General features: G+C 69.3%; 58 protein-coding genes (1 of these 58 cut by a window edge). 27 read left to right on the top strand and 31 right to left on the bottom strand.

Translation table 11 applies throughout. The features are described 5' to 3' along the window. On the top strand, positions 1 to 907 hold the 3' portion of the coding sequence (mmsA, locus tag ACVBEQ_RS13625; RefSeq protein WP_447153848.1) for a multiple monosaccharide ABC transporter ATP-binding protein. 728 nt of this gene lie to the left of the window's left edge; only the last 907 of its 1635 coding nucleotides appear in the window; its start codon lies beyond the left edge, outside the window; its stop codon occupies positions 905 to 907. A 2-nt stretch (positions 908 to 909) separates the two neighbouring features. Further along, on the top strand, positions 910 to 2160 hold the full coding sequence (gene mmsB, locus ACVBEQ_RS13620; RefSeq protein ID WP_447153847.1) for a multiple monosaccharide ABC transporter permease: 1251 nt from the start codon (positions 910 to 912) through the stop codon (positions 2158 to 2160). Positions 2161 to 2191: 31 nt separating this feature from the next. Here the strand turns inward: mmsB and ACVBEQ_RS13615 are convergent, their stop codons facing one another. Next, a complete protein-coding gene (locus ACVBEQ_RS13615) occupies positions 2192 to 2494 on the bottom strand; it encodes a hypothetical protein (protein ID WP_447153846.1) in 303 nt (100 codons plus the stop codon). Positions 2495 to 2611: 117 nt separating this feature from the next. After that, positions 2612 to 3118, bottom strand: a complete 507-nt coding sequence (locus tag ACVBEQ_RS13610; RefSeq protein WP_447153845.1) for a sigma-70 family RNA polymerase sigma factor — start codon at positions 3116 to 3118, stop codon at positions 2612 to 2614. Between the two features lie 413 nt (positions 3119 to 3531). Between ACVBEQ_RS13610 and ACVBEQ_RS13605 the strand changes: the two genes are divergently transcribed. The 4 genes from ACVBEQ_RS13605 to ACVBEQ_RS13590 all read left to right on the top strand — a co-directional run bounded on the left by ACVBEQ_RS13605 (position 3532) and on the right by ACVBEQ_RS13590 (position 6214). Then, the gene (locus tag ACVBEQ_RS13605) at positions 3532 to 3828 is read left to right on the top strand and encodes an ArsR/SmtB family transcription factor (RefSeq protein ID WP_447153844.1); all 297 of its coding nucleotides are present in this window, start codon (positions 3532 to 3534) and stop codon (positions 3826 to 3828) included. After that, a complete protein-coding gene (locus ACVBEQ_RS13600; RefSeq protein WP_447153843.1) occupies positions 3825 to 4208 on the top strand; it encodes a VOC family protein in 384 nt (127 codons plus the stop codon). The genes ACVBEQ_RS13605 and ACVBEQ_RS13600 overlap by 4 nt, the downstream gene beginning before the upstream one ends. 96 nt (positions 4209 to 4304) lie before the next feature. Next, positions 4305 to 5720, top strand: coding sequence for an amidase (locus ACVBEQ_RS13595; RefSeq protein WP_447153842.1), 1416 nt, complete (start codon positions 4305 to 4307; stop codon positions 5718 to 5720). A 176-nt stretch (positions 5721 to 5896) separates the two neighbouring features. Continuing rightward, positions 5897 to 6214, top strand: a complete 318-nt coding sequence (locus ACVBEQ_RS13590; protein WP_447153841.1) for a DUF3263 domain-containing protein — start codon at positions 5897 to 5899, stop codon at positions 6212 to 6214. A 313-nt stretch (positions 6215 to 6527) separates the two neighbouring features. Here ACVBEQ_RS13590 and ACVBEQ_RS13585 read toward each other — a convergent pair whose 3' ends face one another. From ACVBEQ_RS13585 to ACVBEQ_RS13565, 5 genes are all read right to left on the bottom strand, one after another. Beyond that, entirely contained in the window at positions 6528 to 7523 is a 996-nt protein-coding gene (locus ACVBEQ_RS13585) for an NAD(P)H-dependent flavin oxidoreductase (RefSeq protein WP_447153840.1), read from the bottom strand. A gap of 11 nt (positions 7524 to 7534) precedes the next feature. Continuing rightward, the gene (locus ACVBEQ_RS13580; RefSeq protein ID WP_447153839.1) at positions 7535 to 7939 is read right to left on the bottom strand and encodes a PPOX class F420-dependent oxidoreductase; all 405 of its coding nucleotides are present in this window, start codon (positions 7937 to 7939) and stop codon (positions 7535 to 7537) included. Positions 7940 to 8082: 143 nt separating this feature from the next. After that, positions 8083 to 9015, bottom strand: coding sequence for a CDP-diacylglycerol--serine O-phosphatidyltransferase (pssA, locus tag ACVBEQ_RS13575; protein ID WP_447153838.1), 933 nt, complete (start codon positions 9013 to 9015; stop codon positions 8083 to 8085). Next, positions 9015 to 9794, bottom strand: a complete 780-nt coding sequence (locus tag ACVBEQ_RS13570; RefSeq protein ID WP_447153942.1) for a phosphatidylserine decarboxylase — start codon at positions 9792 to 9794, stop codon at positions 9015 to 9017. The genes pssA and ACVBEQ_RS13570 overlap by 1 nt, the downstream gene beginning before the upstream one ends. Before the next feature lie 187 nt (positions 9795 to 9981). Then, on the bottom strand, positions 9982 to 11373 hold the full coding sequence (locus ACVBEQ_RS13565; RefSeq protein WP_447153837.1) for an MFS transporter: 1392 nt from the start codon (positions 11371 to 11373) through the stop codon (positions 9982 to 9984). 267 nt (positions 11374 to 11640) lie between these two features. Between ACVBEQ_RS13565 and ACVBEQ_RS13560 the strand changes: the two genes are divergently transcribed. Continuing rightward, a complete protein-coding gene (locus ACVBEQ_RS13560) occupies positions 11641 to 12048 on the top strand; it encodes a hypothetical protein (RefSeq protein ID WP_447153836.1) in 408 nt (135 codons plus the stop codon). Between the two features lie 89 nt (positions 12049 to 12137). Here ACVBEQ_RS13560 and dhaK read toward each other — a convergent pair whose 3' ends face one another. The 6 genes from dhaK to ACVBEQ_RS13530 form a co-directional block, all read right to left on the bottom strand. Beyond that, a complete protein-coding gene (gene dhaK, locus ACVBEQ_RS13555) occupies positions 12138 to 13133 on the bottom strand; it encodes a dihydroxyacetone kinase subunit DhaK (protein ID WP_447153835.1) in 996 nt (331 codons plus the stop codon). A gap of 125 nt (positions 13134 to 13258) precedes the next feature. Next, on the bottom strand, positions 13259 to 13897 hold the full coding sequence (gene dhaL, locus ACVBEQ_RS13550) for a dihydroxyacetone kinase subunit DhaL (RefSeq protein WP_447153834.1): 639 nt from the start codon (positions 13895 to 13897) through the stop codon (positions 13259 to 13261). Next, positions 13897 to 14733, bottom strand: a complete 837-nt coding sequence (locus ACVBEQ_RS13545; RefSeq protein ID WP_447153833.1) for an HAD-IA family hydrolase — start codon at positions 14731 to 14733, stop codon at positions 13897 to 13899. The genes dhaL and ACVBEQ_RS13545 overlap by 1 nt, the downstream gene beginning before the upstream one ends. Positions 14734 to 14740: 7 nt before the next feature. Next, on the bottom strand, positions 14741 to 15601 hold the full coding sequence (locus ACVBEQ_RS13540; RefSeq protein WP_447153832.1) for a class II fructose-bisphosphate aldolase: 861 nt from the start codon (positions 15599 to 15601) through the stop codon (positions 14741 to 14743). 205 nt (positions 15602 to 15806) lie between these two features. After that, the gene (locus tag ACVBEQ_RS13535) at positions 15807 to 16268 is read right to left on the bottom strand and encodes a PPOX class F420-dependent oxidoreductase (RefSeq protein WP_447153831.1); all 462 of its coding nucleotides are present in this window, start codon (positions 16266 to 16268) and stop codon (positions 15807 to 15809) included. Positions 16269 to 16330: 62 nt separating this feature from the next. Further along, positions 16331 to 18250 carry a hybrid sensor histidine kinase/response regulator gene (locus ACVBEQ_RS13530; protein WP_447153830.1) on the bottom strand — a complete coding sequence of 640 codons (1920 nt, stop codon included), beginning with the start codon at positions 18248 to 18250 and terminating at the stop codon, positions 16331 to 16333. 131 nt (positions 18251 to 18381) lie between these two features. On the opposite strand from ACVBEQ_RS13530, the gene ACVBEQ_RS13525 reads away from it, so the two are divergent. The 3 genes from ACVBEQ_RS13525 to ACVBEQ_RS13515 all read left to right on the top strand — a co-directional run bounded on the left by ACVBEQ_RS13525 (position 18382) and on the right by ACVBEQ_RS13515 (position 20620). Beyond that, a complete protein-coding gene (locus ACVBEQ_RS13525; protein ID WP_447153829.1) occupies positions 18382 to 19374 on the top strand; it encodes a cyanophycinase in 993 nt (330 codons plus the stop codon). A 140-nt stretch (positions 19375 to 19514) separates the two neighbouring features. After that, entirely contained in the window at positions 19515 to 19895 is a 381-nt protein-coding gene (locus ACVBEQ_RS13520) for a hypothetical protein (RefSeq protein WP_447153828.1), read from the top strand. Between the two features lie 47 nt (positions 19896 to 19942). Then, positions 19943 to 20620, top strand: coding sequence for an acetate uptake transporter (locus ACVBEQ_RS13515; protein ID WP_447153827.1), 678 nt, complete (start codon positions 19943 to 19945; stop codon positions 20618 to 20620). Between the two features lie 157 nt (positions 20621 to 20777). Here ACVBEQ_RS13515 and ACVBEQ_RS13510 read toward each other — a convergent pair whose 3' ends face one another. Next, positions 20778 to 21422 carry a LuxR C-terminal-related transcriptional regulator gene (locus ACVBEQ_RS13510; RefSeq protein ID WP_447153826.1) on the bottom strand — a complete coding sequence of 215 codons (645 nt, stop codon included), beginning with the start codon at positions 21420 to 21422 and terminating at the stop codon, positions 20778 to 20780. Continuing rightward, positions 21419 to 22615 carry a GAF domain-containing sensor histidine kinase gene (locus tag ACVBEQ_RS13505; RefSeq protein WP_447153825.1) on the bottom strand — a complete coding sequence of 399 codons (1197 nt, stop codon included), beginning with the start codon at positions 22613 to 22615 and terminating at the stop codon, positions 21419 to 21421. Before ACVBEQ_RS13505 ends, ACVBEQ_RS13510 begins: the two co-directional genes overlap by 4 nt. A 124-nt stretch (positions 22616 to 22739) precedes the next feature. Between ACVBEQ_RS13505 and cphA the strand changes: the two genes are divergently transcribed. The 5 genes from cphA (at position 22740) to ACVBEQ_RS13480 (ending at position 27839) form a co-directional block, all read left to right on the top strand. Continuing rightward, positions 22740 to 25631, top strand: coding sequence for a cyanophycin synthetase (gene cphA, locus ACVBEQ_RS13500; protein ID WP_447153824.1), 2892 nt, complete (start codon positions 22740 to 22742; stop codon positions 25629 to 25631). Between the two features lie 9 nt (positions 25632 to 25640). Beyond that, positions 25641 to 25826: a hypothetical protein gene (locus ACVBEQ_RS13495; protein ID WP_447153823.1), complete on the top strand. Its 186-nt coding sequence runs from the start codon at positions 25641 to 25643 to the stop codon at positions 25824 to 25826. Position 25827: 1 nt separating this feature from the next. Next, a complete protein-coding gene (gene rraA / locus ACVBEQ_RS13490) occupies positions 25828 to 26313 on the top strand; it encodes a ribonuclease E activity regulator RraA (protein WP_447153822.1) in 486 nt (161 codons plus the stop codon). A 114-nt stretch (positions 26314 to 26427) separates the two neighbouring features. Next, the gene (locus ACVBEQ_RS13485; RefSeq protein WP_447153821.1) at positions 26428 to 26886 is read left to right on the top strand and encodes a sigma factor-like helix-turn-helix DNA-binding protein; all 459 of its coding nucleotides are present in this window, start codon (positions 26428 to 26430) and stop codon (positions 26884 to 26886) included. Then, positions 26883 to 27839: a hypothetical protein gene (locus ACVBEQ_RS13480; protein ID WP_447153820.1), complete on the top strand. Its 957-nt coding sequence runs from the start codon at positions 26883 to 26885 to the stop codon at positions 27837 to 27839. Before ACVBEQ_RS13485 ends, ACVBEQ_RS13480 begins: the two co-directional genes overlap by 4 nt. A gap of 51 nt (positions 27840 to 27890) precedes the next feature. Here the strand turns inward: ACVBEQ_RS13480 and ACVBEQ_RS13475 are convergent, their stop codons facing one another. The 4 genes from ACVBEQ_RS13475 to ACVBEQ_RS13460 all read right to left on the bottom strand — a co-directional run bounded on the left by ACVBEQ_RS13475 (position 27891) and on the right by ACVBEQ_RS13460 (position 32728). Then, entirely contained in the window at positions 27891 to 30383 is a 2493-nt protein-coding gene (locus tag ACVBEQ_RS13475; protein WP_447153819.1) for a glycoside hydrolase family 3 C-terminal domain-containing protein, read from the bottom strand. 74 nt (positions 30384 to 30457) lie between these two features. Continuing rightward, a complete protein-coding gene (locus ACVBEQ_RS13470) occupies positions 30458 to 31108 on the bottom strand; it encodes an SRPBCC family protein (protein WP_447153818.1) in 651 nt (216 codons plus the stop codon). Continuing rightward, on the bottom strand, positions 31105 to 31488 hold the full coding sequence (locus ACVBEQ_RS13465) for an ArsR/SmtB family transcription factor (protein WP_447153817.1): 384 nt from the start codon (positions 31486 to 31488) through the stop codon (positions 31105 to 31107). The genes ACVBEQ_RS13470 and ACVBEQ_RS13465 overlap by 4 nt, the downstream gene beginning before the upstream one ends. A 55-nt stretch (positions 31489 to 31543) precedes the next feature. After that, positions 31544 to 32728: a cation:proton antiporter gene (locus ACVBEQ_RS13460; RefSeq protein WP_447153816.1), complete on the bottom strand. Its 1185-nt coding sequence runs from the start codon at positions 32726 to 32728 to the stop codon at positions 31544 to 31546. 56 nt (positions 32729 to 32784) lie between these two features. Here ACVBEQ_RS13460 and ACVBEQ_RS13455 point away from each other — a divergent pair, with 56 nt between their 5' ends. From ACVBEQ_RS13455 to ACVBEQ_RS13445, 3 genes are all read left to right on the top strand, one after another. Continuing rightward, entirely contained in the window at positions 32785 to 33186 is a 402-nt protein-coding gene (locus tag ACVBEQ_RS13455; protein WP_447153815.1) for a PPOX class F420-dependent oxidoreductase, read from the top strand. Positions 33187 to 33251: 65 nt separating this feature from the next. Beyond that, entirely contained in the window at positions 33252 to 34001 is a 750-nt protein-coding gene (locus ACVBEQ_RS13450; protein ID WP_447153814.1) for an ANTAR domain-containing protein, read from the top strand. 70 nt (positions 34002 to 34071) lie between these two features. Continuing rightward, entirely contained in the window at positions 34072 to 34323 is a 252-nt protein-coding gene (locus ACVBEQ_RS13445) for a hypothetical protein (protein WP_447153813.1), read from the top strand. Here the strand turns inward: ACVBEQ_RS13445 and ACVBEQ_RS13440 are convergent. The 5 genes from ACVBEQ_RS13440 to speB are packed head-to-tail and all read right to left on the bottom strand — an operon-like array spanning position 34289 to position 38054. Beyond that, on the bottom strand, positions 34289 to 34561 hold the full coding sequence (locus ACVBEQ_RS13440; protein ID WP_447153812.1) for a GlsB/YeaQ/YmgE family stress response membrane protein: 273 nt from the start codon (positions 34559 to 34561) through the stop codon (positions 34289 to 34291). The genes ACVBEQ_RS13445 and ACVBEQ_RS13440 overlap by 35 nt on opposite strands. Then, the gene (locus ACVBEQ_RS13435; RefSeq protein WP_447153811.1) at positions 34558 to 34803 is read right to left on the bottom strand and encodes a DUF6457 domain-containing protein; all 246 of its coding nucleotides are present in this window, start codon (positions 34801 to 34803) and stop codon (positions 34558 to 34560) included. The genes ACVBEQ_RS13440 and ACVBEQ_RS13435 overlap by 4 nt, the downstream gene beginning before the upstream one ends. A 10-nt stretch (positions 34804 to 34813) precedes the next feature. Further along, positions 34814 to 35851 (bottom strand): TerC/Alx family metal homeostasis membrane protein, encoded by a 1038-nt coding sequence (locus ACVBEQ_RS13430; RefSeq protein WP_447153810.1) that lies wholly within the window; start codon positions 35849 to 35851, stop codon positions 34814 to 34816. 49 nt (positions 35852 to 35900) lie between these two features. Continuing rightward, the gene (locus tag ACVBEQ_RS13425) at positions 35901 to 36884 is read right to left on the bottom strand and encodes an NAD-dependent epimerase/dehydratase family protein (protein ID WP_447153809.1); all 984 of its coding nucleotides are present in this window, start codon (positions 36882 to 36884) and stop codon (positions 35901 to 35903) included. Between the two features lie 39 nt (positions 36885 to 36923). Next, entirely contained in the window at positions 36924 to 38054 is a 1131-nt protein-coding gene (speB, locus tag ACVBEQ_RS13420) for an agmatinase (protein WP_447153808.1), read from the bottom strand. Between the two features lie 165 nt (positions 38055 to 38219). Here speB and ACVBEQ_RS13415 point away from each other — a divergent pair, with 165 nt between their 5' ends. The 4 genes from ACVBEQ_RS13415 (at position 38220) to ACVBEQ_RS13400 (ending at position 41911) form a co-directional block, all read left to right on the top strand. Further along, complete coding sequence (locus ACVBEQ_RS13415) at positions 38220 to 39206, top strand: endonuclease/exonuclease/phosphatase family protein (RefSeq protein ID WP_447153807.1); 987 nt, start codon at positions 38220 to 38222, stop codon at positions 39204 to 39206. Positions 39207 to 39424: 218 nt separating this feature from the next. Further along, positions 39425 to 40327 (top strand): hypothetical protein, encoded by a 903-nt coding sequence (locus ACVBEQ_RS13410; RefSeq protein ID WP_447153806.1) that lies wholly within the window; start codon positions 39425 to 39427, stop codon positions 40325 to 40327. Continuing rightward, complete coding sequence (locus ACVBEQ_RS13405; protein ID WP_447153805.1) at positions 40324 to 41589, top strand: hypothetical protein; 1266 nt, start codon at positions 40324 to 40326, stop codon at positions 41587 to 41589. The genes ACVBEQ_RS13410 and ACVBEQ_RS13405 overlap by 4 nt, the downstream gene beginning before the upstream one ends. A 61-nt stretch (positions 41590 to 41650) precedes the next feature. Continuing rightward, complete coding sequence (locus tag ACVBEQ_RS13400) at positions 41651 to 41911, top strand: hypothetical protein (RefSeq protein ID WP_447153804.1); 261 nt, start codon at positions 41651 to 41653, stop codon at positions 41909 to 41911. 9 nt (positions 41912 to 41920) lie between these two features. On the opposite strand, the gene ACVBEQ_RS13395 is transcribed toward ACVBEQ_RS13400, so the two are convergent. Both ACVBEQ_RS13395 and moeA read right to left on the bottom strand, forming a co-directional pair. Beyond that, positions 41921 to 42730 (bottom strand): Fpg/Nei family DNA glycosylase, encoded by an 810-nt coding sequence (locus ACVBEQ_RS13395; RefSeq protein WP_447153803.1) that lies wholly within the window; start codon positions 42728 to 42730, stop codon positions 41921 to 41923. 48 nt (positions 42731 to 42778) lie between these two features. Next, the gene (gene moeA, locus ACVBEQ_RS13390) at positions 42779 to 43978 is read right to left on the bottom strand and encodes a molybdopterin molybdotransferase MoeA (RefSeq protein ID WP_447153802.1); all 1200 of its coding nucleotides are present in this window, start codon (positions 43976 to 43978) and stop codon (positions 42779 to 42781) included. A 214-nt stretch (positions 43979 to 44192) separates the two neighbouring features. Between moeA and ACVBEQ_RS13385 the strand changes: the two genes are divergently transcribed. Continuing rightward, entirely contained in the window at positions 44193 to 44432 is a 240-nt protein-coding gene (locus tag ACVBEQ_RS13385; protein WP_447153801.1) for a hypothetical protein, read from the top strand. Positions 44433 to 44440: 8 nt separating this feature from the next. Here the strand turns inward: ACVBEQ_RS13385 and ACVBEQ_RS13380 are convergent, their stop codons facing one another. Next, complete coding sequence (locus ACVBEQ_RS13380) at positions 44441 to 46156, bottom strand: Mur ligase family protein (protein ID WP_447153800.1); 1716 nt, start codon at positions 46154 to 46156, stop codon at positions 44441 to 44443. A gap of 124 nt (positions 46157 to 46280) precedes the next feature. Here ACVBEQ_RS13380 and ACVBEQ_RS13375 point away from each other — a divergent pair, with 124 nt between their 5' ends. From ACVBEQ_RS13375 to ACVBEQ_RS13360, 4 genes are all read left to right on the top strand, one after another. Then, positions 46281 to 47216 carry a serine/threonine-protein kinase gene (locus tag ACVBEQ_RS13375; RefSeq protein WP_447153799.1) on the top strand — a complete coding sequence of 312 codons (936 nt, stop codon included), beginning with the start codon at positions 46281 to 46283 and terminating at the stop codon, positions 47214 to 47216. 271 nt (positions 47217 to 47487) lie between these two features. Continuing rightward, positions 47488 to 49116, top strand: coding sequence for a chaperonin GroEL (groL, locus tag ACVBEQ_RS13370; protein ID WP_447153798.1), 1629 nt, complete (start codon positions 47488 to 47490; stop codon positions 49114 to 49116). Positions 49117 to 49326: 210 nt separating this feature from the next. After that, positions 49327 to 51246 carry an NAD-binding protein gene (locus ACVBEQ_RS13365; protein ID WP_447153797.1) on the top strand — a complete coding sequence of 640 codons (1920 nt, stop codon included), beginning with the start codon at positions 49327 to 49329 and terminating at the stop codon, positions 51244 to 51246. A gap of 35 nt (positions 51247 to 51281) precedes the next feature. Beyond that, a complete protein-coding gene (locus ACVBEQ_RS13360; protein WP_447153796.1) occupies positions 51282 to 51713 on the top strand; it encodes a nitroreductase/quinone reductase family protein in 432 nt (143 codons plus the stop codon). Here the strand turns inward: ACVBEQ_RS13360 and ACVBEQ_RS13355 are convergent. From ACVBEQ_RS13355 to fdhA, 4 genes are all read right to left on the bottom strand, one after another. Next, positions 51697 to 51897 carry a PspC domain-containing protein gene (locus ACVBEQ_RS13355; RefSeq protein ID WP_447153795.1) on the bottom strand — a complete coding sequence of 67 codons (201 nt, stop codon included), beginning with the start codon at positions 51895 to 51897 and terminating at the stop codon, positions 51697 to 51699. The genes ACVBEQ_RS13360 and ACVBEQ_RS13355 overlap by 17 nt on opposite strands. Positions 51898 to 52011: 114 nt before the next feature. Next, positions 52012 to 53307: a hypothetical protein gene (locus ACVBEQ_RS13350; protein WP_447153794.1), complete on the bottom strand. Its 1296-nt coding sequence runs from the start codon at positions 53305 to 53307 to the stop codon at positions 52012 to 52014. Between the two features lie 180 nt (positions 53308 to 53487). After that, positions 53488 to 54042, bottom strand: coding sequence for a GNAT family N-acetyltransferase (locus ACVBEQ_RS13345; RefSeq protein WP_447153793.1), 555 nt, complete (start codon positions 54040 to 54042; stop codon positions 53488 to 53490). A gap of 79 nt (positions 54043 to 54121) precedes the next feature. Further along, positions 54122 to 55351, bottom strand: coding sequence for a formaldehyde dehydrogenase, glutathione-independent (fdhA, locus tag ACVBEQ_RS13340; RefSeq protein ID WP_447153792.1), 1230 nt, complete (start codon positions 55349 to 55351; stop codon positions 54122 to 54124). Positions 55352 to 55684 lie beyond the last annotated feature (333 nt).

Genomic DNA, 55684 nt, shown 5'->3' with positions numbered 1-55684 from the left:
CCGGGAGCTGGACAATCGTTACCCCGACCACACGCCCAACATCGGTGAAGAATTGCTCCGCATCGAGGACTGGACCGTTCACCACCCGCAACACAACGAGCGAATTGTCGTCGACAAAGCCAACATCACCATCCGGCGCGGCGAAATCGTGGGTCTCGCCGGATTGATGGGCGCGGGCCGGACCGAATTGGCGATGAGCGTTTTCGGACGCGCCTACGGCGCGAACATCAGTGGGCGACTGTTCAAATCCGGCAAGCAGATCCAGGCCCGCTCGGTCCGGGAGGCGATCGACCACGGACTGGCGTACGCCACCGAGGACCGCAAGGTCTACGGCCTGAACCTCATCGACGACATCAAGCGGAACATCTCCGGGGCGGCGCTGGGAAAGCTGGCGTCGGGAGGGTGGGTCGACGACGGCAAGGAATTCGAGGTCGCCAATTCCTACCGCACCAGCATGAACATCAAGGCACCCACCGTGCTGTCGATCGCGGGCAAGCTCAGCGGCGGCAACCAGCAGAAGGTCGTGCTGTCCAAGTGGATGTTCTCCGACCCTGATGTGCTGATCCTCGACGAGCCCACCCGCGGCATCGACGTCGGCGCCAAGTACGAGATCTACACCATCATCAACAAGCTCGCCGACGACGGGAAGGCCGTCCTGGTCATCTCGTCCGAACTCCCGGAACTCCTCGGGATCTGCGATCGCATCTACACCCTGTCCGCCGGGCACATCACCGGCGAGGTGCAGCGGGCCGACGCCACGCAGGAAATCCTGATGCAGTACATGACGCGTGACCAGCGGGCACTGACCGATCTGCCGCCAGAGGCGATCGAGGATCCCGCCCAGTCCGTGCTGCTCCCCGAACACGACCTCCCCGCACACCGCCTCACCGACGCGACGAAGGACTGACCATGACCACCGACGTCTCCCGCAAAGCCAGCGCCGCGGCGCCGCCACCGTCGCCGACCAGCAATTTCCTGTCCTCGGCGAAAAGAGGTGTCGGCCAGAGCGGCATCTTCATCGCGTTCCTGGCGATTCTGGCGTTGTTTGCGATTCTGACCAAGGGCACGATCCTCACCCCGCAGAACATCTCCAACCTGGTGGTGCAGAACAGCTACATCCTGATCCTCGCCATCGGCATGGTCATCGTCATCATCGCCGGGCACATCGACCTGTCCGTCGGATCGATCGTCGGGTTCACCGGCGCCCTTGCGGGTGTTTTCGTCGTCCAGCAGGGTCTGCCGGTCTGGCTGGGCGTGCTGCTCGTCCTGGGTATCGGCGCCCTCGTCGGTGCGTGGCAGGGATATTGGATCGCCTACTTCGGCATTCCGGCGTTCATCGTCACGCTTGCCGGGATGCTCATCTTCCGCGGCGGCACCATGCTGGTGTTGAACAACCAGCAGATCTCTCCGTTCCCCGACGGATTCCGGAACATCTCCGCGGGGTTCGCAGACGGACTGGTCGGATATATCAACGTGCCGGCATTTCTCGGTGGCGGCGAGGCTGATCTGTTCACCCTGCTCGTCGGCGCGCTGTCGGTGGCGGTGCTCGTCTGGACGCAGGCCCGAACGCGGGCCGCCCGGGTGAAGTACCACCAGAGTGTCGGCTCCACAGGCGCTTTCGTCGGCCGGATGGTCGTTGCCGGCATCGCGATCATGTATTTCGTTCTGCAGTTGTCGAAGTTCAAGGGTCTGCCCTACGTGCTGTTCATCCTGGCGATCCTCGTGCTGGTGTACTCCGCGGTGATGAACCGGTCGGTGTTCGGTCGTCATGTCTATGCCATCGGCGGGAATCTGCACGCTGCCGAACTGTCCGGTATCAAGGTCAAGTCGGTGACGTTCTGGGTGTTCGTCAACATGGGAGTGCTCGCCGCTCTTGCCGGCATCGTGTTCGCCGCCCGGCTGAACCTGGCGAATCCCACGAACGGGACCGCTTTCGAACTCGACGCCATTGCCGCCGCCTTCATCGGCGGTGCCGCGGTGACCGGCGGTGTCGGCCGGGTGATCGGCGCCATCGTCGGCGGCTTGACCGTCGGTGTGCTCAACAACGGCATGTCGATCCTGGGCGTCGATGTCGCCTACCAGCAGGTCATCAAGGGCCTGGTCCTGCTCGGCGCAGTCGCCTTCGACGTCTACAGCAAGCGCCGCTCCGGCGGTCGATGACCGGGTCGTCGACCGCACGCTGACCGGCGCATCACTCGGGTGCGCCGGGTCCCGCCGATTCCACGAAGGCAGTCAGCTCGGCGCAGTCGTCGGCGACCGCCCGGATCTGATCGGCCGTCAGCCGGCTGAACTGCATTTCCAGCACAGCGGTCGCTTGCAGTTCATCGATCTGCAGAACCTCCTGGACCGCTTGTTGGGCGGCCGCACGGTCGGCGGCCCCGGCGACCGCCGCAACGACCTCCGGATAGCGCCGCAGAGCCGCGTCGATGGCCGTCATCACGTACAGCCGCTGCCGTGCAGACTCGAGTGCGTGTGCATCTTCGCGGATGGTCATCGGGTCAGGGTCGCATGCGATCTCGCTTCCCGCACCGGAGCGCGCGGTGTCGTCAAACGCAGTCAGGTGGAGGTGGCGCGCTGCCCCGATCAGGCGCTCCCGATCAGGTGCTGCCGATCAGGCGACGCTGCACTGCAAGGCGCGTAAGCCGTCCCTGACCCGGCTCTTCACGGTGGGCAGCGGCACCCCCAACAGGACGCTGACCTCCCGGTTGGTCCGGCCGTGCAGGTAGGTGAGGGTCAGCGCTTCTCTCTGCAGCTGACTCAGGCCGGCCAACGCCATGTGGAGCACTGTTGCGTCGGCCCGCCGGAGCACCTCGATCACCACCAGGTCCACCTCGGCCTGGGCCGACCGGTGGGTGAATGCTGTATCCCGAGCCTGGGCCGCAATGGTGGTTCGCACGCGATCGATCGCCCGGCGTCGCGCGATGCGATTGATCCAGGAGGCCGCGGTCCCCAACGATTTGTCGAATGACGCTGCCTTGTGCCAGATCTCCAGATACACCTCCTGGGTGACCTCCTCCGCGTGATCGATGTCGCGCAGGACGACCGTTGCCACGGCGAGTGTGTGTGCCGCCGTCCGGTCGTACAACTCCGCGAAAGCGCCCTGGTGACGGGCGGCCACCAGCCTCAGGAGATCTGCCAGCGATTCCGCCCCCGCCGCCGGTGTGGGCGGTTTCTGACACGTCTGCATTGCAGTCCCCCCGGTGCACCACCCCGGATGACCGGACGCCCCTCCGGAGGCACCCATGGGGAGTCGATGGTCGTAATCCTACGGGTGGTACTTACTCTGGGTAATGGCTCCTTCGCTCCGCGGTGACCATGAGTCACAGACCACGTCGTCAATGGGCCTTTGTGGACATCCCACGCTCCGAAGGACAACACACGGCGAACGAAGGCTCGAGCGATTCATTTCCCTTGTCCGAATCAAGAACGCGATCCGGTGACGTCCGCCCCACCGTAGTGAAACTTCAGGACAATCCATACGCATGCAGTCCACCCTTGTCATGCAAGCATCCACTTGCCTATGCTGGCGGCGTGGGCGACATCTACAAAGCCCTCGCCGACCCGACCAGACGCGCCATCCTCGACGAGTTGACTGACCGGGACGGTCAGACGCTGTTCGAGCTGTGCACCCGGTTGATCGGTCACGGTTACGGGTCGACGCGTCAGGCCGTCTCCCAGCATCTCGACGTTTTGGAGGACGCCGGCCTGATCACCACCCGGCGGCAGGGCCGCTACAAGTTCCACCACCTGGACACCGCGCCGCTCAACGACATCGTGCAGCGGTGGCTGACCCACCGACCGACCCGACCCCGAGAGGACCACCGATGAGGATCAACCTGGCCAGCGTGCTGGTCGACGACCAGGACAAGGCGCTCCGCTTCTATACCGAGGTGCTCGGCTTCGAGAAGAAGACCGAAATACCGCTCGGCGAACACCGTTGGCTGACGGTGGTTTCGCCCGATGACCCCAACGGAGTCGAACTGGTGCTGGAGCCCGACGAGCATCCGGCGGCCAAGCCGTTCAAGCAGGCGCTGGTGGCCGACGGCATCCCCTTCACCTCGTTCGCGGTGACCGATGTGTTTGCCGAGACGGAACGGCTTCGTGCCCTCGGGGTGACGTTCACCCAGGAGCCGCTGCAGATGGGGCCGGTGACCACCGCCGTGCTGGACGACACCTGCGGCAACCTCATCCAGATCGCCAGCGTCTGACGCTATTCCGACCGCCCTCGCCGCCCACGACCGTGACGACTGCCGCCGGCACCGACTACCGTCTTCGCCATCCCCACGACCAACGAAGGCGGCGCGGTGCGCGACGAACTGTTCTACCGCTCCGCCACCGAACTGTCGTCGTTGCTGCGATCCCGGCAGGTCAGCGCGCGCGAGGTGGTGGGCGCGCACCTGGAGCGGGTCGAGATGTTCAACCCGCGGGTCAACGCCATCGTCACGCTGACTGCCGAGCGCGCACTCGCACAGGCGGCCGAGCAGGACGACCTGGCGGCCCGCGGTGAATTCGCCGGGCCGCTGCACGGACTTCCGGTGGCGCACAAGGACAATCACATGACGGCCGGGATCAGGACGACGTTCGGGTCCCCGTCCCGGGCAGACTTCGTGCCCGATGACGACGACCTGGTGATCGAGCGGATGAAGGCCGCCGGCGTCATCACCATCGGCAAGACCAACATTCCGGAGTTCGCCGCCGGTGGGCACACGTTCAACGAGGTCTTCGGCATCACCCGCAATCCGTACGACCTTTCGATGACGGCGGGCGGGTCCTCCGGCGGCGCGGCAGCCGCCCTCGCCGCCGGGATGCACGTGCTCGCCGACGGCAACGACATGGGCGGCTCCCTGCGGCTGCCAGCCGGGTACTGCAACGTCATCGGGCTGCGGCCCTCGGCCGGCCGGGTGCCGGTCTATCCCGCGACGGACGGATACGCCGGCCTGTCCGTGCAGGGGCCGATGGCCCGCACGGTCGACGACTTGGCCCTGCTGCTGTCCGTGATGGCCGGTCCCGACCGTCGGTCGCCGATCTCGCTGGAAGAGCCGGGCCGGTCCTTCGCCGACGTCGGCGAGGGTTCGGTCGCCGGGCTGCGCATCGCCTTCTCGCCCGACCTCGGCGGTGCCGTTGACGTCGAGGACGAGGTGGCGGAGTCGGTGCGGTCGGCGGCCGCGACCTGTGAGACCCACGGGGCGTTCGTCGAGGAGGCCAGTCCCGACTTCACCGGCGCCGACGAGTGCTTTCGCACCCTGCGTGCCTGGCAGTTCGAGGCGACCCTCGGCGAGTTCCTCGAACAGAACTCGTCGACCGTGCGGCCCAGCCTGTACGCGAACATGTTGCTCGGCCGCGATCTGGCCGGACCGGCAATCGGTCGGGCAACCGTGCTGCGCACCACGCTGTTCCACCGGATGCGAGCGTTCCTTGAAACCTATGACGCCCTGATCCTGCCGGTCGCACCGCTGCCCGCGTTCGACGCCCGGTATCAGTACCCGCCGATCGTGGCGGGCCGGGCGGTGCCCGACTACCTGGGCTGGATGCAGACCGTCTGCCACGTGACGGCGACCGGCCATCCCGCCATCGCGATGCCGGCCGGCTTCACCGACTCGGGAACGCCGCTGGGCGTGCAGTTCGTCGGGCGGCACCGGGCCGAGCGGGACCTGCTGGCGCTGGCGAAGGGATTCGAGGCCGCGACCCACTACGCCGACCGGCGCCCGCACATCCACTGACCCGCACATCCACTACCCGGGACCGCGACACCGGCCGATGCGCTGGACCCCGCGGCCACAGCCGTGTTGGATGAGGCTGGGAATGACAGTCGTGTGATTCGCATGCCCTTGAACAGGCGTGGGGTCGGAGTTGCACCGGCCGTTCCCGATCGGCCAATGCTCGTGGGAGGACCTTGATGGAGAACGCCGCGACGTCCGGACACCCGGACGGCAGCCAGCAACCGGGCGGTCAATCCATCGGCACCGGGCTGTCCCGCCGCGACCGCGACATCCTGGCGTTCGAGCGCCAGTGGTGGCAGTACGCGGGGGCCAAGGAGCAGGCGATCAAGGAGATGTTCAGCCTGTCGCCGACCCGGTACTACCAGGTGCTCAACGAGGTCATCGACAATCCCGCCGCGCTCGCCGAGGACCCGTTGCTGGTTCGCCGGTTGCGCCGGCTCCGCACCAGCAGGCAGAAGGCCCGCTCCGCCCGTCGGCTCGGCTTCGAGATCTGATCCCTGCGCTGCCCGGGGCTTTCAGCGGCTCCGGTGACCCAGCGGCTCCGTCCAGTGTCACGACTGCCGGGGACATCCGGCCCGGGACCCTGCTGGTGTGGCACTCGGCGGGGTGTGCGTGACGGCAAGGGCGTTTCCGCGGGAACGTTTGTGGTGTGCGGGGGAGCGGCCGATTGAGTCGCGGGGCGTGATCGGGAATCGCAGCTGAGCGTCCAGTGTCACGACTGCAGGGACATCCGGCCCCGGGACCCTGCTGGTGTGGCACTCGACTGTGTCCTTCGGCGGTGACACTCGCCGGGGGCACTCGCCGGTCTTACTCGGCCGAGAGCGCGCGGACCGCAGCGGTCGTTTCGGCTTCCAGGACGCGGATCAGCTCCCCGGCCGGCATCACCCGGGCCATCGGGCCGCCCTGCCCGGCCAGCATCGGCGGCTCGGGGAGGAATGACCGGGGGAGTGGGTAGTCCGGCGGAGGCGCACCGGACTCCGTCAATCGATCGACCAGCGGTGTCCGGACCGCCCGCGCGTACCGGCCGGTCAGCACCCTGGTGACGGTCGTCGGACGGTCGAGCGCGGACCGGTAACCAGCACCGGTCGCCGCTTCGGACGTCCGCAGGAACGCCGTCCCGAGCTGGACGGCGGCGGCGCCCAGTGCACGTGCCGCGGCGATTCCCCGGCCGTCCATGATGCCGCCGGACGCGAGCACCGGGATCGTCACGGCGTCGACGACCTGCGGGACCAGCGCCATGGTGCCGATCGCCTCGGGCGCGTTCCCAGAGGTGGCGGACGTCAAGAAGGTGCCGCGGTGACCACCGGCTTCGAAGCCCTGCGCCACCACCGCGTCCACCCCGGCCTCGGCGATCGCGACCGATTCGGCGACCGTCGTTGCGGTGCCGACCGTGCAGCAGTCGACGCCGTCCAACGGCGGGATGCCGAAGGTGAAGCTGAGCACGGGGACCCGCTCGTCCACCACCACGGCCAGTTGGTCGGCGAACTCCACCCGCGGAACCGGCAGCGACGGCGGCGACACACCCGTCACAGCCGCCCACTCCGTCACGCCCCGATCCGACGGCGCGGGCTGTGGTGCGAAGAGGTTCACCGCGAAGGGTTGTGCGGTGAACGAGCGGACCGCGCGGATCTGCTCGCGGAGCGCGTCGGGGCTCAGCATCGCTCCGGCGATGGAGCCCAGGGCGCCGGCCTCCGAGACGGCGGCGACCAGCGCGGGCGTCGTCCAGCCGCCGGCCATCGGGGCCTGCACGATGGGCAACCGCACACCCCACCGCCGGGTCAGGTCGGTGTTCCACCAGCTCATCGAGCCCCCCGTCAGGATCCCGCGACGTGCCAGCCGTGCCAGGACTGCACGGTGATCCAGCCGTTGACCCGGTCACGGTCGCGCACCGGGTACGCGTTGCCGGTGTAGTGCCGGGACAACCGGTCGATGCCCGCGAGGCCGGGGTCGGGAGCCAGTTCGAGGACGCCCTGCACGCTGACATGCTTGTACCAATCGTTCTCGGCCAGCGCGGTGAGGCTGACCCGCGGATCCTCGCGGAGGTAGCTCAGCCGGCGCCGGCCGGCGTCCATGTTCACCAGGATCCGGCCGTCGTCCTCGAGCAGGTACCAGGTGGCGACCGACACCGGTTGGCCGTCCGGACGGGACGAGGCAATCACCGCCGGGTTCGGCGCGCGGAGGAACTCGAGCGCGGTATCGGGCAGCGGCGGGTTCGCCATCGGATCTCCTCGGAGTTCAGGAAAGGACGTTCGGGGCAGGTGTCGGCAGCACGACCGAGACAACAGTGCGACAGAGCAGGTGTGACGACGAACCAGTAGCACCACGAATCAGTAGCTCCACGAAACACTAGGCAACGGCCCGTCTACGGCTGCCGGCGGCGCCCGACATTCCGCCGGCCCGGGTCGCCCCCGCGTCCCTGACGGTCGATGCCCAGCCTGCGTTGGCGAGGCATCGGGGAGCCGTCGGGCATCCGGCCGGCCACCCGCTGCCGCCGGGGGATGCGCAGCCGTACCCGCCGACTCGATCGACGTCGGTGGCTGCGTTCGCGGCCGCGCCACAGCTCGGGATGGTTCTTGAGGTGCTGGTATTTCCAGCCCGCATAGGGGATGTGCAACAGGTAGACGACCATCCCGATGACGGTGACGATCTCCGGTTCGTAGAACAGCGCCGCGACGCCGAGCACCAGCAGAATCAGCATCGGCACGATCAGCTGCGGGGGGAGCCGCACGCTCTTCAGGGCGATCGTCGGGACCCGGGACACCATCAGCAGTCCGATGAACACGATCCAGATCGCGACGACGCCGGGCCTGGCCCAGAAGCCGTCGTAGCCGAGCCGGACCGTCAGCAGCAGCGGTGCGGTCACCATCAAACCGGCGGCCGGTGTCGGCACCCCGGTGAAGAAGCCCTTGGCCCAGGGCTTTGGATCGGTGTCCTCCAGCAGCGAGTTGAACCTCGCCAGCCGGAGGGCGGCACAGACGGCGAACAGCAGGCAGACCACCCAGCCGTAGCCGCGGCCCTGGTCTCGCAGGATCCAGACGTACATCACCAGGGCGGGTGCGACACCGAAGGAGATGCAGTCCGACAGCGAGTCGAGCTCGGCGCCGATCCTGCTGGTCGAGCGCAGCATCCGGGCGGCGGGCCCGTCGAGCGAGTCCAGGATCGCGGCCGCGGCGATGGCGCCGACCGCCATCAGCCACTGCTGGTTCATCGCGAACGCCACCGACGTCAGACCCGCGCACAACGCCAGAACCGTGATGGCGTTGGGCAGGAACCGAACCCCGGGGACGCCGCCCATCAGGCAGTTGTGATCGATGCAGAGTCGCTGCCGGCCGGAGCGGCGCCGGGGCCAACACGATCTGGGCCGAAACGTGCGAGGACGGTCTCGCCGCCGATCGTGCGCTGACCCTTCCGGATGACCACCTCGGCGCCCGCGGGCAGGTAGGTGTCCACCCTGGAACCGAACCGGATCAGCCCGTAGGTGTCACCGGTCTCGACCGACGAACCGAGGACGGCCTCCGAGACGATGCGCCGGGCGATCAGCCCGGCGATCTGGGTCACCACCACCTCGTCGTCGGCGGGCGTCCGGATCACTAGAGAGTTCCGCTCGTTGACCTCGGAGGCCTTGTCGAGGTCGGCGGAGAGGAACTTGCCCGGCTTGTAGGCGATGCCGGTGACGACGCCGTCCACCGGTATCCGTTGGACGTGCACGTCGAAGACGGACAGGAAGATCGACACCCGGGTCCGCGGGGCGGGGGAGACGCCGATTTCGGCCGGTGGGGCCGCCTCCTCGATGAGCGACACCAGCCCGTCAGCCGGCGCGACGATCAGTCCGGTGTCGAGCGGCCGGACCCGGATGGGGGCACGGAAGAACGCTGCGCTCGCGGTGGTGGCGAGCAGGCCCGTTGTTCCGACGACCCGGCCGAGACGTTTCAGCCCGACCGCGCGCAGCAGCAGCCGTGCGCCGACGGTGCCCGCCGCTGCGCCGAGGACGATCGGCCGGCCGCCGGGGTGGATCGCCGGGATCGTCGAGCGGATCAGCCCGATCAGATGGGATCGGCGTTGGTCATCCACCATCGCTCGCTGCTCGCCTGCTTTCTGCGACGTCACTTCGCACCATCCACGGCGGCAGCATGATCCGCCGGCCCTGATGCACCGCACCGACCCGCCGCCCTTGTTTGCGGACAACCGTAGCCGAGCGGCCGGGGAGCGAGGGGTGGCGCGCAGGTGGGGCGGCGGCCGAATCGTCGATCCCGGGCCGGGATCAGTGCATCGAGTGTTTCCGCACCAGGGCCGTCTCCTCGTCGGGCTGCGGGTTGCGGCCCAACCCGAGCCCGACCAGGGTGACCACGACAGCGGCGGCCAGGTAGAACGTCAGCGGAACCCAGCTGTCCCACTGCTGCAACAGGGCGGTGAACACGATCGGCGCGACCGCACCGCCGATCACACCGGCGAGCGTGTAGGCGACCGAACTGCCCGCGTACCGCAGCCGGACCGGGAATTGCTCGGTGATGTAGGCGGCCTGCGGCCCGTACATCAGCGCGTGCAGGGCCAGCCCGACCACGACGCCGATGATCAGCATGGCCTCCGAGGAACCGTCGATCATCGCGAAGAAGACCGGACCCCAGATGGCAGCGCCGACCGCGGCGACGGCGTACAGCAGCCGCCGGTTGATCCGGTCACTGAGCGCACCGGCCAGCGGGATCAGGAACAGCTGCAATCCGGATCCCAACAGGATCGCCGTCAGGACCTCGCTGCGGCTGAACTCCAACTGTGTGGTCGCGTAGGTGATGACGAACGCCGTGAACAGCGAATACAGCACGTCCGGCCCAACCCGTGCGAGCGCCGCGGCGACCAGCGCCCGGCGTTGGGTCTGGAAGACCTCCCGCAGTGGGGCCTTCGGTCGTTCGCCGGCCGCCTTCATGGCCAGGAAGACCGGGGTGTCCTCCAGCTTGAGCCGGATCCACAGGCCGAATGCGACCAGCAAGGCAGAGATCAGGAATGCCACCCGCCATCCCCAGGAGAGGAAATCCTCTTCGCTGAGCGCCGCCGTCAGCACGGCGAGAACGCCGTTCGCCAGCAGGCTGCCGGCGGGCGGGCCGATCTGCGCGGCGGAGGACCAGAAGCCCCGCTTGTTGGGGTCGCCGTACTCGCTGGACAGCAGCACAGCGCCGCCCCATTCGCCGCCGACCCCGACCCCCTGCGCGAAGCGGAGCAACACAAGCATGATCGGCGCGGCCACCCCGACGGTCGCGTAGGTCGGCAGCAGGCCGATCACGAACGTCGCGACGCCGATCAGCAGCAGGGTGCTGACCAGAACGTGCTTGCGGCCGAGCCGATCACCGAGCCGGCCGAAGACGAAGCCACCGACCGGCCGGGCGAGGTAGCCGACCGCATATGTCGAGAACGAGAGCAGGGTGCCGGTCAGCGGGTCCGCCGCGGGGAAGAAGAGCTGCGGGAAGACCAGCGCCGCGGCGGAGGAGTACACCGCGAAGTCGTAGTACTCCAGCGAGGTCCCGGTCAGGCTCGCGGTGAAGGCCTTGATCAGCGGGCCACGCCCGACGGCGGGCGGCCCGGCGTCACCGGACCCGGCGTGACCCGACCCGGCACCGGACCCGGCAGTCGGTGGCGGTCCGGACGGTGATCGATCGGCCATCTCTTCTCCCAGGCGGCTGACGCGACGACGCTCGGAGCGAAGAGTTCCCCACCCGTGATCGGCCAATCGCCGGGACATGGCCGGACTCACCCTTTCCGGTGCGAAAGGGTTCAGCGTCCGGCAGCCGGGAACTCACCGGGGACCCGGCCGGAACGAGGAAAGCCGGAACGAGGGAAAGCCGGAACGAGGAGAGGACGGCGCCATGATGATCGAGAGGATTTCGGTGTTGCACCCCCGCGCCGGATCATCGCCCGGAAGCGGCGCTGCGTGACGTCTGCCCAGCGCGAGTTCGTGTTCGCCTTCGATCCGCGGTACCGCCAGGTCGGCCGGCTGTTCGGGGTCGGCTCCGGCAGCGCCCTGGTCACCCTGACCGACGGTGATTTCACCGCCCGATTCGGTCCATGGCGGGTGGCGACGCCGCTCGCGAACATCACCGACGCGACGTTGACCGGTCCCTATGCCGTGCTGAAAACCATTGGCCCGGCGCATTTGTCGCTCAGTGACCGGGGACTGACATTCGCCAGCAACGCCAGGCAGGGTGTCTGCCTGCAATTCGCGACCCCGATCACCGGCATCGATCCGTGGGGAAGGATCCGGCACCCCAGCCTGACCGTGACGGTGTGCGACGGGGTCGGCCTCATCGAGGCGATCAACGAGCGGCGCGACCGCCGCTGATCGCCGAGAACGGCGCGAGGGCAAAGCGCGTCAGCGGGTGGCCGCAGGGACAGTCTTCCCTGCGGCCACCCGCCGCGCTGCTCCGGCTCTCAGAACGTGCGGATGGCGATCTCCGCCGGCGCTGCCAGCAACCGCTCGATCTCGTCGTCGAGTTTCACCAGGGTGATGGACGCGCCTGCCATGTCCAGCGAGGTGCAGTACTCACCGACATAGGACCGGCCGACGGTGATCCCGCGCTCGGCGAGCTGCTTGTGGGCGCGCCCGTACAGCAGGTACAGCTCGCTGATCGGTGTCCCGCCGAGGCCGTTGATCATCAACGCCACCCGGTCGCCGGACTCGTAGGGCAGGTCGCTGACGACCGCCTCCAGCATCTCGTCGATGATGTCGTTGGCGGGCTTGATCTTCGCCCGCCGGCGGCCGGGCTCGCCGTGGATGCCGACGCCCATCTCGATCTCGTCATCGCCCAATTCGAACAGCGGCGATCCCTTGGCCGGCGGGGTGCACGCGGTGAGTGCCATGCCCATCGTCCGGGTGACGCTGTTGACCTTCTCGCCGATCCGGACGACCTCGTCGAGGTCGGCGCCTTCCTCGGCGGCCGCGCCGACCGCCTTCATCACGAAGAAGTTGCCCGCGACGCCGCGCCGGCCGACGGTGTACGTCGAGTTCTGCACCGAGACGTCGTCGTCGATGAACAGTGTGCGGACCAGGATGTCCTCGGCCTCCGCCATCTCCTGGGCCATCTCGAAGGCCATCCGGTCGCCGGTGTAGTTGTTGACCAGCAGCAGGACGCCCTTGGGTGATGCGACCAGCTTGGTGGTCTCCAGGACATAGTCCATCGGCGGTGCGGCGAACACATCGCCGGGACAGGCGGCGTCCAGCATGCCCTTGCCGACCACCATCACGTGCGCCGGTTCGTGACCGGAACCGGAGCCCTGGACGATGGACACCTTGTTCTCGTTCGGTGCGTCCGCCCGCATGATCAGGTTGTACTCGGGGACGTACTTCAGGGTGTCCGGATTGGCCAGGGCGATGCCCTGCAGCATTTCCGGGACGAACTGCTTGGGATCGTTGACGAACTTCTTCACGGCGATTCCTCCACAACGGTGTGAGAGACGGTGATGTCGGACCGGTGGTCCGGCTGTGCTCGACCGCCCGCTGCGGGCGCATGGCAGCGGATGGCCGACCGAAGGCGTCGATTGTCGGGAGTTCTTCAGTCAGCCGGCCACCCGGTGGCGATCTGCTCGGCAATGATGGCCAGCGCCATCGCCCCGGCGTCGACGGACCCGATGCTGCGTTCGCCGGTGTAACTGGCGCGGCCGCGCTTCGCCTCGAGTTTCTTCGTCGCCTCGGCCGCCTCGGCCGTGGTATCCGCTGCGGCGCGGGCGATCTCGGCCGGGTCCTCGCCTCGACCGACCGCCGATTCGATGGTGTCGGTGGCGGGGATCAGTGCATCGAGCAGGGTCTTCTCGCCGAGCACCGCCTTGCCGCGCAGATGAATGCCCTCCGCGGCGGCCCGCAGCATGGCGACCACGTCGGCGCCGGTGAGTTCGCTCTTGCCCGCCGCGACACCGCCTGCGCGCAGGAAGGCGGTGCCCCAGATGGGACCGGAGGTGCCGCCGATCCGCGACGTGATGACGACCGCGATCTTCTTGAGGAAGGTGCCGATGTCCTTGCGGTCGTACGTGTCCCAATCCTGCAGCACGATTTCGAAGCCACGCGCCAGGGAGTAACCGAAATCGCCGTCACCGACGACGGCATCGAGATCGCCGAATTCCTTCTCGTTGTCGACGGCCGTCTGCGCGATGGTCCGCACTACGTACTCGACCTGTTCGAAACTACTGGCGCTCATCAGTTCTCCTTCACCGAGTCGGCTTCGTGCGACTGCTGATCGCCGGGGGCCGGCCCGTCAGGGCGCCGGCGCTCCAGCACCTTCGCGAGGTCGGCGAGTCGCACCGTGCCGCCCGGTCGGATGCCCAGCGGGTCGGCCAGCACGGTGCTCTGCTCGCCGTCGGGGTCGCCCAGGTTCGACACCACGAGTGCGGCACCGGTGAAGTCCTCGTCCACCGTGTAGGTCGAGACGGTCACCACGCAGGCCAGTCCGGTGCCCAGCGCGGCGCGCAGGCCGTTGCTGCTGTCCTCCACGACGACCGCCTGGTTCGGTTGCAGCGCAAGCTCTTTGACGGCCAACCGGTAGATGGCCGGGTCGGGTTTCTTGGCCGGCACGATGTCGCCGGCGAACACCGCGAAGTCCCGGGCACGGTCCACCCCGACGGCGTGCTCGAGCACTGCGCGGACCGCGGGCTCTGCCGAGGTGGACGCCACGGCCAGTTGCCAACCCGCCGTCGCGGCCTCTTCCACGATGCGCGCGATACCTGGCCTGGCGGGCATCGCACCCGCCGCCACCATTGACGTGTAGGCAGCGGTCTTGTGCTTGTGCCACTCCGCGAGCATCGCGGTGCGCTCCGCCGGATCGGTGGGCAATCCGTTGGCGGCGACGAACTCCGGCGTCAGGATGGAGGCCATCCGTTCCTTGCCGCCGCCGATGAGCACCTTCCCGGCGTATTCCGCGTCGGTCCAGCGCACCGGGATTCCGAAGGCCGCGAACGTCTCGTTGAACGCGGGTAGGTGACCGTAGCGTTCGGTGTCGGCGAGTACACCGTCGCAGTCGAAGATCAGGGCCGGCACCGGCGGCTCACCCGGCCTTGCCGGCGCTGCCGAAGGTGCGCATGAGAGCGGCCGTCATCTGCACGGTGTCCGCCTGGACGGACGCGAAGAGCGATGGCGGGTCCCACTTGTCGCGTTGTTCGGCGTCCCGCAGGAAGCCCAGGCTGGACTGCATGAACTGCCGTTTCAGCGCCGTGGAAATGTTGACCTTGGCGCAGCCGCGGGCGATCAGGTCGCGGAACTGATCGTCGGTCAGCCCGCTCCCGCCGTGCAGCGCGCACGGCACCCCGGTTGCCTCGACGACGTCGGTGACCCGCTGCGCGTCCAGCGTCGGTGTCGACCGGTACACGCCGTGGGCGTTGCCGATCGCGGGGGCGAAGACGTCCACACCGGTCTCGGTGATGAAACCGACCGACACGTCGAGGGTTTGCCGGGCGGACTCGGCATCGGAGCCGATGCCGTCCTCGACGCCGGTGATCGACTCGATCTCGCCCTCGACGTGTGCGCCGTAGCGGCGTGCCTCGGCGACGACCTCGACCGTCTGCCGCTGGTTCTCGGCCACCGGGAGCTGGGAGGCATCGAAAAGCACGGAGTTCCAACCGACCTCGAGGCATTCGGTGATCACGGCGCGGTCGGGGCAGTGGTCGAGGTGCAGGGAGACCGGGACCTCGATGCCGGCCGTCATCGAGGTCCACATCGCGTACAGCACCCGGCTGCCGACGGACCGCACGGTCTTCACCGAGGTCTGGACGATCAACGGGGAACGCTCCGCGACGGCGGCTTCCAGCACCCCGGCAAGGCTGATGTCGTTGAAGATGTTGATCGCCGGTACCCCGTAACGCTGTTCCAGCGCCGGGTCGACGATTTCCTTGAGCGATACGACGGGCACGCGCACCTCCTTGTGCGATACGCCCCCCGGACGAGTCGTGGCGACAGATCGTCACCTCGCGTAGTCAGGGCGGGCCGGCCGGCGCGCATTCGTGCACCGGCCTTCCCGACCGTAGGCCGGTGGCAACCGGTGCGAATCGGGAAAATCCCCCGTGACCGGTGGTAGGGATTTCCCTACCTACGGGCTTTACGCAGGGTGCCGGTGCTCACGCGAGGCGGGCCGGGAAGCCGCCGGTGGCGATGGGCGACCAGTGCCGTGGCGTCACCCGGATCAGGCACTTGCCCTGGTCGATCATCGCCTGCCGGTACTCGTCCCAATCCGAGTGCTCTCCGGCGATGCTCCTGAAGTAGTCCACCAGCGGTTCGACCGCCTCCGGCACGTCGATCACCTCGGCGTCGCCGTCGACCTGCACCCACGCGTCACCGAAGTTGTCCGAGAGCACCAACACCGATGCGGTGCCGGTGCGCCGTGCGTTCTTCGACTTCGCCCGTTCCGGGTAACTGGCGATGACGATCCGGCCGTCCGGGTCGACGCCGCCGGACACCGGGGACGACTGGACGGAGCCGTCGGTCCGGGTGGTGAGCAGGACCATGTTGTGTCGGGGCCTGACGAAATCCAGCAACTCGTCGATGTCGACTCTGGTGGTGGTGGCAATGGTTCGGGCCACTGTTCTGTCCTCCCGCTGTAGGGGTGTCTGCGCTGTCTCTGGTACTGAGGTCGCGGTGAGCGTCAGGCCGTTTCCCGTCCGGTCATCGCCGCCAATTCGGTCCGGTTCCGGGCGCCGGACTTCCGCAACGCTGCACCGACATGCTTTTCCACGGTCTTCACCGAGATGTGCAGCAGTTCGGCGATCCGCTTGTCCGGCAACCCCTGTGCGACGAGGGCGCGGACCTCCCGCTCCCGCGGAGTGAGGATGGGCTGATCGTCCGCGTCCGGCGCGGGGCGGTCGTAGAGACCGTGCAGCACTTCGTCGGTGAACAGCGCGTCGCCCCGCGCGGCCGCTGTCACCGCCCTGCACAGGGTCGCGGCGTCGGCGTCGATCATCACCACGCCGCGGGCACCTGCCCTGAGCATCTCTCGCACCCGAGGGTCGCCGGCGGTCTGCTCACCGATGACGATGACCGCGGTGGCCGCCGCTGCTGTCAGAGATGCCGTCAGTGATGCCGTCAGTGATGCCCCGTCTGACGGCAGTGCGATGTCGATCAGCACCACGTCCGGAGTGAGCAGCCGGACGGCCTCGACCGCCGCGCCGGCGTCGGTTACCTCGCCGACGACCTGCACGAGGTCGCCGTGCTCCTGCAACAGCGAGATGAGACCCGCGCGGACCAACGGCCGGTGCTCGACGACGAGAACGGTCGGCCGCCGGGCGGGTTCCGGCGGGGCGTCATCCACCGGTAGGAAGGGAAAGGCCGCCCGGATGGTGGTTCCCCAGCCCGGCGTCGCGTCGATCTGCACCGTGCCACCGAGAGCCATCGCCCGCTCGGAGATCTCGGCCAACTCGGGCAGCCCGGGACCGCGCGGGCCCACCCGGCTGCCGTCCGGCCTGGGCACCTCGGCGAGGTCGAAGCCGACCCCGTCGTCCTGGACGAACAGCACCGCCTCCGCTGCGCCGTAGACCAGCCCGACCCGCGCGGTGCGGGCATCGGCGTGGGCGACGATGTTCGCGATCGCCTGCCTGCCGAGGGCCACGAGTTCGCTCCCGAGCTGACCCGGGAGGGGCCGCCTCGGACCCGCGACGACCAGCCTGATGTCCAGTCCGGTGCCGCGCGCCCGGTCGACCTCTGCCTGGATGGCGTCCTCGACCGCGATGCGGGCGGCGGGACGGGTGGTCGGTCCGCCGGACAGCGGTTGGGCGGTGTGCTGCAGCGCCATCCGGGCCGCCTGCCGAGCAAGGTTCAGGTGACTCGTGTCGGTGACGGCGGTCAGCTCAGGGCGCCCGCCGCCCGCTGCGGACGCCTCGCCCACGCCGGCGGCGGACCCGCCCCCAGCCACCGTCGGAGCAACCAGGTCACCCGCGCTGTCCAGGTGCAGCACCACGGACGCCAACGCCCGGGCGACCGAGTCGTGGACGTCCCGCACGACCCGCTCGCGCTCCAGTCCGGTCGCCTCCGCCCGTGCCAGCTCGGCCGCCCGCGCGTGCATCCGCGCGTTGACGATTGCCAGCCCGGCGTGGCCCGCGAACAGTTCGAGCAGGGTGACGTCGTCGGGCCCGAAGCGCCGGGCGGGGTCCCTGCTGAACACGATGCACGTCCCGATCACCGACCCGGCCCAGCGGATCGGCACCCCGATGGTGCCGTGCAGATCCCGCCGGTCCAGCGGGTCGATGTGCCCGCCGCGCACCTCCGAATACTCGGCGAAGGTCACCGGTCCGCCGGCCCGCAGGATCTCCCCGGTGACCCCCTCGGTCAACGGGAACTCGTTCCCGGAGCGGCAGGAGACGCCGAGGTCGACCTCTTTGCGGTAGCTGCCCGCCTGCTGGTCGACGGTGCAGATCGACCCGCTGTCACAGCCCAGCAGTTCCGCGGCGTGCCGCAGGATCCGGTCGAGCAGCGGACGGAGATCGAACTGGCCGGCCAGATCCTCGACGACGCCGGCGAGGGCCTCGAGCTGGTCGCGGGCGACGCCTGCGGGTGGGCGGGCGATCGTCATCCGGTGCGTCCCCCAAGCTGCCATCGAGCTGCTGTCGAGCTGCCGTCGAGCGTCGTGTCGAGGGTAACCGCCCCGCCCGGGCGGTTGCTGCGGTGCGAGGTTCGGCTGCCTGCTCGACTACCTTGACCGTCATGACGATGGCCGCGAACGGCGCGACGCACACCCCGGAGGTCGGCGGTTCGCTGTCGACCAGCGGCGTCGTCATGCCCATCGGCGGGGCCGAGGACAAGATCGGCCGGATGACGGTGCTGCGCGAGGTCGTCCGGTTGGCCGGCGGCTCCGGGGCCCGGATCGTCGTGCTGTCCACGGCGTCCTCGCTGGGTGACGAGATCACCCACGCCTACCTGCAGCTGTTCTCCACCCTCGGGGTGACGGACGTGGTCGGCATCCGCCCGGAAAGCCGTGGTCAGTCCGCCGCACCCGACCTGGTCGCCGCCGTGGACCGGGCGACGGCCGTCTTCATGACCGGCGGCAACCAGGTCAAGCTCGCCACCCTGATCGTCGGCACCCCGCTCGGCGCGGCCATCGTCGCGGCACACCGGCGGGGCGCGCTGGTGGCCGGCACCTCGGCCGGCGCGAGCATCCTGTCCGCGCACATGGTCTCGTTCGGCAGCGGCGGTGCCACTCCGAAGTTCCGGATCGCCCAGGTGTCGCAGGGGCTGGGCCTGCTGGCGGACGTGATCGTCGACCAGCACTTCACCCAGCGGAACCGCTTCGGCAGGTTGCTCGCCCTGATCGCGTCCAACCCCGCGCAACTGGGCATCGGCGTCGATGAGGACACCGCGGCGGTGATCAGGCCGAGCGGCCTGATGGAGGTCAAGGGGCGGGGCGTCGTCACCGTGGTCGACGGCGCGGAGGTCATCACGACGTCCTACACGGCCACCGGCACCCAGCCGCTGATGATGTCCGGCGTCAAGCTGCACACGCTGCCCCGCGGCGCCGTCTTCGACCTCGTGGGGCGACGCCTGGTGTCCGCACCGGGCCTACCGGACACCGCCGACCAGCCGACGGTGGCCGTGCCGGCGGACGTGCCTGCCGGCTCCCGCCCGCGGAGCCGCCGGATCGCCGCAGAAGGCGCGCACGAGACCACCTCGGAGCTCCGGCGCCGGCCCGCGTCCACCTGACGGACTCCCGCCTGATGCCCGTGCCCCGTGTGGGGCCGTCCGAAAGGACGTTGTTGGCGGGGCCGGAAGAACGAACGTCGTGTTCTTCGCTCGACATTGGGGTCTTTCGGCCTTCTCCTATGTGACCTACGGCGCCAACGATGAAGCCGCGGATCCGGGAGTCTGACGTCATGGAAAGCCCGCCCACCCCGCTGCGCTTTTCCCAACTCTCAGATCGGATGTGTCCGGACCGGACAGCCGACCGCGTCACTCCGCCGTCATCCGGCGAATACCACATCGACGGCGCATTCTCCGCTCCGGTTCTCCCCGGGCAGCGCCCAGCACCGGCAATCGAACGCCGCGAAATGTCCCGGAAATCTGCCGAGGACATATCCGAGAAAATCCGCCAAGATGGCGTCCGTCACCTACTGACGGGACGAGCGGCCGCCAACCTTGCCGAGTACGGCTACGGCGGGAATGCCTTTGTGCGGTCACTCATCGTCGGCGCGCCACCAGTATCCGGACGAACCAGCGTCCCCTGATCCCGGTCCACCCCGCACGTCAACGCCCCAACGAAGGAGCATTGAAGATGACAACGTCTCAGCAGACGCCGGCGGCCCATGCCGCCAACCCCCCCGACTTCAGCGACCCGACACAGGGCAGCCTTGCCCGGGCGCGGGAGATGGCCTCGGAGTCGGTCAAGTCGATCGCCGACCCGGCACCGCTGGGCCTGGCCTGCTTCGCCCTGACCACCTTCCTGCTCAGCCTGGTCAACGCGGGAATCCTGCCGAAGACCTCCGAACCCGTGGTGATGGGGGTCGCGCTGTTCTACGGTGGCGCCGTTCAGATCCTCGCCGGCATGTGGGAGTTCCGTAAGGGAAATGTTTTCGGAGCCACCGCCTTCTCGTCCTACGGGGCGTTCTGGCTGTCCTTCTGGGCCTGGTACACGATCTACGCCGCGGAGATCCCTGAGGCGGACCGCGCCAAGGCGGCAGGGTGGTACCTGGTCGCGTGGGGCATGTTCACCGTGATCATGGTGATCGCTTCCCTGCGCACCACCGTGCTGCTCTCCGGCCTGTTCACGATTCTTGCGGTGACGTTCTTCCTGCTGGCCTTCGGCGCCCTGGCCGGCAGCGCGACGCTCACCAAGACCGGTGGCTACTTCGGCATCGTGACCGCCCTGTGGGCCTTCCTGCTGTGCCTGGCCGGCGTTGCCGCGGCCACCTTCGGCAAGCCGATCATCCCGAACAGGTCGCTCGCGAAGTAATCGCCCCTGCAATTCACCCGCGAAACACCACCGGAGGCCTCGGCCGCCGGTGGTGTTTCGCGTTTCGTGGACTCGTCGATGAAATTCGCAGACAACGATTGATGCGTCAATAGATCGGTCGCTCCCGGCTGTACGGAGCGACATCGATAACAATTTGTTACAAAAGCCCGCGCTGGGTCGCCCGAACAACGGCCTGGAGCCGGGAATCGACACCCAATTTGTCCAGCAGTGCGGCCACATAACCCTTCACTGTGGTCTCCGCAATGAACAGCCGCGCGGAGATCTGCCGATTCGAGCAGCCCTCGGCGAGCAGGTCGAGGACTTCCCGTTCGCGCGGTGACAGCACGATGTGCTCGGTGCGCCCCCGCAGCGTGTTGACCAGATCGACCGCCAGCGCCTGCGCGACCCGGCTGTCGATCACCCGGTTGCCCGCCGCCAGCTGACGCAGCTTCACCACCAGATCCGCCGGTTCGGCGTCCTTGAGCAGCACGCCGTCGGCGCCGGCGGCCAGGCACTGCCGGAGCAGGTCGATCTCCGCGTAGGCCGTCAGGATCCCGATGTGGCCATTGCGGTTGCGCTCCTTGAGCCGGGCACAGGCGCTGACCGGTCCGGGCGCTTCGGGGGTGCGCAGATCCAGCAGCACCAGCTGGGGCTGGAAGGTGGTGGCGATCCTGATCGCTTCCGCGGTGGTGCCGGCCTCCCGCAGGACGTGATCGCCGAACGCCTCGGTCAACAGCGAGGCGACACCCCGGCGGGCCAGTGGATGGTCGTCGACGATCAGCACCTTGATCGGGGGGCTCATGATTTGTATCCCGGGACGGGCAGCGTCAGGCGCTGCACCACGAAGGCATCGGGGTCCGGGTCGATGGTCAGCTCGAGCTGGCCACCGAGCATTCCGGCCCGGTCGGACAGCATGCCGAGACCCGACCCGGGGGAACCGGGGCCGACGGCGGTGGACGGCCCGGACTGCTCGGCAGCCCCGCGATCGGCCAGCTCGCCCCACGGCATCTGCAGCAGCAGTACCACTTCGGCGGCGCCCCAACGCAGGGTCGCCATCACCCGGTCGGACCTGGTGTGCTTGAACGCGTTCCGCAGACCCTCCCGCAGCCCGTCGATGATCAATTCGGACACCTCCTGTGCCAGTGCCCGCGGCGTGCCCCGGTGACTCCACCACACCGGCACCGAGGTGGCGGCCGTGAATGTGCGGCCTTCGGCGACCAGCGCCAGGTCGAGGGCGCGGCCGTCGGGTACCCGGGAGAGATCGGCCAGTGTGGCGCGCAGGTCGGTGCGCGCCGCCGCGGCGATGTTCTCGATCTCCGCCAGTCCGCTGGTCAGCAGCACGGGGTCGCGGTCCTGCCGGTAGCGGTGGGCCAGCACCCCGACCGTGAACAGGGTCTGGGCGATGGAGTCGTGCAGCCGGCCGGCGATGGTCTGGCGCAGTTGGAGCGCCGAAAGTTCAAGCTGACTCGCCCGCGCGGCGATGTGGTGCAGCGCCGTGCCGGCCTCGGTCGCCAGGCCCTCCAGGCGGACAACCGCGATGTCGCCGGGGGTGCCGGTGCTGCGCAGTGCCGCGTACAGCAGGGCGGAGATCCCGTCCGGACCGAGGACGGGGACGCACACCATGCCGTGCAGACCTTCGATGTCGACCGCGGCCATGTAGTCGGAGGTGATCATCTGTGAGTGGTGGTAGTCGGCGAGCCGGGCGGGTTCACCGGTGCGGAGCACCAGACCGCCGAGTCCGGCCCCTTCCCGGATCCGCAGCGCACGGAACTCCTCCGAGCGAACGCCGCGGTAGACCCGCATCGGAAACTGGCCGTCCGCATCCCGCACGGCGGCGGAGGCGATGTCCATCCCGGTCACCACGCGGGCACGCGACACCAGGGCGCCGACGATGGACTCGACGTCCTCGTGCAGCCCTACGGTGGGTGCGGTCGTAGCAATAGCACAACGATCACGGGTTCCGGCCGCGACTTCCACTCGAAAGGCCCACTTCACACCTCGAGTGTGCTGGTCGGGGCGGTGGTGGCCGGTCCTTCGGTGCGGGTGTCCCCGGTAGCGCGGCGGTTCCCGGCGAGGGGCAGAATGCCGAGCATTGTCCGGCTGGTGGGAAGGCGCGTAGATGACAGAGTCGGCAGAGACCGCGACGACGGCCACCGGGTCGGCACCCGACGGACAGGGGAACGGCTCAGCCGGTAGTGCGGCCGGTAGTGGTTCTGCCGGTCTCGATGGGGCACCCGCCGCTACCGCTCCTGCCGCGGTCAGCCCGCCGGCACCGGCCGTCGACCCGGGCCGGCCCGACATCACCATCCGCGAATCTCGGGTCTACCGCGGCCCGAACTACTACTCCTACGAACCGGCCGTCCACATGGTGGTGGACATCGGCCGGCTCGAGCAGTTCCCCACCGACACCCTGCCCGGCTTCACCGAATCACTGCTCGCGCTGCTGCCCGGACTGCACGACCACCAGTGCTCGCGGGGGCGGGACGGCGGCTTCGTCGAGCGCCTCATCGAGGGCACCTGGGCCGGGCACGTCGTCGAGCACGTCGCGCTGGAACTGGAACGGACGGCCGGTCACGAGATCACCCGCGGGAAGACCAGGTCCACCGGCGAGGAGGGCGTCTACAACGTCATCTTCGGCTACCTGGACGAGACGGTCGCGACGCTGGCCGGCCGGCTCGCGGTGCGGCTGGTGAACTTCCTGGTGCCGGGCAACGACCTGTCCACCGACGACCTGGCGTCCTTCGATTTCGAGACCGAACACGACGATTTCCTCCGCACCTGCCAGCGGGTCGCGTTCGGGCCGTCCACCCAGGCCATCCTTGACGAGGCGATCGCCCGGGACATCCCGTGGCAGCGGCTCAACTCCGGTTCGCTGGTGCAGTTGGGGCACGGCGTCAACCAGCACCGGATCAGGGCGACGATGACGTCGTTGACGTCGTCGCTGGCCGTCGACATCGCCTCCGACAAGGAGCTGACGAACCGGTTGCTGGCCGCCGCCGGCCTGCCGGTACCGACGTCCGAGGTGGTGCGCAGGGCCGACGACGCGGTCCGGATGGCCCGCCGAATCGGGTACCCCGTGGTGCTCAAGCCGCTGGACGGCAACCACGGCCGTGGTGTGGCGATCAATTTGAACAGCGAGGAAGAGGTCCGCGCGGCCTTCGAGGAGGCCTACGACCAGTCCCGGCGGGGCTACGTGCTGGTCGAGTCGTTCATCAGCGGCAAGGACTACCGGGTGCTGGTCGTCGGCGGTCACATGATCGCGATCGCCGAACGGGTGCCGGCGCACGTCATCGGTGACGGCTCGAAGACGGTGGCCGAGCTCGTCGAGCAGACCAACGCCGACCCGCGGCGCGGCGTCGGCCACGAAAAGGTCCTCACCCGGATCGACGTCACCGGGTCCGCTGTCGAGCTGGTCCGCGAGCAGGGCTACGAGATGACGGACGTGCCGCCCCGCGGCGAGATGGTCAAACTGGCGTTGACCGGCAACATGTCGACCGGCGGCATCTCGATCGACCGCACGTTCGACGCGCACCCGGACAACGTCGACATCGCCGAGGAGGCCGCCCGGGTGGTCGGCCTGGACATCGCCGGCATCGACTTCCTCTGCCCGGACATCACCCAACCCGTCCGCGAGACGGGCGGGGCGATCTGCGAGGTCAATGCGGCACCGGGCTTCCGGATGCACTCGCACCCGACGATCGGCGACCCGCAGTACGTGGCGAAACCGGTGGTGGACCTGATGTTCCCGCCGGGCACCAGTGCCCGGATCCCGATCGTGGCCGTCACCGGGACGAACGGCAAGACGACCTGCAGCCGGATGATCGGGCACATCTTCAAGAACATGGGCCGCAAGGTCGGCATGACCTCCACGGACGGCATCGTCATCGACGACCGGCTCGTCATCAAGTCCGACGCCTCTGGCCCGCGCTCGGCGCGGATGGTGCTGCAGAACCCGCGGGTCGACTTCGCGGTGTTCGAGGTGGCCCGCGGCGGGATCCTGCGGGAGGGGTTGGGGTACTCGCGGAACGACGTCGCCGTCGTGCTGAACGTCGCGCCCGACCACCTCGGCCTGCGCGGCATCGACACCATCGAGCAACTCGCGCAGGTCAAGCAGGTCATCGTCGAGGCCGTCCCGAAAAACGGTGCCGCGGTGCTGAACGCGGACGATCCGCTGGTCAGGGGCATGCGCAGGGCGTCGTCGGGTGAGGTGGTCTGGTTCTCGCTGGTGCCGGACAACCGGATGATCTCCGACCACTGCCGGCGCGGCGGCAAGGCCGTCATCCTCGAGCCGGGCGAACTCGGCGATCTCATCGTGCTGGTGCACGGCCGTCGCCGGATGCCGCTCGCCTACACCCACCTGCTGCCGGCGACCTTCGGCGGCAAGGCCATGTTCAACGTGCAGAACGCGATGGCCGCGGCCGGTGCCGCGTACTGCGCGGGCGCGCACCTGCACGACATCCGCGCCGGGCTGCGATCCTTCACCCCGTCTTACTACTCCGCCCCCGGCCGGATGAACATGACCGAGGTCAAGGGCGTCACGGTCATCGTCGACTACTGCCACAACGCGCCAGCGATGGTGGCGCTCGGCGACTTCGTCGACCGGTTCTTCGAGGACGGCGCCAGCTGGGAACGGCCGCAGCGCATCGGCGTCATCGCCACCGCGGGCGACCGGCGCGATCAGGACATCGTCGATCTGGGCCGGGAGGCGGCGAAGCACTTCGACCGGATCATCGTCCGGGAGGACGTCCGGCTCCGCGGTCGCAAGCCGGGCGAGACGGCGGGCCTGGTCGTCGAGGGCGCGAAACAGATGCAGTCGGAGGGCTGCCGGCTCAAGCAAATCGAGGTGGTGCTGGACGAGATCGAGGCCACCAGGGTCGGTGTGGAGTGGGCCAACCCCGGTGATCTGGTGGTCGTCTGCGTGGATCGGGCACGGGCCGTCTGGGACGAGCTGCAGGCACTGGGACACCGTGCACAGGCCGGCTCGGCCGACGAGTTCGACGACCGGGCCTGACGTGAGCAGGTGAGTATTCCGGGGCCGGACGACGAACGCCCGGTCGAACCCAGCGCGGTCAACCCTGACCTCGGCGACACCGGGGGCGATCCGGTGTGCTGGGCGCCGCGGGTGTGCCCGGAGTGCGGCCTGTTCGTGCCGGTCGAGCCGCCGACAACCTGCCCCCGCTGCGGAACAACGGTCGGAGTTGACTGACATGGAGAGTTTCTCGACCGCCGACCTCTATGACCGCTACGGCGATCGGCTGCAGGTCTGCGACACCCAGTTCCGCCAGTTCGGCGGACGCGCGGTGTTCAGTGGTGACGTGCGGACCGTCCGCTGCTTCCAGGACAACGCCCTGCTCAAGGCGATCCTGGGCACCCCGGGCAACGGCGCAATCCTCGTCGTCGACGGCGGCGGGTCGGTGCACACCGCGCTGACCGGTGACCTGATCGCCGCGCTGGCGATCGAGAACGGCTGGGCCGGTCTGGTGATCAACGGAGCGATCCGGGACGCCGACGTGCTGGCCGGAATGGACATCGGCATCAAGGCGCTCGGCAGCAACCCGCGCAAGAGCAGCAAGACCGGCGCTGGGGAGCAGGACGTCGAGGTCACCATCGGCGGCGCGACGTTCCGGCCCGGCGACCACGCCTGGTGTGACAACGACGGCGTCGTGGTGCTGCCCGGCGGTACAGCCGCCTGACTCTCGGCGGCAGCTTCTCAGGGGCAGCTTCTCAGGAGCAGTGGGATTCACGCTGCTGTCTTACGGATCCGTCCCGCCGGCCCTTATGGGTGAGAGCGAGGGACGATGACGCCGGTGGCCGCAGTGAAGGACGACTTCACGGACTTCGTGGCGTTTGCCGAACCCCGGTTGCGGCTGGCTCTGGGTTCGGCGTTCGGTTTCGATGTGGCTGAGGACGCCACAGCGGAGGCTCTGGCTTTTGCGTGGGAGCATTGGGATCAGGTGTCGGCCGCGGAGAACCCGGTCGGCTACGTGTTCGCCGTCGGTCGTAACAAACTCCGGCGGAACCGACGCCGACAGCCCGTCCAACTGCCGCCGGTCCGGTCGGTCGAGCTGCCCTGGGTGGAGCCCGGACTACCGGCGGCGCTCAGTCATCTGTCGGAACGACAACGAGCAGTGGTGATGCTGCTGCACTGCTTCGACTGGACACTCGCCGAGGTCGCGGAGTTGCTGGCGATGTCGAAGGGCACCGTCCAAGTGCACGACCGTCGCGGCATGACGCGTCTCCGCCGCGACCTCGGGGTGCAGCGATGACCGACCTCGAAAAGCAACTCCGCGGCTACGGCCGGCAGATCGAGAACGACCTCGGTGCGGGCGCTTCCGAGGGGTCGGCGCCCGCGCAGGTGACCCGGCTCGAGGCACCGCCCTGGTCCAAAAGCGGGAGCCGGCGCAGTTCAGGACGGTCGGCCTGGGTGGCGGTCGCTGCGGCGACGGCCGCGGTTTCCGTCACCGCATCGCTCCTGCTCGGCCCCACTACACCCGAAGAAGGATCCATGAACAACAAGACATCAGGTGCCGCGGTCGGGATCTGCCTGTTCGCGGCTGGATGCACCAGCGGCGCCCAGGGCGCCGACACGTCCGCGACCGTCGCCGGTCAACCAGCCGCGCCGACGTCTGCGGTGTCGTCGTCACAGTCGTCGACCGGGGGGTTACCCGGCCTGTTCGACGAAGCAGGGGAGGTCACTCCCGGGACCTATCAGGTTGATCTTGTCGGCACACCGGTACAGATCACGGTGCCTGCAGGCTGGTCGAGATTCGAGGACTTTGCTCTGGAAGGTCCGGACAGCAGTTACTTCGCCTTCTTCGACGTGGAGGACACCTACAAGGACGGGTGCAACTGGGACAAGGGAAAGGCGGGGATCGGGCCCACCGTCGACGATCTCGTGACTGGCCTCCAAGCGGAAAAAGGTCTGAAAACAAGTGCGCCAGAGCCTTTGACCGTCGATGGATTCACCGGACGGCAGCTGATCACCACAACCGATCCGGCGATCAAGGATTTCTCCTCCTATTATCTGGGCGACTTCGCCGTCTGGACGGTGGTGCCGAACCGCCAGATCGGCAAGCAGCAGCCCGGTGAGAAAACCACCACCTGGATCCTGGACCTGGACGGCAGGCGTGGAGTGATCACCACCGGCTCGCCCGGATCGATGACTGACGCCACCCGGACGCAGGTTCAGGGCATGCTCAGTTCGCTGAAGCTCGGATGATTCCAGCGGCAGGAAGCGTGCGTCTCGCGCGACCTGTCGGCGATTGCCCGATCACCCCACCGGCAACGACGCCAGGTCGATGCTCACCTTGATGTCGCCCAGCCCGCGGGCGACCAGGAGCTCACCGCCGGGGGCGAGTTGACGCCACCCGCCTGCCTGCTCGTCCCAGCGCCGCCACATCCGCGGGTCCGTGTCGACCCGAACGACAGCGGTTGCAGCGGCAGCGATCTCGACGGCCCGCCAGCCCACCAGTCGCACCGGCTGATCGTGCTCGGCCGGCCGGTAATAGACCTGGACGACCTCCCGACTGTCCCTGGAGCCGATGTTCGTGAGCGTGACGGACACCTCGAATCCCTGCTGGGCGCTGCCGCCGGCGATCGTGGCGGACCGGTAGTCCCAGTTCGAGTACCCGAGCCCGTGCCCCAACCAGAACGCGGGCCTGGGCGCGGCCCCGCCGAAATGGCCGCGGTAGCCGATGGACGTGCCCTCGCTGTAGACGACATCGCCGTCGACCGGGGTCACCGACCAGGCGGGGGCCAGGCCGTCGTCGGCCGGGAAGGTGGTGACCAGCCGGCCCGCGGGTTCGATCGTGCCGAGCAGTGCGGCGGCAATGGCATGACCGCCCTCCTGTCCGGGTAGTCCGGCCCACAGCACGGCGTCGACCTTGTCGAGCCAGGGCATGATCACCGGGGTGGCCGAGTTGACGACCACGACCGTCCGGGCAGCCGCGTCGGCCACCGCCCTGACCAGGTCGTCCTGCCGGCCGGTCAGGCGCAGCGTCGCCTTGTCGACCGCCTCCGTCTCCTGCTCCTCGGTCAACCCCACGACGACCACCGCGACGTCGGCGTCCGCGGCCGCCGCGACGGCTTCCGCGATCACCTCGTCGGCATCCCGGGGGGCCGATCTCGCGATCAGTCCGGCGGTCGCGACGCCGCCCATCGGGCCTGTTTCGTCAGCGGCGACGGTCAGCTCGACCTGCACGACGCCGGTGTCATTGAGCGTCACGATCTCCGACCGGGACGGGGGTGCGAGCATGTCGTCACCGAAACCGGTTGACGTCGAGGCAACGTCCCACTCGATTCGCTGATCGCCGTTCTCTACCAGCCACTTTCCCTTGCCGACGACGCCCAGTTCGATATCGCCCAGCTCGATCTCACCCGAACCCGCCAGCCTGCCGCGCACCACCACGCGACCCACCGGCTGCGGGTAGTTGTCGTCGAAGCCGGCCAGGGCAAGCGCGCCGGGTAGGTGCTTCTCCTCGAGCAGCGACCCGTCCGCGCCGTAGATCCAGGCCCGGGCGCCGTCCTCACCGCTGACCGGATCGGTGACGAAGCCCGGCCGGGCGGGGACGGACCTGGTCCGTACCTCGACGCCGTCGGTCACCGTGACGGCGTCACCGAGCAGCGCAGAGAGTCCCTCGGCGACGCTCACCTGATGCGGCGGGTTGACCTGCGCAGAACCGCCCCCCATGCAGACCGTCTCCACGGCGTGCCGGCCGATCAGCGCGACATTGGTGGCGGCGGCGAGCGGCAGGACGCCGTTCCGGTTGGTCAGCACCGTCATGCCCGCCGCGGCGAGCTCGGTCAGTTGCGCCCGTCGCTCGGGACCACCGGGCGTCGGCAGGTCGTTCCGCCGGTCGGGCTCGGCGCCGAGTGCCCCGACCCGTTCGGCCAACAGCAGGATCCGGGCCAGATGGTCGTCGATGACGGACTCATCGACCTCGCCGGCACGGACGGCGTCGACCAGCGCATCGCCCCACGGGCCGCCCGGACCGGGCATCACCAGATCCAGGCCGCCGTTCGCCGCGGGCGCGGCCGTCTTGGTCGCGAACCAGTCGGACATGATGACGCCGTCGAAACCCCATTCACCCTTGACGATCTCGTTCTGGACATGGTCCTGCTCGGTGGCGGCCACACCGTTGACGTCGTTGTAGGCCGCCATGATCGACCAGGGCTGCGCATCCTGGACGGCGATCTCGAACGGCAGCAGGTACAGCTCCCGCAGCGTCGTCTCGTCGACCACGCTGTTCATCGTGTTCCGCGCCGTCTCCGACTCGTTGGCCACCAGATGCTTGAGACAGGCGCCGATACCGCTGCTCTGCAGGCCGCGGACATAGGCGGCGGCCAGCTTCCCGGTCAGCAGCGGGTCCTCGGAGTAGGCCTCGAACAGCCGGCCGCCGAGCAGCGATCGGTGCAGGTTGATGGTCGGGCCCAGCACCACATGGATGCCCTGCGCGATCGCTTCCTCGGCCAGCAGGCCACCGACCCGGTGGGCGACGTCCTCGCTCCACGCGGACGCCAGCAGGGTCGCGTTGGGGAACAGTGCGACGGTGCGGCCGCCACTGAACTTCAGTCCCCGGACCCCGGTCGGCCCGTCCGACAGCGCCACCGTCCGCAGGCCGATCGCCGGCTCGGGAGCAAGGGTGAACACGTCACCGCCGGTCAGCAACCGCACCTTCGCCTCCAGCGGGAGGCGCTCGATCAGCGCTCGGTGGTCAGCGGTGACGTTCGACGTGGGCAGCGGGGAGGGGGAGGTGGGGGACACCCGACGATCGTCGACCCCGAGCGGTCCGTTCGGCAACACGGAAACACCGGCCCTCCGCCGACCCGGCGCCGCGGTCAGCTGCCGGTGTGCTGTTGCTCCAGGTGGCTGGGCGCGAACTGGGCCAGTGCCATCTGCCTGCCGTCCTCGATCTGCTCGGCGGTGGCGGTGCCGGACTCCGTCACAGCGGATACCCAGGCCACGATGGAGCCCAGGGAGAACTCCTCGGCCTCCGGCGAACTCGCCGCGGCAACCGGGTCGTCGATGGCCTCGCCGTCCGTGAACCGCGCGAGCGCCATCAGGGCACCGTCCCATCCGGGCCCGACGTAGAAGGCGCCGGCGCCGCTGCCGGCCATCTCGGCCGGCACGGAGTGTTCGAGGAGAAGTTCGGTCTGATCGCCCTCGGCCACCAAGAACACGCTCACGATGCTGTTCGGAGCGCCGAACGTCACCCTCAGCAGCGCGGGTGGCTCGCACGTCAGGATGTCTCCGCCGGCATTGCCCTCGAGCTGGAACGAGCCACCGACCCGGAGGTCGCCGGTCAGTGGCATGAACCACCGACGCAGCCGGTCCGGGTCCGTCAACGCGCTCCAGACGTCCTCCGGGTCGGCGTCGTACCGCTGCCGCAGCGTCACGCAGTAGGTGTCCGCCGCGGTCTGGTCGTCCCCAGTGGTGCGGTGTTCCACGCTGCGGTGGATGGCCGCGAGGTGGTCGGCGAGGTCCTTCATCGTTCGTCCTTCCGGTCAGGGGTGGGTGGGCCGGCGGTCGCGTCGTCGGCCGCCATCCGGCGTTCCCGACGACCCCGCGCCAATTCGGTGGCAAGGGCGTCCAGGTGCTGGCTCCAGAAGCCTCGGAAGCGTTCCAACCAGACGTCGACCTCCTGCAGGGGTGCGGAGTCGACGGCGTAGAGCCGGCGAGCTCCGTCCGCGCGCACGGTGGCGAACCCGCTCTCCCGCAGCACCCGCAGGTGCTGGGAGACGGCGGGTTGCGAGATGCCGAACTCCTGCTGGATCACCTCGGTGAGGGCGCCCGAGGATTGCTCGCCGTCCGCGAGCAGTTCCAGGAGTCTGCGCCGGACGGGATCGCCCAGGACGTCGAACGCGTGCACCGGAGAATCATACCAACCCTCGCTTATATAAGCCAGAGCTTAGGTCAGTCGGCGGCTAACTGGAGCCGACGGCCGGATCGCCTTCCGCACCCGCGGTCTGTGGTGGCAACGCCGACGCGGGATTCCTGGCGGCGAAGCCGGCGGCGATGGTGGTGATCGCGATCGTGACCAGGGCGCCGAGGATCAGTGCAGGGGCCTCCCCCGGTGCGAGGAGGTTCGCCTCCGTCGCCAGTGTTGCCGCCGCGACCGGGACGCCCAACTGGGCACAGGCCATCGCGCCGATGTGCAGCGGCTGCCCCGTCACCCGCATCGTGATGTGCGCGAGCAGCGCGCCGATGCCCAGCGCCACGCCCAGCAGGATCAGCTTCGGATTCTCGGCCAGGTCGCGGACGTTGAGTGACGCGCCGAGCCAGACGAAGAACAGCGGCCCGAGGAAGCCTTCGGTCAGGGCGAACAGCTGCTTGGTGAGTCGCCTGGGTTGCCCGATGGCGGCGACGACGAGGCCGAACGCAAATCCGGCCAGCATGATCGACACGTGGGTTGCCGTGGCGATGGCACACAACCCGAACAGGATGGCCAGGCTGACGCGGAGCTCGATGGTGAATTTGCGCCGCTCCGACAGCCGGTGGACCTTCTTGCGGGACGCCGTGGCCTTCCATTTCCCGAGGGCCACGTACAGCAGCCCGGCCGCGCCGATCACGGCGCACGCACCGAGCGACGCCTGCAGCGCGCGGGTGGGATTGCTGACCAGCGGCAGCGCCACGATGCAGGCGGCGTCCGCGATCGCGATCTGCGGCAGCAACTCGAGGATCGGTGGCCCACCGAGCTGGAGCGAGCCGACGATCGGCAGGATGAGCGCTGCCGAGGACGAGGCCATCAGCACGGCGTAGAGCGGCGCGTTGCCGGTCCCGAACAGCGCGGCGATGGCGATGCCCAGGCCGGCCGCGAAGACGGCGACGGCCAATGCCCGGAGGGTGCCGATCTTGATGCCGCGCAGCAGGATGGGGTCGCGAATCGGCACGTGCGAACCTGCGACGAACATCACCAGCGCGAAACCGATCTGCGCGAGGAAGCTCAACGTCTCGTCGGACGCGTCGATCCAGCCGAAGCCGGTGATGCCGAGGACCATGCCCGCGACGAGTTCCCCGAGCACGATCGGGATGTTCCAGCCGGAGCGGATGGACAGCAAAGGGCCGATCAAGCCTGCCGCGGCGATGATGGCCAGCGTTCCGAAGCCCATGTGACCTGCCTTCTGCAAGGACGACGTCGGCGCCGGTCCTGGCGCACACTATGCCGATGGAACTGGACAATGCGCTCATCTTCATCAGAACTCATTCCAGGTCCGTGCTGGCAACCCGCCGAAAGAACGGGCTTGTCCAGATGTCTCCGGTGAACGCCGGAGTGGTCGACGGCGCCGTGTGCATCTCCAGTCGGGCTCCGCTGGCGAAGGTCCGCAACATCCGTCGGGACCCGCAGGTGTCCGTGCTGGTCTTCACCGAGGAGTTCTACGGCTCCTGGGTGCAGATCGACGGCCGGGCCGAGATCATCGATCAGCCTGACGCCCTTGACCTGCTCGAGACGGTCTACCGGGCGATCGCGGGGGAGCATCCGGACTGGACCGAGTACCGTCAGGCGATGATCCGCGACCAGCGGGTCGTGATCCGCGTTCGTCCTGAGCACGCTTCAGGCAGCCTGTGATCGGCGCCGGAGAACGATCCGGCGGGTGGATCCGTCCCCGCTGTTGTTGACGAGAGGGCGTCCCGGTGGACGACGACGAAGGCGACCTGGCGCTTGCCGACGGCCTGGCAGGCCTTGCCGGACTGTCAACGGGGCGGCTGAACCTGACGGAAACGCAGTCCGCCATCGCCGAGCTGTTGGTGCTCGCGGTCGGCAGCGCCGAAGGGGCCGGCGTGACGGTCGACGAGGCCGGGCAACCGCGCACCATGGTCGCTGGGCCTGATGCGATCGGCGAGATCGAACGTATCCAGCACTCCATCGGCGAGGGCCCCGCGGTGACGGGTGTGGGTGGGCTCAGCTCGGTTGTCTCCGGATCTCTCGGGCGGGACGCTCGTTGGCCACGCCTCGGGCCTCGTGCGGCGCGGCTCGGCCTGCACAGCATGCTGTCGCTTCCGCTGCGGACCCCGAGCGGTGTGCTCGGCGTGATGAACCTGTACGGCACGCAGAAGGACGCCTTCGGTGAGCAGGCCGTGCTGGTCGGCGAGCGGTTCGGCACCGCCGCCGCCATCGCCATCGAGAACGCGCAACTGCTGGCGGAGGCCAACCGGCTCGCCGGCAACCTGCAGGCCGCGCTGATCAGCCGGGCGGTGATCGACCAGGCGTTGGGCATCATCATGAGTCGCACCGGGTGCACCGCTGACGAGGCCTTCGACCGGCTCCGCGCCCGCAGTCAAGCGGAGCACATCAAGGTGTGGGCCGTCGCGCAATCCGTGGTGGACGCAGCGGTCCGCCGGGCGCGCGCCCGGCGCGCCATCGAGGGGCCTCGGAGCAGCTGACCGCGTATCGGCCCCGCGCCGGGCCGGCCGGTTTGCGGCCACGCAGGCGGAGCGGGCCGGCCGGCGGACGATGGCGGCCAACCTTGCATCGTGGCGGGCCGTGCAGGCGGCGATCCCCGACGACCTCGGCGGGGCCCCGGCGGCGGGCAGGGAGTACCTGGCGTGGCTCCGGACCGTGGACCTGTCGTCGGATGCGGCACCGCCGGCTGCCGTCAACGGGTGGGTGCGGGAGCTGCGCTACCGGACCAGGCTGGTCGTTGACGGACTTCCCCGGCCGGTCAGCCGCGTCAGCCGGAGCGGCTGCTCCGTCCGGACCGGCTGACCAGATTGATCACCAGCAGCAACCCGAGCGCCCCGAGGCAGGCCACCCCGAAACTGGCCCAGTCCCAGCCGAAGTTCCATGCCACCCCGGTGGCCCACCGGTAGATGAATCCGGCGAGTACGGCGCCGAGGATGCCGGTCACCATGTTGGTCAGGCAGTCGCGCCTGCGATCCCGCAGCACCAGTGAGGCGACCCAGCCGGCGAGCGCGCCGAAGATCACCCAGGACAGCCAGCTCATGGTGTCGCCTCGCCCTCCGGGAGCAGTGCGGTCAGCGACGCCAGCGCGCTGGACGGCGCCTGACCGCGGCCGACGGCGACGCCGACCAGGTAGCACGTCAGCGGGCCGGCGATCCTGGCCACGCCGTGCGCGACGTCCCGGGTCATGTCCAGCAGTTCGGTGCGCAGGTCGGCCGGTATGGCGTCCGGCGGGAGGTCAAGGGCTCTGGAGGCCTGCACGATCCAGTCGTCGAGGGTGCTCATCGTTCCGACGCTAGCCGCCGCCCCCGTCGGCCACTCCGTCGACGTCACGCGCACCCGGCCGGTCGGCCGCCGGATGGTTGCGCAGTGATCCGGCATGGGCCTTGGCGGTGGGATCGTTGCGGCTCTTGATCAGGCTGGCCACGGTCGTGACGGTCAGCACGACGACGATGACGACCAGCGACAGGTTCGTGCTGACCTCCGGCACCCCGGACCAGATGCCATGCGCCCAGTGCAGGACCAGCTTCACCCCGATGAAGGCCAGGATCAGCGCGAGGCCGGTGGAGAGGTAGACGAGCCGGTCCAACAGACCCTTCACCAGGAAGAACAGCGCGCGCAGCCCGAGCAGGGCGAAGGCGTTCGCGACGAACACGATGTACGGCTCCTCGGTGACGCCGAAGACGGCCGGGATGGAGTCCAGCGCGAAGAGGATGTCCGTGCTGCCGATCGCGATGAGCACGATGAACAGCGGTGTCGCGAACCGGCGCCCGTCGATCCGGGTGAACAGCCGGCCCTCCTGGTATTCGTCGGTCACCGGGATCGCCTTGCGGGTGAGCCGGACGAGGGCGTTGTCCTGGATGTCGGGGTCCTGGTTGCGGTGCCGGAACAGCTGGATCGCGGTGAAGATCAGCAGGATGCCGAACACCAGGAACATGAAGGCGAACAGTTCCAGCAGCGCGGCCCCGAGCACGATGAAGATGGCGCGCAGGATCAGCGCGATGATGATGCCGAACGTCAGCACCTTGTGTTGGTGCTTCTCCGGCACCGCGAACGTCGTCATGATGATCACGAAGACGAACAGGTTGTCGACCGACAGGCTCTTCTCGACGATGTACCCGGCGAAGTACTGGGTGCCGTAGTCGCCGCCGGCGATCATCGTGAACACGACACCGAAGGCGATCGCCACGGCGATGTAGAACACCGACCACGCCGTCGCCTCCTTGAAGCCGACGGCGTGCGGTCGTGCTGCCGCGAGTATCAGGTCCAGGGCGAGCAGTCCGACGATCACCCCGATGGTGATCACCCAACCGAGGGTGCTGATCTCGAGCATGCAGTCGTCTCCGAACTGTCGTCGGGGCTCACCGATGGGTGGATTCGACCTACCAACTGCCGAGCGCGGCGAGCAGTTCCCGCTCGCGACGATCGGTGAGCCCCGCGCCGCGCGGCCGGTGCAGGCCCTGTGCGCGTTCCCAGTCCAGCAGCTCGGCAACGAGCCGCCGGCGGGTCCGGTGCCGCAGCCCCGCGGCGTCGGCGGCGGCGCCCGACCAGCTCGGACGGTCCTGTCCGGCGACCCACAGCGGCAGCGATTCAGGGCCCATCCACTGACCGACACCGTGCTGGAGCAGCCAGTTCTCCGTCGCGGGCACGCGCGGGCCGGTGTGCCCTGCGACCTTCCGGGACAGCGCGATCCAGTCGGCCAACCCCTGGATCGGCCCGACGGCGTTGTAGGTGCCGATCCGCCCGGTCTCCGCGGTGTCGACGAGCCAACAGGCAAGGTCGCGGACGTCGACGACCTGAACGGGCAGGTCCGGTGCGTCGGGAACGAGCATCGGGCCGGCGGTGTCGCGGGCTGCCCTCGCCACCCAGTAGCCGGTGCGCCCGGTGTGGTCGCCGGGTCCGCCGATCAGGCCCGCCCGGGCGATCAGCAGGCGGTCACCGACCGCATCCCGGCTGATCTGCTCGCAGGCCACCTTCGCCTCGCCGTACTGCGTCCGGGTCGCCTCCGCGCCGTCGTGGACCGGCAACAGCGGCGCCGACTCGTCCACGTCGTCCACAGCGCCGGCCGCGTACGCGCTCACCGACGACACGTAGGTCCAGTGGCCGGCGCGGTCCCGCAGGGCCGCCAGCGCGCCGCGAACCATGCCGGGCTGCCAGGAGACCTCCACGACGGCGTCCCAGTGTCGGTGGCGGACGCCGTCGTAGGCATCGGCTCGCCGCCGATCCGCGGTGACCGCCGTCGCCCCCGCGGCGACCGGCCCGCTGGCGCCGCGCGCGAGGCAGCTGACGCGGTGACCGCGACCGATCGCCTGCCGGCTGATCTCCCGGCCGAGCCATGCAGTGCCGCCGAGGATCAGCAGGTCCATGCAGTTCTCCGGCCGGGCAGCGCACGGACCGGTCGGCGATCAGGCATGGTCGTCGTGGCCGCCCTGCAGATGGTGGTCGTGCTCGGTATAGGTGTTCGACGGCTCCGGCCGTGACCAGGCGTCCGGGCGGACAGGGAACCGCAGGGTGGCGGGATCTGGCCGGGTTCCGGGGCGGGTGACGCTGCCGCCGGCGCGCTCCCGCTTCTTGTTGGCCAGCGCGGCCAAGGTTTCCAGAACGACCCGATGAGCGTTGTTGACGGTGCTCTCCGCCTGGTCGTACGGCGGTGACACCTCGACGACATCCAAGGCCACCAAAGGCGTTTCGAGTGCAATCGAACGAACGGCGCGCAGCAGATCGGCCGGGTTCATCCCACCCGGCTCGGGGGTTCCGGTACCGGGGGCGAACCCGGGATCGAGAACGTCGATGTCGACCGACAGGTACAGCCAGTCGCAGCCGTCGCCGGCCCGGGCGATTGCGTCGGCGATGACGGGCCGCATGCCGCGGTCCCATACGTCGTGCATCAGGTGCCACGTCATCTCCTTCTCGCGCATCCAGTCGAAGACCTCGGGCGGCGGCCAGTACCCGCGCAGGCCGACCTGGACGAAATTGCGCCCGCGGATCGCACCGGACTCGATCAGCCGGCGCATCGGGGTGCCGTGCGAGTGCAGGTTGCCCTCGATGCTGTCGGCGGTGTCGGCGTGCGCATCGAAGTGCAGCAACCCCACCTTGCCCCAGCCGTAGCGCCTGGCAACGGCGGTGGCGGCCGGGTACGTGATGGAGTGGTCGCCGCCGATGATCACCGGGAAGGCGTCCGCCCGCAGCACGTCGGCGACCTTGGCCTCGATGTTGCGGTGGGACGGCGGGGTGAGTCCGTGCGGGCAGTAGGCGTCTCCGGCGTCGACCACATCGAGCCACTCGAAGATGTCCAGCCCGAGGTCGAGGTGGTACGTGCCGGGGTCGTAGGCGGCGGAGCGCAGGGCGCGGGGGCCGAACCGGGCGCCCGCCCGGTGGGTGGTGTTGATGTCGAACGGGGCGCCGACGATAGCCGCATCCGGCCGCCGCTCGGCCAGCCCGGCGGCGGTGGCGACCCAGTCCCGCGAGCTGAACGTGGGCAGGCCCTGATTGTCGCCCCGATCGATGTTGTCTGCCGTGCCGCTGCCGCCTGCCATCGTGCCTCCGCCTCGGGCCGGCCCGGCCGGCCGGCGGGTAGATCCCGGCCGACCGTACTGCGCCGGGCAGGGTGCCGCCGGGAAGGTTCCTGCCTTGCCGTGCAGGTCGTGCCTTGCCGTGCAGGTGGTGGGCAACCCGGAGGGCGGCTGAGGCGTCCCCGCCTGGTGAGTTCTTCGACGATGCCGCTGCCACGCCTGTCCGATCCGCAACCGGCCGCACCCGCGCCGCGACCGACGAGGCGCCGGCGCTCGCTCCGGGGCCTGGGCATCGCCGTGCTGGCAGCGGCGGTCACCGCCGGGATCGTGCTCGCGGGCTCGATCCCGTCGCTCGACGGTGTGGGCGCCGCGTGGACCAGCTTCCTGCCCTGGACCGTGGTGCTGCTCGTGCTGCTCGCCGTGGCAGCCGTCGTGCGGCGCGCCTGGTGGGGGTTGTCCGCCGTGATCGTCGCGGTGATGGTGTGGTCGGCGGTGTTCGTCCCGCAGATGATGGCGGCCCAGGTCCCCGCCGGAGCCTCGGATCTCGTCGTCGCGACGCAGAACATCGGCGCCGGTAGCACGGACCAGGCGGCCGCCGCGCGGGCACTGGTGGGAACTGGCGCCGGACTGGTGGCGGTGCAGGAGATCGTCGGCACCGGTGACGCCACGGCGGTGCTGGACGCCGGCTACGGGTACCACGCGCGGGTCAGCACGGTCGGACTGTGGTCGCAGTGGGCGATGGAGGATGCGGAGCCGCTGGAACTGGGGCTGAGCTGGGCGAGGGCCTTCCGGGTCGTCGTCCATCACCCGGCGGGCGACATCGCGGTCTACGCGGTCCACCTGCCGTCGGTCCGGCCGGGCGACACCGCGGCACGGGATCAGGCCGTCGCCGAACTCGCCGGCGTCGTCGCCGCGGACCCTTCGGGCCGGGTGCTGGTGATGGGCGACCTGAACACCGCCGGCACCGACCCGGTGTTCGACCGGCTCACCGGGGAGCTGGCCGATTCGCGGGAGACGGTGCGCGGTGGGTTCGGGTTCACCTGGCCCGCGCAGTTCCCGCTGACCCGGCCCGACCACGTGCTCAGCCGCGGTATCGACACCCTGTCCGACCAGGTGCTGGCCGGCGGCGGCAGCGATCATCGCGCCGTGGTGGTCGGGCTTCGCGTCGGGAGTTGAACGGATACTGCTGATCGAACCATCGGGTGTGCTGAACACCGGGGACGCAGGCGGGCCGCTGACCGCCTCCTACGACGATTCGCTCGCATCACCCGTTCGATACAAGCAGTGAGCATGTGACGCAACTTTGGGCGGTTCGTGCCGACTGCGCGGTATCACTCGATAGATAGGATCGTGCCCCGTATACGTAGCGTAAGAATCGCAGTAGCGTTCGGGTGATGGGGAATCTTCGAATGGCCGCCTCGAAAGAGGTGCGACCGATTTCCCGTGTGCTCGGCCCGGCCGCGATGCCGCCACGGTGCGGCGTCGAGCACGAGTACCGCGTCCTTGCCGACGATGGGCCCGTGGACTTTCGCGAGGTGATCCACACACTCGACATCCCGGGCCGTCGGCTCGATCCGGCCGATGCGAACGCCTACCGCTGCGGTTGGGGCGGCGCGCTGACGGTCGATGGGCGCGAGGCCGAGATCGCCACCCCGCCCATCGCTCTCGAGCGGGGGTTCGCCGATCTGGTCGTCGAATCGACCGAGCTGGGCCGCGCCTGCCTGCTGCAGGCGCTCTCGCCGGGTCTGCGCATCGAGGGCTACTCGACCCACATCAACGTCTCGGTCGCCGATGAACGCGTGCTGGGCGCGGCTCGGCTGTTCGCTCCGCGCTTCGCCGTCGGCCTCATGCTGCTGATGGACGGCCGACAGTCTCCCGGTCTGCTGGTGCGCCCACGGCCGGGCCGGCTGGAACTGGGTGGCGAGTTCATTCGCGGCGACGGCTTACGTGCCGCGATCCTGATGGCGACCGGTGCGGCGCTGGCCTGCAGTCGTCGCGGCGCCGTCATTCGCCGGCTGCCTCCGCGGATCGACGCAGCGAGCGTCCCGGCGGTGGAGCGGTTCGGGACCTACCTGGATCGACGCGCGTTCGGCGCCGACCTCTACGGGCTCGGCCGGAGTTGCCCGCTGCGGACGGTCGACGGCCGGAGCCGCACTGCTCAGCAGCACCTCGAGGACTGCTGGCGGGTCGCCCGGGCGCACGTTCGCCGGTTCGCCACGGAGGACGATCTGCGGCTCGTCGACGACCTTGTCTCCGGCAGGCTGCCGTTGCCGACAGAGGTCGACGAACCGTCATGAGCGAGCCGACCGGCCAACCCGATCCACTTCGCCCGCGACAGCGGCCGGGTGTGCGGGTCGAAGCGGAGGTTGCGACCTGGGAGTCGGTCGTCTTCGCGATCACCGTGGGGGCGGCCGTTCGCTACCTCGAGGTGCCTGCCGCCCAGGTGCCGCTGTTCCTGGAGAAGGTCGACAGTGGCGAGCTGGACGAGGACCTCGTGGAGCTCGCGACCAGGCCGACCGGCGCCACCCTGAACATGCCCGGCCGGATCCGAACGCTCGCGGCATTCGATCGCCTGGTGCGCGGCGCGGTGGCCCGGGCCGAACGGGACCCACTGAGCGGTGAACTGACCGGACCCGGCTGGCGGCCGCGCAAGCGACGCCGTGACGACCGCAGCCGGTCCGAATCAGACCACCAGCCCGACCCGACCACCCATTCGATCCCTACGCCGACCCCTTCGCCGCGAGCCCCGGCACACCAACCGGCGATGACACCGGTCGGTGCCGGTGCGGCCATCGCCCCTGTTGTGAAAGGGGGTTGGTGGTCGAGCCCGGCGGTCGCGGTCGGCGCTGTCGTCGCGGTCGTGGTGCTGGTGGCGGGCGTGGTGTTCGCCGTCGCCCGCCCGTCCGACGACCCGCAGACCCGGGCCGACGCCGCCGCCACGGTCAGCCCGGCCAGTACGCCGACCGCCGCGGCATCTGCCGTCGTGACCTCTGCCCTCGCAACGTCGGCCTCAGGAACCTCGGCATCTGGAACCTCGGCACCCGGGACTTCGGCAGCCGGGACTTCGGCCGCCGCGACCACCGCCGGAACCTCCGCAGCGCCGACCGCCGCACCCTCGGCCACCGCCCGCCCGTCAGGCACCAGCTCCGGTGCGCCCCCTGCCAATCCCATCGCCGGCACGTACTCCGGCGTCCGGACGATCACCGCGAACAGCGGCCATCCGGAGGCGGCGATCGGCACCAGCGAACCGCTCGACCTCACGATCACCGCTGCCTGCGCCGAGCCGACGTGCGCCGTTTCGGCGAAGGGCTGGGGGACGGCCGCGGTGACCGGATCGACCCTGAAGTTCAGCGGCACCGCGACGGAACCGTGCAAGGACAGCCCGGGAATCACCGTCGAGGATTCCTGGTCGGTGACCCTGAAGGCCGCTGCTGCGGACCCGTCCGGCGCTGTCCAGAAGCTGACCGGCGTCGGCACGGTGACAGTGTCCGCATTGAACGGTTGCGACGCGAAGGTCTACCCGCTCACCTGGTCCTACAGCATCACCAGATCCGGCTGACCGACGACCTTCGGGACAACACCGCTGGTGAACATCAAGTGACGAGCAAGGGAGAAACGTGATGGGCGAGAAGGGCAACATGCTGGACACCGTCGGCCTGGCCGATGTCGGGTCCGGGCTGTCGGGGGGTGCGGGGGTCGCCGGCGGGCTCGGCGGTGACGGGTCGGGCCGTTCCGAGACGGGCATTGTCGGCAGCGTCGCCAAGGCGGTCGATCACGTCCGGACGATGGGCGATCCGGGCGATGCCGGTGTATCGAAGGACGTCGGCCCGGCCGGACTGCTCTCCTCGGGTCAGGACGAGAAGCCGCCGTCCGATCGGTAGCCGGCTGTGTCAGACCGCTTGGCAGTTCGGGCACCAGAACAGGTTCCTGGCCACCATTGCCGCGGTCAGGATCTCGGTGCCGCAGATCCGGCAGGGCTCACCGGCCCGCCGGTACACATAGAACGAGTCGTCCCGGCGTGGCCGTCCGCTCCGGCGTGAGCGGTCCTCGGGCAGGGTGGTGACGATCCGGCCGGCCCGGACGCCGCTGCGCAGCAACACGCACAGGTCCGCCCAGATGGCGTCCCACTCGACGCGGGTGACCAGCCGGCCCTCCCGGTAGGGATTGATCCGGTGCCGGAACAGCACCTCCGCCCGGTACACGTTGCCGATCCCCGACAGCACGTCCTGGGACATCAGCAGCGCCCCGATCGCGACCTTCGACCGGGTGATGCGGGCCCACGCCCGCTCGGGGTCCGCGTCCGCACGCAACGGGTCGGGCCCGAGTCTGGCGAGCAGGACGTCCCGCTCGGCGCGGGAGATCAGCTCACAGGCGGTCGGCCCGCGCAGGTCCGCCCACGCCGTCTCGTTCTCCAGTCGGAGCCGCAGAGCGCCCCGCGGCGGCTGGACCGGCGTGGCGGCGATCGGCATCTTCCCGTATAGGCCGAGGTGGATGTGCAGCAACCGGTCCGCGGGTCGGTGCTGCCGGAAGACGAGGAACAGATGCTTGCCGTGCGCGTCGGTGCGGGTCAGCGTCGCTCCGTCCAACATTCCGGCGCCGTCCGCGAACCGCGGTTGCAGTGTCGACGCGGACACCGGCCGACGGCCGAACGCCCGCAGCAGATCACGGGCAAGTCGATGGATGGTGTGGCCCTCGGGCACGCGAGTTCCTTCCTGCGGGCCGATGGGCCCTGCGCTGCATCCGTCGCATCAGCCGAGCAGCCAGACTTCGACCTGCTCGCCCGCGTCGAGGTGCGTCACGTCCTCTTCCACCACGATCATGCAGTCCGCGCCGGCCAGCCAGGACAACAGGTGCGAGCCAGGGCCACCCCACGGGGCGACGGTCCCGGCGACGGTGTCCAGATGTCCGCGGCGGAACTGGCGTTTACCGGCGGGCGAGTCCAGAGCGGCGGTGAGCGGGGCCTCGAACACCGGGCGGGTGATGTCGGGGTGGCCCATGGACGCTCTGATGGCCGGCCGGAGGAACACCTCGAACGACACATACGAGCTGACCGGGTTGCCGGGCAGCGTCACGATCGGAACGAATCTCCCGGGGGAGACCTCGTACAGGCCTGCGCCCTGCGGCATCCCGGGCTGCATCGCCACCTTCGCGAACTCGATGCCCCGCCCGCTGAGCGCGTCCTTGACGACCTCGTAGGCGCCCGCCGAGACACCGCCGGACGTCACGATCAGGTCCACCCCCTCGGCGGCACGGGCCAGCGCCGCGCGGAATCCGTCGACATCGTCGGCGACGAAGTGCTCGATGGTGGCCCGGGCGTCGACGGCCGTCATCCCGGCGGCCAGCATGGGGGCGTTCGATTCGTAGATCTGCCCCGGGCCCAGCGGCCGCCCCGGTTCGACGAGCTCGCTCCCGGTCGACAGGACCAGCACGTGAAGTGGTCGGCGCACCGGGAGATCGGCGAAGCCCAGGGCGGCGGCCACGCCGATCTGCGGCGGGCCGATCACCGTGCCGGCGGGCAGCACGATGCTGCCCGCGGTGACGTCCTCGCCGGCCGTTCGGACGTGCACGCCGGGGGCCGGTGCACTGTCGATCCGCACCGCCTCGGTGCCACCGTCCGTCCGCTCCACCTGAACGATGACGTCGGCCCCGGCCGGCATCGGGGCGCCGGTCATGATGCGGGCCGCGGTGCCGGGCAGCAACGGTGAAACGTCGGAACGACCAGCCGGGACGTCTTGCGACACCGGAAGAGTGACGGGCAGCCGGTCGACGTCGGCTCCCCTGACCGCATAGCCGTCCATCGCCGAATTCGCGAACGGCGGCAGGTCGATGGGGGCGACCAGGTCCCTGCCCAGGACCAGTCCTGTGGCCATCAGCAGTGGGACCGGGGTGACCGGGGTGGGGGACAGGAGCCCCGCGATGATCGCAGCGTGCTGCTCAACCGTGCGCATGCCGGTCATGATGCCTGGTGTCACCGGCGCCGAGTGACGGAGCGCAACCAACAACGAGCACAACCGGGTGGAACGGTGCTCGGCACCTTGCGGGGATTTGCACCTGAGGTACGGTTTCGACCGGGCGCAGCGGGGATCACGCGCCGCCGTTTGGGGAGGTTCAATGGTGAGTTCTCTGCAGTATTCACTTTGCAGCACAGAGGGTCTGGAGACCGTGACCGACACGCCGGATGCCGCGGCGACAACACTCGTCAGGCACCTTTCGGAAGTCGCCGGGGACCGAGCCGTCGAGTGGATGATCGCGGGACCCGGGGGTCGCATCCATCACGGACGGTTCGTACCGCCTGTCGACCAGCCGGCCTCGGCTGCCGTCGCCGACTATGTCGACGCGGTCCACGGCAGGCTGCTGCGGGACGCCGCTCAGCTGATGACGGCGGGGCTGATCGCCCGCTGACGGTCGGTTCAGGCTCGGCGGCGTACCCGATCGGAGACCTCGGCGGGCGTCATCTCGGATCCGCCGCGGGACGCGATGTCCGCCGCCATCTCCTCGCGTTGTTCCAGTGCGCACACGGCGACCGCAGACCCAGGTGGCAGCGGCGGCGAGGCCTCGTCCAGCAGGTGCACCAGACCAGACAGCTCGTCCGGTGACTCGTCGACCTGCACCACGCCCGCCTCGGCGGCACCGGCCCGCCAGATGCGCTCCATCTCTCCGGGTTCCCGGCCGCGCTGGTACCTGATCCGGTGCGCGACGACCAGCCGGTCGGCCGCCTGCGCGGCCATCGCGCCCATTGCGTGGATCGCTTCGTCGGTGCGGTCGCCGGCCGTCCCCAGAACGACAGCCAGGTCGCCGCCGGGTAGCCGCAGTGCGTCGGCGACCTCCAGCAGCGAGGCCAGCGACGCCTCGTTGTGGGCCAGATCCAACAGCACCGCGACGGAGCCGATGCGGTAGACGTTCAGCCGGCCGGCGTTCTGCTCCGCACCGCCGGTGAAAGTCGCCAGCCCCACGCGGACGGCATCCAGCGACACCCCAACGGCCAGCGCGGCCGCGGTGGCGGCAAGTGCGTTGGAGACGTTCACCTGGGACGCTCCGGCCAGCGTCAGCGGGACATCGGCGACGTCCATCACCACCGTCGGATCCAGGCCCCGGCCGAGGACGACGATCCGCCCGTCCACCACGGTGATCGCCCGTCCGCCGGCCTCCAGTGCCTCGTCGAGGTGGGGGTTGTCGGGGTCGGGGGAGTAGAACCACGGGCGCGCCCTCGACACCAGCCGCATGTCCCTGACCAGCGGGTCGTCGGCGTTGAGCACCGTCCAGCCGCTCGGCTTGGTGATCCTGGCGACGACCGATTTCACCTCCGCCAGCTGCTCCACCGTGTGGACGCCGAGCAGCCCCAGATGGTCGGGGCTGATGTTGGTGACCACCGAGACGTCGTTGACCGCGGTCCCCACGCCGCGCAGCAGGATGCCGCCGCGGGCCGTCTCGGTGACCGCGACCTGCACGCGCGGGTCCTCCAGCACCCTGGCCGCGCCGCCCGGACCCGACCAGTCGCCGGTTTCGACGACCTCACCGTCGATGACGATCCCGTCGGTGGACGACCAGCCGGGCGTGCGGCCGCCGGCCTTGACCAGGTGCGCGATCAGCCGCGTCGTGGTCGTCTTGCCGTTGGTGCCGGTCACCGCGATCACCGGGATGGTCGGCCGCATCGGTCGCACCGTCTCGCCCGGATCGTGACCCGCAAGTGCCTTCGGTATCTCCGCCAGCGCCGCGATCGGGTCGCGGCCCGCGGTGGTGATGGCGGCGAATGCCTTGGCCGCCTCGAGTCCGAACAGCTCAGCGGTGCCCCGGTGCCGGAACGGGTAGGCGACGATGACGGTGTCGTCGTCGCCGGGGCGCGCGACCGCGGCCACCCTGGTTCCCAACGCGCCGGCCGCCCGACGGACCACGGCCGCCCCGAGTTCGGCGGCGGCCAGTGCCCTGGTGTCCGAGTGCGGCAGCCCCACCGTCGGGTTGCGGACCCGCAGCGCCCGCTGCCAGGCGACCACGGCCGACGGCTCCGCGCCGAGGACGCCCTCGGCGTCCAGCGTCAACTTCACCGCGGGCCGGGCGAAGTACAGGTTCGGCCCGGTCAGGACCCGGAGTTCGACGGGTTGGCCGGCGTCGGGTTCGAGCTGCTGCATGGGTGAACCCTAGGTTCGCGATCGGCTCGCGGCGCGGCCGGGCATCTCGGTCCCGGTGGGTGCGGACGGTGCGGGGGCGAGTCGGTCCCGCAGCTCGCGTGTGCCCGCGGTTACGGTTCGTGATGTGTCGGCCGAACCCGCCGTGACCAGCGACGATGCTGCCGAGCGTCGGGCCGTCCGCGAGCCCGTCCGGGGCGGGTGGATCGGCCGCTACCGGCTGGGCCAGATCATCGGCCGCGGCGGCACGAGCGTGGTGTACCGCGCGGAGCCCGATCCTGCGGGTCCGGTCGATCCGGACCGGTCCGCAGCGGTTGCCGTCAAGGTGGCCCATGCGGACCGGTCCGCCGACGCCGCGTTCCGCCGTCAATTCCTGGACCAGGCACGGGCCGCGGTGCTCGTCGACCATCCCGGTGTGCTGCCGGTGGTGGATTCCGGGCAGGACGGCGACCAGCCGTTCGTGGTGATGCCGCATGTCCGCGGCGACGACCTCGCCCGTCGGCTGCAAGCCCGCTCGCTGCCGTTGGGCAGGGTCCTGACACTGCTGCGCGAAGTGGCCGACGCGCTTGATGCCATGCACGCCAAGGGCGTGCTTCACCTGGACGTGAAGCCGTCGAACGTGCTGGTCGGCCGGCACACGTCGGATCCGGCGGCGGACGGCAACGGTGCCGTCGACCGTGCGTTCCTGACCGATCTGGGTCTGTGCCGGTTCCTCGCAGACGGTCCCGTCCCTGGTGCGGCTGATTTCGTCGGCTCGCCGCGCTACGCCTCTCCCGAGCACCTCCGCGGCCGGGCGGTCAGGGCGTCGTCCGATGTCTACTCGCTCAGCTGCGTCCTGTTCGCGGCCCTCGCCGGGCGCCCGCCGTACATCGGTGACATCCCGGCCGTCGTCACCGGGCACCTGTCGGGAATGGTGCCGTCGGTGTCGGCGCTCGCCGGCGTGCCGCGCCGGCTGGACCGGGTGATCCGCCGGGGGATGCACCCCGACCCGGGCTCGCGGTTCGCCGTCTGCCGCGACCTGCTGAACTCGGCCATGGCGGCCCTCGACCCGACCCCGGCCTGACGCGGCCGAAATATCGTTCGGGCGAGCACCGTTCGGGCCAGTTACGTTGCACTCTCAGGGCGAGAGTGCTAAACCTGAGTTGGCACTCGGGCTACCTGAGTGCCAGGTCGGTGCGGTGAGAATCCGTCAGGCCCGGGCCACCGATGGTCGCGGGCCTACAGATTCGTCCGTCGCGGGCACCTCCACCGGCCAGCACCATCCCCAAAGCTGAAGACCGAACCACGGTGCCACAACGCCCGCGGGTCCGGCGAATCTGGAGGATCAACACCTCATGTCCAAGCTGATCGCTTTCGACGAGGAAGCGCGTCGTGGCCTCGAGCGCGGGATGAACATCCTCGCCGACGCCGTCCGGGTGACCTTGGGGCCGCGCGGCCGCAACGTCGTCCTGGAGAAGAAGTGGGGCGCGCCCACCATCACCAACGACGGCGTGTCCATCGCCAAGGAAATCGAGCTCGAGGACCCGTACGAGAAGATCGGGGCCGAGCTCGTCAAGGAAGTTGCCAAGAAGACCGACGACGTCGCCGGTGACGGCACCACCACGGCCACCGTGCTGGCCCAGGCGCTGGTGCGCGAGGGTCTGCGCAACGTTGCCGCGGGTGCCAACCCGATGGCGCTGAAGCGGGGCATCGAGAAGGCCGTCGAGGCCATCTCCAACCAGCTTCTGTCCGACGCCAAGGAGGTCGAGACCAAGGAGCAGATCGCTGCCACCGCCTCGATTTCCGCCGCTGACCCGGCCATCGGCGAGCTCATCGCCGAGGCGATGGACAAGGTCGGCAAGGAAGGCGTCATCACCGTCGAGGAGAGCAACACCTTCGGCCTCGAGCTCGAGCTCACCGAGGGCATGCGCTTCGACAAGGGCTACGTCTCGCTGTACTTCGCGACCGACGCCGAGCGTCAGGAAGCGGTCCTCGAGGATCCCTACATCCTGCTGTACGGCTCCAAGATCTCGGCCGTCAAGGACCTGCTGCCGCTGCTCGAGAAGATCATCCAGTCGGGCAAGCCGCTGCTGATCATCGCCGAGGACGTCGACGGCGAAGCGCTGGCCACCCTGGTGGTCAACAAGATCCGCGGCACCTTCAAGTCCGTCGCCGTCAAGGCCCCGGGCTTCGGCGACCGCCGCAAGGCCATGCTGCAGGACATCGCGATCCTGACCGGTGGCCAGGTCATCACCGAGGACGTCGGCCTCAAGCTGGAGAACACCGACATCTCGCTGCTGGGCACCGCCCGCAAGGTCGTTGTCACCAAGGACGAGACCACCATCGTCGACGGTGGCGGCGACGCCGACCAGATCGCCGGCCGGGTCACCCAGATCCGTTCCGAGATCGAGAAGTCGGACTCCGACTACGACCGCGAGAAGCTGCAGGAGAGGCTGGCCAAGCTGGCCGGCGGCGTTGCGGTGATCAAGGCCGGAGCTGCCACCGAGGTGGAGCTCAAGGAGCGCAAGCACCGCATCGAAGATGCGGTGCGCAACGCGAAGGCTGCCGTCGAAGAGGGCATCGTCGCGGGTGGCGGTGTCGGGCTGCTGCAGGCCGGCATCCGGGCCCTGGCGACGCTCGAGCTCGTCGGTGACGAGGCAACCGGGGCGAACATCGTCCGGGTCGCCATCGAGGCCCCGCTCAAGCAGATTGCGATCAACGCCGGCCTCGAGGGTGGCGTTGTGGCGGAGAAGGTCAAGGGTCTCCCCTCGGGCGAGGGCCTGGACGCCTCCACCGGCGAGTACAAGGACCTGATCAAGGCCGGGATCATCGATCCCGCCAAGGTCACCCGGTCCGCGCTGCAGAACGCGGCCTCCATCGCCGCGCTGTTCCTGACCACCGAGGCGGTTGTCGCCGACAAGCCGGAGAAGGCCCCGGCCGGTGGCGGCGGCGGAATGCCCGGCGGCGGGGACATGGACTTCTGAGTCCAGACCAGCTTTCGGCAGTACGCACCATCGCTTGATCACGAGGGCGGTCCCACTCCGGTGGGGCCGCCCTCGTGGCGTTTTCGGGAGCCTGTAGTCGGCCCCCGACGTGCGAAAACGTCGCATCGCCGCCTTCCTGTCGGTATTGTCTGCTTCTGGCCAGTGCCCATCCCGACGACGCGGTGGGCCGTAGGGACGGGAGGTGCCGACGTGTCCGCCGAGCTCATGCCGGAGTTCTCGTCCGCCTCGACCGCCACTCCTGCCCCGCCCGCTGCCGCTGAGAAGTCCGCCACCAGCGCCGCGTCCATCACCGCCCGCGGACTCGTCCAGCACGCGGCACCGATCCTTGAACCACCGATCCCGACCGATCTCGAGCGGCCCCACGGTCACGTCATCCTCTGCGGTCTTGGCGGCATCGGCATGCGGATCGCCGAACAGCTGCGGCGGGCCGGTGAGCCGGTCACGGTGTTGGAGGAGTACGGCGACCACACGCAGTTGGACGTCGTGACGGGGTGGGGTGCGTCGACGGCCGCGTCATTCGGCACCTCGTCCGCGACCCTCATCGCCGCGGGCATCCACAGTGCCCGGGCGGTGGTCTGCGTCCTGGACGACGAGCTGAAGAACCTCGAGATCGCCATGGTGGCAAGGGAACTGCGTCCCGATGTGCGGGTGGTGACGCAGTTGGGGAACCAGGCGATCGGTCGTGCGATGGCGCGCGGCAACGGTCCGGGCGCGGTCCTTGACGTGGCGAGCCTGGCCGCTCCCGCGATCGTCGAGGCCTGCCTGAGCAGGCGCATTCACGAGGTGCCGATCGGCGGCGAGTCGTTCCTGGTGGCCACGCTGCCGGTGCCGCGGGCCGCGACGCTGCGAGCCCTCTACGGCGACCTCGCACCGATCGCCGTGGTGCGCGGCACCGGCGAGGACAGCGACGACCCGATGGTGATCTGTCCGGACCGTGATCTGCTGGTCGGCCAGGGTGACGTCGCCGCCGTCCTGGGCACCGCCGCGGATTTCGAGAGTCACCAGGTGGATCTGCGCGATCACACCGAACGACCCGACGCCCCGCACCGGATCCATGCGCCGGCCCGGCTGATGGCGGTGTTCTCGGGTCTGCTCAAGGACTTCGACCCGGTGTTCTACAAGGCGCTGACCGCCGTTCTGGCGCTGCTGTCGGTCTCCACCGTCCTGCTCTGGCTCACCTACGACCGGCCCGGTATGAGCCTGCTGGATGCGCTGTACTTCAGCGTGGAGACGGTGGCCACGGTCGGCTACGGCGACTTCAATTTCATCGATCAGTCTGCGTGGCTGCGGATGTGGGCGATCTTCCTGATGGCCGCCGGGGTCACCACCATCGCGATGATGATGGCGTTCCTGTCCGACATGCTCATCAGCCGCCGGCTCAACGACTCCACCGGCCGTCGGCGGGTGCGCGGTATGTCCAGGCACATCGTCGTCATCGGGTTGGGTGCCTTCGGTATCCGGGTGGCCAGCGCGCTCGTCGATGCAGGCAAGCGGGTGGTGATCATCGAGCGGGACCGGGAGAACCGCTTCCTGGCCGAGGCCCAGGAGCTCAAGCTGCCGGTGATCTTCGGTGACGCGACACAGCGGTCCACGCTCGACGCGGCGCGGCTGGCGCAGTCGTCCGCGGTGGCGATCATGACCAGCAACGACATGGTCAACATCGAGACCGCCATCGCGGTGCACGATCTCATCGGATCGCCGATGGCGACGTTCTCCCCGGTGCCGGTGATCACCAGGGTGTTCGACCGGGCGCTCGGCCGGACGACGGCGCGGCGCTTCGGGTTCGACAACGTGCAGTCCACCGAGGAACTGACGGCGCCGTGGTTCGTCGGCGCCGCACTGGGACTCGACGTCCTCGGCTCCTTCTCCATCGCTCAGCGGACGTTCATGGTCAGCCGGTTGACGATCGAACCCGGTAGCCGACTTGCCGGTCTGGCCATGGACCAGCTGTCCGCGAACACGAGAGTGGTTGCGCTGACGCGTCATTCGACCGGCGTGATGGAGCATCCGCTACACCGCACGACCCGTTTCGAGCCGGGTGACCTGGCGTACCTGGTCGGGCCGTATGCGGAACTGCTCGGTGTGCTCAGGCAGGCCCGCCTGCGATAGGACCGATGTGCGGTCGGCCCCGTAGGTTGCGGAGCATGCCCCACGACGTGACCCTGAAAGTGATGAATGGGCTGCACCGGGCGGCGCTCAAGCTCAGTGGCGGCCTCGTCGGTTGGACTGCCGGCAGGATGCCGGTCCTCGAGCTGACGACGACCGGCCGCAGGACCGGGCGACGGCACGCGGTGATGCTGACGTCGCCGGTTCGCGACGGTGACGCGCTGGTCGTGGTGGCCTCGCGGGGCGGTGACGATCGTTCACCGGCGTGGTTCCTCAATCTCGTCGCTGATCCGGACGTGTTGGTGGCATTACAGGGCAAGCAGCCGATTCAGATGCGGGCAACGGTGGCCGACGCGGAACAGCGCGCCCGGCTGTGGCCACAGGTGACGGCGGACCACCGGAACTACGCCGGCTACCAGCTCAAGACGGAGCGGGAGATCCCGCTGGTGCTGCTCAGGCCTTCGGCATGATGACCCAGGCCAGCAGGTAGGCGATCAGCCCGCCGCCGCCGAGAAGGGCCAGCACGACGGCGATGATGCGGATCAGGGTCGGGTCGACGTTGAAGTACTCGGCGATGCCGCCGCACACGCCGCCGATCTTCTTGTCGGTGGAGGACAGCGTCAGCCGGCGGTAGGGCGCGGGGTTGTTGGACATAAGGGACAGTCTGCTGCGACGCCGGCGATTGCACACCAGGGGAGACCCCGGATTGCGCCCGGGGTCAGCGACGCCCTGACCCCGGGTTTCCCTCGTCTGTGGTCAGGCCGGCTGTCAGGGCAGGTAGTCCTCGATGCCTGACGCGGCCTCCGGCCAGGTCAGCGGACCCAGCCCGGTCGGCGCCGACGGCGTGGCGACGGACATCGCCGAGACCAGTGTCGCCGGCCGGCCGTCCTGAGCGGGCAGGGCCGGGTCGGTGGGTCCGAACAACGAGTCGACGGAGGCCGGGCCGACGGTGCCCATCGCGGAGACGACGCCGGGTCGGGTGAGGCTCCGTTCCGCGCAGGCGTCTGTCAGCAGCCGATCCCAGTTCACCCCGGTTGCGTACCCGTCGAACAGTCGCGTCGAGGGCGGCACCCCGGTCGCTGCAGCCCGCGCGGCAACGCTGACCGCGGCCGGGTAATCGGAGCCGTAGGCGGGGGCAGCCGTGCTGATCAGCACCCGCCCGGCCTCGGCGGCCGCGATCGCCGCCTCGTCCCACGCGGCCGGGTCGTACCCGTCGAGGGTGGTGACGATCGTGGTGTCGTCCGGGGTGGCGGCCGTCAGTCGGCCGGTGGTGGCCGGATCGGTGAGCGAGAGAACCGAGGTCGCGAGGCCCCAGTTCGCGAGGTCGGTGTCCTCGCCGGCGGTCCGCACGTCGAGGGTGACGCCCCGGTCGTCGGCCCACCAGCGGGCACCGGCGAGCCCGTTGGCCGCCGCCGCCGATCCGTCGGTGAGGACGCCGACGGATCCGCCCTGACTGACCCGGTCGATCTGCGCCAGGTATTCGAGGCCGTTGATGGCGAGGACGTCGGCGGTCGGGCCGATGACCACCGGCCGGTTGAAGCCGAGTTGGGCCGATGATCCGGCCGGGGTGAGTGTCGGTATCTGGTCGGACTGGATCCGCGCGTCGAGGTCCGCGGGGCCGGTGACCGACTCGAGCGTGATCAACCCGAGTGACGACCGGCCGAGTGCGTCGTATGCCCGGAGAAGGTCGTCCGGCACGCCACCTTGGCCCGAGATCGACAGCTGCACGAGGCGGCCGCAGAGCCCGCCGGACGTGTTCACGGCTTGCTGCCAAAGCTTGACGCCGGAGATGAACCCGCGGTCGATCGCCTGGTCGACCAGGACGCCGAGAGTGATGGAGCCGGCGTCCACGCCCGGGCCGGTGAGCAGTCCGTCGGGGGTGACCGGGGTGACCGAGACCGTGGTGGTGACTGTCGGAGTCGCCGCGCTGGGCGCGATCGTCCGCGGACTGGTGTCCGATCGCGACCCGACGTCACATCCGGCGACGACCAGCAGTGCGACCATCGCGCCGACGACGACGGTCGCGGGGCGGTGCCAAGCCTTCGCCTGATGTCGCCGGCTCACGTGACATGCCCGGCGTTGGCCCCGCGCCCGCTGACTCCGGGGCTGAGGTGGGCGGGCACTCGTCCAGCTTTGCACGCTGCTCTTTCTGAACCTGACCTCGATCGCGGGCTCGGTCGGTGAGCGGTGGCCAGACCCGACACCCCGGTCGTCATCCTCGGCGGCTCCCCAAGAGCGCGGAGCTCAGGACACGAACTCGTCGGCAAGCAGGTCCATCAGCAAGCCGTCGTGCCAGCTGTCGAGTTCTTCGCCGGTGTCCGGGTCGACGTCCTTCTCGTACCGGCGGAGGATGCCGACGGGTCGGAAGCCGGCGGCGCGGTAGCAGCCGATGGCCGGTTCGTTGTCGGCTGCCGGGTCGATCACAAGCCGGTGGTGTCCGCGGTCGACGATGAGGTGGCGGACCATCGTTCGGACGGTGTCCCGTCCGATTCCGCGCCCGTGGACCGCGGGATCGACGAAGATGTCGACCGATGCGTGCCGGTAGCGTGAGTCGTCTTCCTCGCCGAACTGCACCATGCCGCGGACGGTTTGGTCGACGACGATGGCGTAGCGGACGGTCGAGGGATCGTCGAAAGGCCATGCGTCCGAGGATGCTTCGTTGCCCCAGCGCGCCCGGACTTCTGGTGTCGCGAGGATCCGGCGAAGGTCGTCGACGTGCTTCGTGCTGACCGGCTGCAGGATGACGTATTCGCCGTTCAGGTGCTGGCTGTGTTGGTTGTGCTGGTGGTCGGTGGTCACGGTGCCGATTGTCGCCCCCGGCACCCGGGGCGCCCCCGCCCTTTTCTGAGCGACGGCGCCCCGGTTGACGCGGTTCGGCTCAGGCGGCGGTGAGCTTGCCGGTCATGTTGTGCGGGTCGAGGATGAACTTCCGCGCCACCCCGGAATCGAACTCGGCATAGCCGCGTGGGGCGTCGTCCAGACTGATGACGGTGGCGTTGACCGCGTCACCGATGTGCACCTTGTCGGCCAGGATGGCCTTCATCAGCCCGCGGTGGTACTTCATCACGGGGCACTGGCCGGTAAAGAACGCGTGCGACTTCGCCCAGCCGAGCCCGAGCCGGATGGAGAGCGACCCGACCTTGGCGGCCTCGTCGCCCGCGCCCGGGTCACCGGTCACGTAGAGCCCTGGGATGCCCAGCGTCCCGCCCGCCGCGGTGATGTCCATGAGCGAGTTCAGCACCGTTGCAGGCGCTTCGGTCGCGGAGTCGTGACCGTGCCCGCGCGCCTCGAAACCGACCGCGTCGACGCCGCAGTCGACTTCGGGGACGCCCAGGATCTGCTCGATCTGGTCTTTCGGGTCCCCCTTGGAGACGTCGACCGTCTCGCAACCGATCCTGCGGGCCTGCGCGAGCCGCTCCTCGTTGAGGTCGCCGACGATGACGACGGACGCGCCGAGCAGCTGAGCGGAAACGGCCGCCGCGATGCCGACCGGGCCGGCGCCGGCGACGTAGACGGTCGAACCGGTTTTGGTGCCGGCGGTGTAGGCGCCGTGGAATCCGGTCGGAAAGATGTCGGACAGCATTGTCAGGTCGGTAATCTTCTCCAGTGCCTGGTCCTTGTCCGGGAACACCAACAGGTTCCAGTCGGCGTAGGGGACGAGGACGTATTCGGCCTGACCGCCGACCCAGCCGCCCATGTCGACGTAGCCGTAGGCAGAGCCCGGCCGATCGGGGTTGACGTTCAGGCAGATGCCGGTTTTGCCTTCTTTGCAGTTGCGACAGCGACCGCAGGCGATGTTGAACGGCACCGAACACAGATCGCCGACCTTCACGAATTCCACGCCGGGTCCGACTTCGACGACCTCGCCGGTGATCTCGTGTCCGAGCACGAGACCTTCGGGGGCTGTGGTGCGCCCGCGGACCATGTGCTGGTCGGAGCCGCAGATGTTGGTGGTGACCACCTTGAGGATGGCGCCGTGCGGGACCTTCCGGCCGACGTTGGCCGGGTTGACGCCCGGTCCGTCCTTGAGCTCGAAGGTCGGGTAGTCGATGGTCTCCACTGCGACTTTCATCGGCCCTTGATAAGTGACCGCGCGATTGCCGGACATGAAGCCTCCTCCTCGTTGAGGTGCCGCACCCGGACGGTGCGACCCGGACGCCCGTGAGGACGTCCTCGGTACCCAAGCTACCCGCGAATCCGACCTAGTTGCCCAAGCAAAGACCTTATGGAGCAATGGGTTTCGCACGGTTCGTCGTATTCACGGCGGTTCGAGTGGAAGGGTGCTTCGGTTGTCGTTCGGCGAATCAGGGTGAAAGACCGTTGCTGCGTTCGGTGTCCACGTGGCTTCAGAACGGTGGTGTGTCGTCGTCGATGTCGTCGATGTCGTCGATGTCGTCGATGTCGTCGATGTCGTCGACCGTCGCGTTGGCGGTGTCGGGGT

Source organism: Nakamurella sp. GG22 (assembly GCF_052976845.2).
The sequence above is the reverse complement of the archived record's forward strand: the minus strand, read 5'-3'. Positions and strand labels throughout refer to the sequence as shown.

What these genes read in the sequence shown, in the direction of transcription:
- mmsB (WP_447153847.1), top strand. Translation starts at nt 910, where the DNA reads ATGACCACCGACGTCTCCCGCAAAGCCAGCGCCGCGGCGCCGCCACCG.
- ACVBEQ_RS13615 (WP_447153846.1), bottom strand. Translation starts at nt 2,494, where the DNA reads ATGACCATCCGCGAAGATGCACACGCACTCGAGTCTGCACGGCAGCGG.
- ACVBEQ_RS13600 (WP_447153843.1), top strand. Translation starts at nt 3,825, where the DNA reads ATGAGGATCAACCTGGCCAGCGTGCTGGTCGACGACCAGGACAAGGCG.
- ACVBEQ_RS13590 (WP_447153841.1), top strand. Translation starts at nt 5,897, where the DNA reads ATGGAGAACGCCGCGACGTCCGGACACCCGGACGGCAGCCAGCAACCG.
- ACVBEQ_RS13585 (WP_447153840.1), bottom strand. Translation starts at nt 7,523, where the DNA reads ATGAGCTGGTGGAACACCGACCTGACCCGGCGGTGGGGTGTGCGGTTG.
- ACVBEQ_RS13580 (WP_447153839.1), bottom strand. Translation starts at nt 7,939, where the DNA reads ATGGCGAACCCGCCGCTGCCCGATACCGCGCTCGAGTTCCTCCGCGCG.
- pssA (WP_447153838.1), bottom strand. Translation starts at nt 9,015, where the DNA reads ATGGGCGGCGTCCCCGGGGTTCGGTTCCTGCCCAACGCCATCACGGTT.
- ACVBEQ_RS13570 (WP_447153942.1), bottom strand. Translation starts at nt 9,794, where the DNA reads ATGGTGGATGACCAACGCCGATCCCATCTGATCGGGCTGATCCGCTCG.
- ACVBEQ_RS13565 (WP_447153837.1), bottom strand. Translation starts at nt 11,373, where the DNA reads ATGGCCGATCGATCACCGTCCGGACCGCCACCGACTGCCGGGTCCGGT.
- dhaL (WP_447153834.1), bottom strand. Translation starts at nt 13,897, where the DNA reads ATGAGCGCCAGTAGTTTCGAACAGGTCGAGTACGTAGTGCGGACCATC.
- ACVBEQ_RS13530 (WP_447153830.1), bottom strand. Translation starts at nt 18,250, where the DNA reads ATGACGATCGCCCGCCCACCCGCAGGCGTCGCCCGCGACCAGCTCGAG.
- ACVBEQ_RS13525 (WP_447153829.1), top strand. Translation starts at nt 18,382, where the DNA reads ATGACGATGGCCGCGAACGGCGCGACGCACACCCCGGAGGTCGGCGGT.
- ACVBEQ_RS13520 (WP_447153828.1), top strand. Translation starts at nt 19,515, where the DNA reads ATGAAGCCGCGGATCCGGGAGTCTGACGTCATGGAAAGCCCGCCCACC.
- ACVBEQ_RS13515 (WP_447153827.1), top strand. Translation starts at nt 19,943, where the DNA reads ATGACAACGTCTCAGCAGACGCCGGCGGCCCATGCCGCCAACCCCCCC.
- ACVBEQ_RS13510 (WP_447153826.1), bottom strand. Translation starts at nt 21,422, where the DNA reads ATGAGCCCCCCGATCAAGGTGCTGATCGTCGACGACCATCCACTGGCC.
- cphA (WP_447153824.1), top strand. Translation starts at nt 22,740, where the DNA reads ATGACAGAGTCGGCAGAGACCGCGACGACGGCCACCGGGTCGGCACCC.
- rraA (WP_447153822.1), top strand. Translation starts at nt 25,828, where the DNA reads ATGGAGAGTTTCTCGACCGCCGACCTCTATGACCGCTACGGCGATCGG.
- ACVBEQ_RS13480 (WP_447153820.1), top strand. Translation starts at nt 26,883, where the DNA reads ATGACCGACCTCGAAAAGCAACTCCGCGGCTACGGCCGGCAGATCGAG.
- ACVBEQ_RS13470 (WP_447153818.1), bottom strand. Translation starts at nt 31,108, where the DNA reads ATGAAGGACCTCGCCGACCACCTCGCGGCCATCCACCGCAGCGTGGAA.
- ACVBEQ_RS13460 (WP_447153816.1), bottom strand. Translation starts at nt 32,728, where the DNA reads ATGGGCTTCGGAACGCTGGCCATCATCGCCGCGGCAGGCTTGATCGGC.
- ACVBEQ_RS13455 (WP_447153815.1), top strand. Translation starts at nt 32,785, where the DNA reads ATGGAACTGGACAATGCGCTCATCTTCATCAGAACTCATTCCAGGTCC.
- ACVBEQ_RS13445 (WP_447153813.1), top strand. Translation starts at nt 34,072, where the DNA reads ATGGCGGCCAACCTTGCATCGTGGCGGGCCGTGCAGGCGGCGATCCCC.
- ACVBEQ_RS13440 (WP_447153812.1), bottom strand. Translation starts at nt 34,561, where the DNA reads ATGAGCTGGCTGTCCTGGGTGATCTTCGGCGCGCTCGCCGGCTGGGTC.
- ACVBEQ_RS13435 (WP_447153811.1), bottom strand. Translation starts at nt 34,803, where the DNA reads ATGAGCACCCTCGACGACTGGATCGTGCAGGCCTCCAGAGCCCTTGAC.
- ACVBEQ_RS13430 (WP_447153810.1), bottom strand. Translation starts at nt 35,851, where the DNA reads ATGCTCGAGATCAGCACCCTCGGTTGGGTGATCACCATCGGGGTGATC.
- ACVBEQ_RS13425 (WP_447153809.1), bottom strand. Translation starts at nt 36,884, where the DNA reads ATGGACCTGCTGATCCTCGGCGGCACTGCATGGCTCGGCCGGGAGATC.
- speB (WP_447153808.1), bottom strand. Translation starts at nt 38,054, where the DNA reads ATGGCAGGCGGCAGCGGCACGGCAGACAACATCGATCGGGGCGACAAT.
- ACVBEQ_RS13410 (WP_447153806.1), top strand. Translation starts at nt 39,425, where the DNA reads ATGGGGAATCTTCGAATGGCCGCCTCGAAAGAGGTGCGACCGATTTCC.
- ACVBEQ_RS13405 (WP_447153805.1), top strand. Translation starts at nt 40,324, where the DNA reads ATGAGCGAGCCGACCGGCCAACCCGATCCACTTCGCCCGCGACAGCGG.
- ACVBEQ_RS13400 (WP_447153804.1), top strand. Translation starts at nt 41,651, where the DNA reads ATGGGCGAGAAGGGCAACATGCTGGACACCGTCGGCCTGGCCGATGTC.
- moeA (WP_447153802.1), bottom strand. Translation starts at nt 43,978, where the DNA reads ATGCGCACGGTTGAGCAGCACGCTGCGATCATCGCGGGGCTCCTGTCC.
- ACVBEQ_RS13380 (WP_447153800.1), bottom strand. Translation starts at nt 46,156, where the DNA reads ATGCAGCAGCTCGAACCCGACGCCGGCCAACCCGTCGAACTCCGGGTC.
- groL (WP_447153798.1), top strand. Translation starts at nt 47,488, where the DNA reads ATGTCCAAGCTGATCGCTTTCGACGAGGAAGCGCGTCGTGGCCTCGAG.
- ACVBEQ_RS13360 (WP_447153796.1), top strand. Translation starts at nt 51,282, where the DNA reads ATGCCCCACGACGTGACCCTGAAAGTGATGAATGGGCTGCACCGGGCG.
- ACVBEQ_RS13355 (WP_447153795.1), bottom strand. Translation starts at nt 51,897, where the DNA reads ATGTCCAACAACCCCGCGCCCTACCGCCGGCTGACGCTGTCCTCCACC.
- fdhA (WP_447153792.1), bottom strand. Translation starts at nt 55,351, where the DNA reads ATGTCCGGCAATCGCGCGGTCACTTATCAAGGGCCGATGAAAGTCGCA.